This window comes from Pseudomonas sp. SC11, from assembly GCF_047039205.1.
Lineage (GTDB): Bacteria > Pseudomonadota > Gammaproteobacteria > Pseudomonadales > Pseudomonadaceae > Aquipseudomonas > Aquipseudomonas boreofloridensis.
The window spans coordinates 2,905,765-2,960,850 of the sequence record NZ_CP178183.1; the positions used below are offsets into that span (position 1 = coordinate 2,905,765).

Below are 55,086 nucleotides of genomic sequence, written 5' to 3' on the forward strand. Positions count from 1 at the left end.
GCAGCGAATCTGAAAGGAGTCTGAAGTGCCGGCTGACTTTACAAGCCATGGGCAAGTGGCATCATGGCGCCCGCTCGTGCTGTCTTACATGGATACCCGCCAAGGATTGGAAATGTCAGGAAACCCCGCATTGACTGCCGATGATTTCGCTGGAGTGCGGTGCTGCGCTTCGCCGTGGCCCTCACGGCGCTGCTGACAGCCTTCTACGGCCTGATGACGTCTTCCAGCCGCCCGGCAGTGGGTCAGCACGTATGGATCGGGCTGTACGCGTTGTGGCATGACCCGCGCGCCGTGCTGACCGCGTTCCTGTCACCTGTGAATCAGTTGATCGAAGCCGTCATTCAGAGGCGAGACTATGGGTTGCTGGCTTATTGGTTATTGGCGGCGCTGCTATTCAATCTGGCTCAGCTCAAGTAGCCGCTTAAGCATTGAGCCCTTCATTCCGGTGCTTGCCCGTCGTACCAGGCGGCATACGGGGTGTTGCCGACCTTGCGGCGGTTGTAGTCCGGACTGCCATCGGCCCACCACACCGGCCCTCGCTCGCCCAGCGCCACCTTGGCGGCGTCGACCTCGGCGCGGGCGCTGCGCAGCGCAGCAGGGTCATCGGCCAGGCGGGCTTGCCTGACCGCACGCCGCGCCGCCATCAACTGGCTGACCAAGGCCGCACGGCGTGGTTCGGGCAACGCCGGGTCGCTGCAGCGCCATAGACGCTCCTTGACCACGAAATAGCGGCCATCCGGCGTGGTGGGATACTTCACCGATACTGATCGTCTTCGCTGTCGTCTTCGACAAGGTCCGCGTCGTCGGCCTCGTCAGCGTCATTCAATGCCGGCGAGGCTGGCTTGCGTGGGTCGTTGATGAAAGGCACACGGCTCGGGCCTTGTTCTTCGAGACCTTCGGTTTCTGGCTGCATGGTGATTCCTCCGTTGCTGCGAGCTTGGAGTCGCGGCCGGGCCCGTCGTTCAGTCGCGGGCGCGCACCACGGCGAGCAGCGTCTGCGCGTCGCTGACCTCGAACTTGCCCGGCGCCTCGACCGCCAAGTGCCGGACCACACCGTTGTCCACCAGCAGCGCGTAGCGTTGCGAGCGATAGCCCATGCCCCGTGCGGACAGGTCCTGGCCGAGGCCCAGGGCCTCGGTGAACTGGCCATTGCCGTCGGCGATCATGTGCACGGCAGTGCCCACCTGCAGGCTCTTACCCCAGGCCTGCATGACGAAGGCATCGTTGACCGAGACGCAAAGGATCTCGTCGATACCGGCGGCGAACAGTTCCGGCGCGGCCGCGACATACCCCGGCACATGACGCTCCGAACAGGTCGGGGTGAACGCGCCCGGCAGCGCGAAGATCAGCAATTTGCGCTGGTCGCAGCGCTCGCGCAGCGAAAAGGCGTTCGGGCCGATGGAACAGCCGCCCTCGCCTTCGCTGTATTGATAAAGGGTAACATCAGGGAGCATGGCGCCACGTTCGATCATCGCTGAGATTCCTGGGAAAAGAATTGAGGCAGGTGCGTTTGTATCAGGTTTAGCGCAGTTGGGCTTTGTAAAAAATCTTTCATGCACCTAACCGGCAAATAGCCCACCGCGCTAGTCATCTATATGAATGTCTGCGTTATAGTTTTCGGAGCTCGTAACAAGACATTACAAGAAGAGGTTTGCCTTGGATCTTTCACACGCCGCGTGGCTCGCCCACGACACCCGCCTGCTGATCTGCTGCGGGGCTGCCATCGCCTGCATCGTGTTGCTGATCAGTCTCACCAAGCTGCCGCCGTTTCTCTCCATCCTCATCGGCACCTTCGTCGCCGGCCTGGGCGCTGCCCTGCCGCCGGAAGCCGTGGCCAAGGCGTTCGCCAAGGGTGCAGGCAGCCTGCTGGGCGAGGCCGGCATGATCATCGCCCTGGGCGCCATGCTCGGCGCGCTGATGGCCGAGTCCGGTGCCGCCGACCGCATCGCCTCGACGCTGTTGCGCCATGCCCGTGGTAAAGCGCTGCCCTGGGTCATGGCCGTGGTGGCCATGGTGATCGGCCTGCCGCTGTTCTTCGAAGTGGGCCTGGTGCTGATGGTGCCCGTGATCTTCGTCATCGCCCGGCAGTCCGGGCAACCGCTGCTGAAGGTGGCGATCCCGGCATTGGCCGGCATGACCACGTTGCACGCCCTCATGCCGCCTCACCCCGGCCCGCTGATCGCGGTCAGCGCGCTGCACGCCGACCTGGGCACGACCATGCTGCTGGGCCTGTGCATCGCGGTACCGGCGGTGATCCTCGCCGGTCCCCTGTACGGCATCTGGCTGTCACGGCGTATGCAGGTCGAGGAGCCTGCGGAACTGGGCGAGTTGTTCACCGCCAAGGTGCAGACTCGGCGCAAGCCAAGCTTTGCCATGTCGCTGCTGATCATTCTGCTACCGGTGCTGCTGATGCTGGGCAGCACCTTGGCCAAAGTCGCCATGGCGCCCGAGAGCAGCCTGGCGCTGACCTTGAAGTTCCTCGGCGAGCCGCTGATCGCACTAGGGTTGGCGGTGATCGCGGCGGTGATCTGCCTGGGCTGGTCGATCGGCATGGCGCGCGATCAGGTCGGTGGCGTGCTGCGCAAGAGCCTGGCACCGATCGCCGTGTTGCTGCTGACCATCGGGGCCGGTGGTGGACTCAAACAGACGCTGCTCGAAGCGGGCGTGAGCGACACCATCAGCAAGGTCGCCAGTGGCGCCCACCTGTCGTACGTGCTGTTGGCCTGGCTGATCGCTGTGGCTCTGCGTCAGGCCACGGGCTCGGCCACCGTCGCCACGACCACCACGGCGGGTATTCTGGCGCCGCTGATGACGGGGCTAGCGAGCACCCAGAGTTCGCTGGTGGCGTTGGCCATCGGCGCAGGCTCGGTGTTCTTCTGCCACGTCAATGACGCCGGGTTCTGGATGGTGCGCGAGTACTTCGGCTTGCAGCTCAAGCAGACGCTGTGGGTGTGGTCGGTGTTGCAGACCATCGTTTCGGTGGTGGGGCTGGTCGGCACGCTGCTGTTGTGGCAATGGCTGCAGTAAGATCGACCGGCGAGGAGTACATCCGTACTCCACTCGCTTCGCCTACTAAGTTAAATATTCTTCACATGCGCTAATGATTCTCATTGAGGTAGATTCGCCGGCGACCTATTCATTCGCGCCAGCGGTCATCCCGGGAGAATCATGCTCGTTCCTTTCCTCATCATGCTCCGCGAGGGCATCGAAGCGGCGTTGATCGTCGGCATCATCGCCAGCTACTTGCGCCAGACAGGTCGCGGCCAGTGGATGCCCGCTGTGTGGATCGGCGTATTCCTGGCCATCGCGCTTTCGCTGCTGGTCGGTGCCGGCCTGGAGCTGATGAGCAGCGAATTTCCGCAGAAGCAGCAGGAGCTGTTCGAGGCCGTGGTCGGGTTGGCGGCGGTGGTGATGCTCAGTGCCATGGTGCTGTGGATGCGTAAGGTGGCGCGGTCGATCAAGCAGGCCCTGCACGTCTCGCTCGACGCCGCGCTGGCCGGCTCCCGGCACCAGGCCTGGGCGCTGATCGGCATGGTCTTCTTCGCCGTGGCCCGCGAAGGCCTGGAAACGGTGTTCTTCCTGCTGGCCGTGTTCCAGCAGAGCAGCGGCCCTGCGGCGCCCCTGGGCGCCTTGCTGGGTCTGTTGGTTGCGGTTCTGATAGGCGTGGCGCTGTATTCGGGCAGCCTGCGCCTGAACCTGTCGCAGTTCTTCCGCTGGACCGGCCTGTTCATCCTGGTGGTCGCCGCCGGCATCCTGGCCAATGCCGTGCAAGCGCTGCACGAGGCCGGTGTGTGGAACGGGCTGCAAGCGGTGGTCTTCGACAGCAGCGCTGTGCTGCCGCAGGACGGGCCGACCGGCTCGGTGCTGGCCGGCATGTTTGGCTACCAGGACACCCCGACCATCAGCACGCTGGGCGCCTATCTGCTCTACCTGATCGGTGCGCTGCTGCTGTTCTTCTGGCCGGTCAAGGCCGCGCCGTCCTCCTCCTCGAACGTACAAGGCCCCGCATGAGCCGTGATCAAGGCGGCACGCCCGCCACGCCCCCCTCCCCGCGCCTGCTGCGCCTGGCCCTGGTCGGCAGCGTGCTGCTGATGGCCGGCGCTGGCGTGGTGTTCTACTACGCCGCCCAGCAAGCCCAAGCCAAGCGTTCGACTGGCGCCGGGCAGGAAACCCTGGTCACGCTGCGTGACCACGCCTGCGAGCCGAACGACCTGAGCGTTGCAGCCGGAGTCAACCGTTTTCGCATCGTCAACCAGTCCCAGCGTGCCGTGGAGTGGGAGATCCTCGACGGCGTGCTGGTGATCGAGGAGCGCGAGAACATCGCGCCGGGCTTGTCGCAAGTGATCACCGCCAACCTGCAGCCGGGCCGCTACACGATCACCTGCGGCCTGCTGAGCAACCCGCGCGGCAGCTTGACCGTCACCCCGACCGCCGCGTCCGAGGCCGCTGCCCAGGCGCGCCCGCCCCTGACCGCCTTCATCGGGCCGCTGTCGGAATACCGCGTCTACCTGAGCAGCCAGGGCTCGGCGCTGGTGCGCGCGGGGGCGGCGCTGCAGCAGGCGATCGAAGCGGGCGACCTGCAACAGGCGCAGACCGCCTATGCGCAGGCGCGACTGATCTATCAGCGCATCGCAGGGGCCAGCCAGCGCCTGGGCGAGCTGGACAACCGTATCAACGCGCGCGCCGACTACTTCGAGCAGCGCGAGCAGGACCCGGCGTTCGGCGGCTTTCACCGCCTCGAATACGGCCTGTTCCAGCAGCGCAGCAGCGCCGGCCTGGAGCCGGTCGCACAAGCCCTGACCCACGACCTGAGCGAACTCAAGACGCAACTGCTGGCCCAGTCCATCGCGCCAGCGCAATTCACCGGCGCGGTGGTGCGCAACCTGCAGAGCCTGGCGCAGAGCCGCAGCAGCGGTGAAGAAGAACGCTACAGCCACCTCGATCTGCCCGGCTTCGCGGCCAACCTCGAAGGCGCGCGCAAGGTGATCGACCTGCTGCGTCCGTTGCTGGCCCGAAATGCCTCCGCCCCCCTGGCAGTCGTCGACGCCGCCATGGCCCAGTTCGACCAGCAACTGAAGGCGCTGCGCAGCGACGACCAGTTCTTGCCTTACGACCAGGTAACGCCCGCGCAAAGGCAGCAGATTGCCGAAGACGCGCAGCACCTGGCCAATGCCATCACGGCCCTGAATCCCGCACTGGGACTGGACGATTTGCCGACACAAGCGAGCCCCCAATGACCGACCGCGACACCGCCAACGCCCCGCTCTGCCCTGAACGTCGACGCCTCCTGGCAGGCCTGGGTGCCGCCGGGGTGGCCATCGCCGGCGCCGGGCTGAGCGGCACTGCCCTGGCCGCGCCCTCCCCGGCCAAGGTCACCGAGGCCCCGCACAGCGACCGCACTCAGGAGCGCAATACCTGGCTCGGTGCCCACCAGCCGGGCATCGTCACGCCGCGCCCGACGGCGGGCATGTTCGTTGCCTTCGATGTGCTGGCGCAGAACGTCGAGGACCTCGAACGGCTGTTCCGTACGCTGGAGCAGCGCATCCGTTTCCTGATGGCCGGAGGCCCGGTGCCGCAGGTGGACCCCAAGCTGCCACCGGTCGACTCCGGCATCCTGGGTCCAGTGGTCACGCCCGACAACTTGACCATCACCGTGTCGGTCGGCGAATCGCTGTTCGACGACCGCTATGGCCTGGCCGCTGCCAAACCGGTGCGTTTGAGCCGTATGACCGGCTTTCCCAACGACGCCCTGGAGGCCGAGCGCTGCCACGGCGACCTGGGCCTGCAGTTCTGCTCCAACTCGCCGGACACCAACATCCACGCCTTGCGCGACATCATCAAGACCTTGCCGGACCTGCTCTACGTGCGCTGGAAGCAGGAAGGCTCGGTGCCGCCCCAGGCACCGCACAAGGCCGGCGACCCCGAACAGAGTGCACGCAACTTCCTGGGCTTTCGTGACGGCTCGGCCAACCCGGACTCCAGCGACGCGGGCCTGATGGATCGTGTGGTCTGGGTCGGTGCGGGTCAGGAGCCGGCTTGGGCTGCGCATGGCAGCTATCAAGTGGTGCGCATCATCCGCAACCTGGTCGAGCGCTGGGACCGTACGCCGCTGCAAGAGCAGGAATCGATCTTCGGCCGCAAGAAGACCAGCGGTGCGCCCATGGACGGTCAGCGCGAAACCGACGTACCGAACTACCCGAAAGATCCGCACGGCAAGCTGACGCGACTCGACTCCCACATTCGCTTGGCCAACCCACGCGATGCCGGCAGCCAGGCCAACCTGATCCTGCGCCGCCCGTTCAACTATTCCTCAGGCGTCGGCAAGAACGGTCAGTTGGACATGGGCTTGCTGTTCATCTGCTACCAGGCCGACCTGGAAAAAGGCTTCATCACAGTGCAGAACCGCCTCAACGGCGAACCGCTGGAGGAGTACATCAAGCCGGTGGGCGGTGGCTATTTCTTCGTCCTGCCGGGCGTGACGCACGCGCAGGACTTCATCGGCCGTTCGCTGCTCGGCGCGGCCGCCTCTTCCAAACCCGTATGACCTGGACCAGGACGCACACCATGAACAACACCCGTCTCGCCCTGCTGCTTGCTGTTGCCCCGCTGCTGGCCAATGCCGCCACGGTGGATCCGCTGACCCTGGTCCAGCCGGTGTCGGACTACAAGATCTATGTCACCGAGAAAGTCGATCAACTGGTCAGCGACACCCAGTTGTTCACCCAGGCGGTGAAGCGGGGAGATCTGGCCAAGGCCCAGGCGTTGTATGCCACCACCCGCGTCAACTACGAGACGATCGAACCGATCGCCGAGTTGTTCAGCGACCTCGACGCGGCCATCGACTCACGGGTGGATGATCACGAAAAAGGCGTGGCTGCCGAGGATTTCACCGGGTTTCATCGCCTGGAATATGCGCTGTTCGACCAGCATACGACCCAGGGCCAGGGGCCAATTGCCGATAAACTCATCGCCGATGTCAAAGACCTGCAGAACCGCATCGCCACCTTGACCTTCCCGCCGGAGAAAGTGGTGGGTGGGGCGGCGGCGCTGCTCGAGGAAGTGGCGGCGACCAAGGTTTCGGGAGAGGAAGATCGCTACAGCCATACCGACCTTTACGACTTCCAGGGCAATATCGACGGCGCGCAGAAGATTTTCGAGCTGTTCCGGACGCATTTGGCGGCGCAGGATCAGGGGTTTGTCGCCAAAGTTGACAAGAACTTTGCGACGGTCAATGGGTTGCTGGCCAAGTACAAGACGGCTGACGGTGGGTTCCAGGCTTATGACAAAGTTGCTGAGCGGGATCGCAAGGCCATGATTGGGCCGGTCAATACCTTGGCTGAGGATCTTTCGACGTTGCGTGGGAAGTTGGGGTTGAATTGAGCTTGGTGGTTTAGGTTGGCTTGGGTGGCGTGATTATCCATTGGCTTTGGTGAGGCTGGGTCACCTTTTCGCCTTTACGGCGACCCCCTTTTTTTCTTGGAAAAAAGGGGGGCAAAAACCGCTTGCTCCCGCATCCGGCCCCTTCGCTGCGCTGCGGGGTTCCCTCGCGCCGGTGGCACTCCGGGGGTACCGCGCTTAGGGGCCGTCCTGGCCCCAAGCGCTTGACGGGCATCCATGCCCGTCAACCCCCTCCATGCCACCTCTGCTCGGCCTCCTGAGGTCGCGATGGGCGGCGTCTGCACGACTGTGCTTGCAGGCGAGAGCGTGGGCGGTGGGTTGTAAACTTTCTTTCATCTGAAGTTAATCGGCGCGGTGTATTCAGTGCGGATTGAAGGCCGCAGTTACGCTGTCCTCCACTTGGGGCGTAACCTTTTACCGAACATACGGATGACTTTTAGTTCATTACGTGTTTCGAACGGCACACTTATCATTCAACGGCGGCCTACTCGCCCTTGAGGATAATTATGAACATGCTCGCCACCGGTGAACCCATCACCTTTACCACGCTGCCCGAATGCATCCTGATCACCGGCGCCACCGGTTTTCTGGGCGGGTCGGTCGTCGCTCAACTGATCGCCAGCGGCCAAGCTGCGCAGCTCATGTTCCTGGTGCGTGCCGATGAGGCCGAACAGGGTCTGGAGCGTCTGCGCGCCAACCTGCAACAGCACGGCGTCGGCCTGGCCGAGCGCATGGCGCTGGGCGCCGAGCAGATCATCTGCGGGGACTTCCTCGACACCACCTGGCTGGCGCGCGAAACGCCGCGTCTGATGACGGTGGACCGCGTGATCAACTGCGCCGCCGTCGCTTCCTTCTCGAAAAACCCGACCATCTGGCCGGTCAACGTCGAAGGCACCTTCGCCTTCGCCGAGGTCATGAGCCGCTCGCGGCGCCTCAAACGCTTCCTGCATGTCGGTACCGCCATGTGTTGCGGGCCAGAGCGCGAGTCGCCGATCAGCGAGTCGTGGGAATTCCCCGAGGCCGAGCAGCAATTGGTGGACTACACCGCCTCCAAGGCCGAGATCGAGCGACGCATGCGCGAAGACCTGCCCAGCCTGCCCCTGGTGGTGGCGCGCCCTTCGATCGTGGTCGGCCACCGCAGCCTGGGCTGCCAGGCCTCTGGCAGTATCTTCTGGGTGTTCCGCATGGGCTTCGCCCTGGAGAGCTTCACTTGCGGGCTGGACGAACAGATCGACGTGATCCCGGTGGACTACTGCGCCGAAGCACTGATCGGCCTGACCCTCAAGCCGCGCCTTAATCACGACCTGTACCACATCTCGGCCGGCCATGACTCGGCCTGTACCTTCGCCGAGATCGACCGTGCCTTCGCCCTGGCCAATGGTGCGGACCCGGTGGGCGAGCGCTACCGCAAGATCGACGTCGACAACCTCAAGGAGCTGGCGGTGAGCTTCGAGTCGCGCATCGGCCCGGCCAACCCACGGCTGGTACTGCGCGCCTTGCGCCTGTACAGCGGATTCGCTGACCTGAACTACCTGTTCGACAATCAGCGCCTGCTCGACGAGGGCATCGCCGTTCCGCCGCGCTTCACCGACTACCTGGACGTGTGCGTGCGCTCCTCCAGCGGCGTCAGTATCGCCACGCAGATGCAGTGGGACTTCAAGTAAGCCTTGATTAGACCGGGGCCAACCTTCGGCCCCGGCACTCAGGTGTGTCACGAGGTGACACGGATGCGCGAAAAGCGTGCACGTCCGCCCGCGATCTTCCAACCACACTGCCGAAATCATCCTTGTCAACGCGCGCAACTTAATAGTTGGCACGGCTATTGATTAGCTACTCCGCAACGATTGTTGAACAATCACACGTGGAGCAGCCCTCATGTCCCGAGCTACCGTCCTCACCCTCGCCCTGACCCTCAGCGCTGCCGCCCAGGCCGCCGACGGCACCCTGCAGCCCGATCGCCTGTCCGTGGGTTCGGACCTCACCTACCCACCCTATACCTACCTCGATCAAGGCAAACCTGCTGGCTTCGACCCGCAGTTCATGAACCTGCTCGGCGCGCACCTCAAGCTGACCACCCAGTTCCAGGACACCCGCTTCGCCAACCTGGTGATGGGGGTCAACGCGCGGCGTTTCGATGTGGTGGCGTCGGCGCTGTACGTCACCCCCGAGCGCGCGGCTCAGGTCGATTTCCTGCCGTACCTCAAGAGCGGCGCCTCGCTGATGGTGCGTGCCAGCGACAGCTTCCGCCCCCAGCGGCCAGAAGACCTGTGCGGCAAGCGCATCGGCTCGATCAAGGGCGGCTCGTGGATTCCCAAGCTGATGGCACTTTCCAAGAGCCACTGCGAAGCCAATGGTCAGCCGGCCATTGATTCGCGTGAATTCCCCACCTCGCCGGAAGCGGCGCAGGCGCTGCTGGCCAAGGCGGTGGACGTGCAGTTCGAAGACGCCGCCGTGGCCGCCATTACCGCCGACAAGCTCAAGGGCCGCGTGCTGATCAGCTCCAGCGAACTCATCTACCCCGTGGTCATCGGCCTGGCCGTGCGCAAGGGCAACGAGGCGCTGCTCAGCGACCTGCGCCAAGGCTTCGCCGACATGAAGGCCAGCGGCGAATACCAGACCTTGCTCAGCCGCTACAACCTCGCTGAACCGAGCGCGGCCGAAGTGGCCCAGGCCCTGGGCCAGAACCCTCAAGCGGCAGCCCAGTAAGCGGGAGCGTCAAGCATGCAATTCGATTGGGATTACGCCGCAGGCCTGCTGGTCAACGGCGACTTCTGGAAAGCGGTCGGCACCGTGGTGGAGTTGAGCGTCGAGACCTGGTTGCTGGGCATCGTGTTCGGTTTCGTCCTGGCCCTGGCACGGCAATCTCGCCACCGCGCGCTGAACCGTGGTGCGGCGCTGTACATCTGGTTCTTCCGCAGCCTGCCGCTGCTGGTGCTGCTGATCTTCGTCTATAACCTGCCCCAGGTATTTCCCAGCACCAGCGTACTGCTGTCCAACCCCTATGCCGCCGGCCTGATCGCCCTGGTACTGAGCGAAGCCGCGTACATCGCCGAGATCCATCGCGGCGGGCTGCTGGCGGTGGCCAAGGGTCAACTGGAAGCGGGCAAGGCGCTGGGCATCCGCTATACCGGCGTGCAACGGCTGATCGTGATTCCTCAGGCCTTGCGCGTGGCGCTGCCGACCTTGGCCAACGAGTACATCACTATCGTCAAGCTGACCTCGCTGGTGTCGGTGATTTCTCTATCGGAGATCCTGCTGGTCGGCCAGCAGTTGTACACGCAGAACTTCCTGGTCATGGAAACCATGCTCGCGGTGGCCTTCTACTACGTGCTGATTGTGACGGTGTTCAGCTACCTGTTGCGCCGCCTGGAGCGCTATCTGGACGTTACCCAGCGCTTGCCCAAGGTCGTCGCCGACGACACGGCCCAGGCCGCACCGGCGCCCCGTGCCAGCCCCGCGCGGCGCGGCGAGTTCGCCATGCGTGTGCTCGGTGCGCGCAAACACTACGGGCCACTGGAGGTGCTCAAGGGCATCGACCTGGATATCCGCTTTGGCGAAGTGGTATCGATCATCGGGCCGTCGGGGTCGGGCAAGACGACGCTCATCCGCACCCTCAACGGGCTCGAAGGCCTGGATCGCGGCCAGGTCGAACTGTGCGGCGCACCGTTTCTGCGCGGCCATGATGAGGAAGGTGGCAGCCTCGGCAGTCGCCTGCACATGGAAGGCATCGTCCAGGTCGGCATGGTGTTCCAAGGCTTCAACCTGTTCCCGCACAAGACCGTGCTGGAGAACGTGATGCTCGCCCCGCAGCATCACGGCCACGCCAGTGCCGCCGAGCTGCGCGCCTTCGGCTTGTCACTGCTGAGCAAGGTGGGGCTGCGCGAACACGCTGGCAAATACCCACACCAGCTTTCCGGCGGTCAGCAGCAACGGGTGGCGATCGCCCGCGCTCTGGCCATGCGCCCGCAAGTGATGCTGTTCGACGAGCCGACGTCGGCGCTGGACCCGGAACTGGTAGGCGATGTGCTCAAGGTCATCGAAGACCTGGCCCGCGAAGGCATGACCATGGTCATCGTCACCCACGAAATGAAGTTCGCCTTCCAGGTGTCCGACCGCGTGGTGTTCATGGAGCGCGGTGAAATCATCCAGGCCGGCGCGCCGCGCGAATTGCTCGACAACCGCAGCGAGCGCATGGGCCGCTTCCTCAAGGACGTGCAACTGGCATGAGCAATCGAACCTCGGAAAAGACCGACGAGCGCCTGTCCCTGGCCGATCAGGTGGCCTGCGAAATCCGTGAGGACATCATCGGTGGACGCCTTGTGTCGGGCATGGCGCTGGTCGAGGCGGACCTCACCGGTCGCTACAACGCCTCGCGCAATACCGTGCGCGAAGCCCTGCACCAGTTGGGCCACGAGGGCCTGACCACCTACGTGCGCAACAAAGGCGTGATGGTCCGGCGCCTGGGGGTGGCCGAAGTGCGCGACATCTTCCTGGTGCGGCGCACCTTGGAGGTGCAGGCGATCCACGGCAGCAAGCCGCTGCGCGAGTACCAGTCCGACCGCATGCTCGATGCCATCGAGGCCGCGGAGCTGGCCCGCGAGCGCGAAGACTGGCAGGCCTTCGGCACCCACAGCCTGCGCTTTCACCAGCACATCGTCGGCCTGCTGCGCAGCCCGCTGCTCGACGCCTTCTTCACCAACATCGCGGCGCAGATGCGCCTGGTGTTCGCCGTGGCCCCGGATGAAAAGAACTTCCAGAGCCCTTGGCTAGAGCGTGACCGGCAGATCCACGACCTGCTCGCCGACGGCCTGCGCCTGGACGCTGCCGAAGCCATGACCCGCTACCTGGACGACTCCGAGCACGCCCTGCTCGACCTGTTCAGTCACCCACCCCGTTCCTGAAACCGGAGACTTACCCATGTACAAGGATTACCCCGCAGCCTACCAAGTCAGCAAAGGCGCCGCCCTGCAAGTGGACAAGGCCTTCTATGACCGCGTGCGCGAGCGTCAGGATGCACGCACCTTGATCGAACAGTTCGATGTGCCGATCCGCACCGGCCGGTCCTGGAAAGTGCCAGCCGGTCACGTGTTCCGCGTCACCACCCCCGTCGGCCCGCAGGTCGGCGACTTCAACATCTGGAACGCCCACGATCCGCGCGAGCGCCTGTGGGCAGCGCGCACCCGCCAGTTGCAAGGCGCCCACGTCACCACCTACGACCGCCTGTGGTCGAACCTGCCGTTCCTGCGTCCGCTGGTGACCATCACCGACGACAGCCTGGCCGACTACGGCATCGACGAACACGGCGGGCGCGTCCACGACCTGCTCGGCACCCGCTGCGACCCTTACGTGAACAAGATGCTCACCGGCGAGGATTTCCACCATCACTGCCATTCCAACCTGACCCGCGCCGTGCTGCCCCATGGCCTGACCGAGTTCGACGTGCACGATGTACTGAACATCTTCCAGTGCACGGGTCTGAACCATGACGATATGTACTTCATGAAAGCCTGCCCGGCCAAGCAAGGCGACTATCTGGAGTTCTTCGCCGAAATCGATGTGCTGTGCGCGTTGTCGACCTGCCCGGGCGGCGACCTGTCGCTGCCGATGTGGGGACCCGAAGCCCAGGATCCGCTGTCGGTCTGCCGGCCGCTGGGGGTGGAAATCTACAGCCTCGACGACAGCCTGCTCGAAGGCTGGGAGTCGCCCAAGCGCGCCAGCTACAACGGGCTGCATGGTCTGGCCATCGGCAAAGCGGAGTGGGAATGACGCGCGCGGCGTGAAAGCGGTGTCCCTGGCGCAACGGATGACCGACAATGGCGCGGCCGCAGGCGCTGACCTGCGGTCGAACGAGAACAACCGGATCGCCGCGCGCCATGACCCTCTTCTACCTCAAACTCATCGTCACCCCGCTGCTGATGTGGGCCGTCTCCCTCGCCTCACGGCGTTGGGGCGGCCTGCTCGGTGGTTTGCTGTCCGGCATGCCGATCACCTCGGCGCTGGTCATGCTGTTCCTGTGCCTGGAACAGGGCACGGCCTTTTCCCTGAATGCAGTACCCGGCGCCTTGGGCGGGTTGGCGGCGGTGCAAGGCAGCTACGCCTGCTACCTGTTCGCCAGCCGCCGTTTCGCAATCGCGCATTCGGCGCTGCTGGCATTGGCCTTGTATGCGGTGGCGTCCTATGTGCTCACCCACTGGGGTGGCTTGCCGCTGTCCATCGGCCTGGCGCTGGGACTGATCACGCTGTTGGTCTGGGCCACGGCCCGGGAGCCGCGACCGGCGGAGTTGGCGCAGATTCGGCATCGCTGGTGGGAGATTCCCTTGCGCATGGTCGCCGCGACAGCGCTGCTGATGCTCACCACGGGCGCGGCCCACTGGCTGGGCCCTGCGGTCAGCGGCATGCTCGCGCCGATTCCGGTGATCGCCTGGCCGCTGGTGGTGTTCTCGCATGTTCAAGGCGGACGCTTCACCATGGCCGGCATGATCCGCGGTAATGCCATCGGCGGTGTCGGCGTGATCGCCTTTTACCTCAGCCTCGGCGCGCTGCTGGCACACGTGGGTATCGCCCTCACCTTTCTGCTGGCCATCGGCTTGGCAGTGCTGCTGACCCTGGGGCTGGCAGCCGTGCTGCGTGGCGGCGCAGCGCCCCGGCGCGGCTGAGGAGCAGACATGCAGTTGAACAACCTGATCCGCCGCCTGGACCTGGTCACCCTGCAACTGTTCGTCGCCATCCACGAGGAAGGCAGCCTGACCCGCGCCGCCGCGCGCGAGGCCATCGCGCTGTCGGCTGCCAGCAAGCGCCTGAACGAACTTGAGGCGGCGCTGGGCTCACCTCTGTTCGCCCGCCAAGCGCGTGGCATGCGCCTGACCGCAGCAGGCGAAACCCTGCTGCACCATGCCCGGCGCATGCTGTTCAATCTGGAGAAGATCGGCCTGGAACTGGGCGAGCACCTGCAGGGCGTACGCGGTTACGTGCGCATGCTCGCCAACCTGTCGGCGATCATCCAGTTCCTGCCCGAAGACCTGGCAGGCTTCGCCGCCCGCCATGAACGGATCAAGGTGGACTTGGAAGAGCGCCCCAGCAACGGCGTGATCCAGGGTCTGCTCGACGGCGTAGCGGACCTGGGCATCTGCGCCAGCGACAGCGACACCCGCGATCTGCTGGCCGTGCGCTACAAGCGCGATCAATTGGTGCTGGTGCTGCGCGCTGAGCATCCCCTGGCCAACCAGACCCAGGTCGCCTTCGCCGACACCTTGGACAACGACTTCGTCGGGCTGCATGCCGCTAGCTCCATCAACATGCGTACCCATGATGCTGCGCGTCGGGCAGGCCGAGTGCTGCGCCTGCGTATCCACGTACCGAGCTTCGACGCCGTGTGCCGCATGGTTCAGGCCGATATGGGCGTGGGCATCCTGCCGCGCAAGGCCTTCGAGCTGTTCGGCGGCGCCCTGGGCTTGCGGGCGGTGGCGCTCAGCGACCCGTGGGCCGAGCGCGAATTGCTGCTGGTGGCGCGCGAACGGGAGTCGCTGTCGCCGGTGAGCCGGCTGTTGTTCGACCATCTGCGCGACGATGAAGCCAGCACATGACGCCTTGAGCCTTCGCATTTCGCGAACGGTGCTTGCCGACACGGAAGTGGTGCGATTGGGCTGCTGGCCGTAGCCTCTGTCGCAAAGTCGAATAACAAAGAGGTCATGCATCATGCCCGCCCCGCTTGAAGGCATCAGGGTCCTGGAAATAGGCACGCTGATCGCCGCCCCCTTCGCCGCTCGCCTGCTCGGTGAGTTCGGCGCCGAAGTGATCAAGATCGAAGCCCTGGGCCAGGGCGATCCCCTGCGCAAATGGCGAAAGCTGCACGAGGGCACCTCGCTGTGGTGGTATCTGCAATCGCGCAACAAGAAGTCCCTGGCGTTGGACCTGAAGGCCCCCGAGGGGCTGGCCATCGTCAAGCAGCTCCTCGCCGACGCTGATGTGCTCATCGAAAACCTGCGCCCCGGCGCCCTGGAAAAGCTTGGCCTGGGCTGGGACGAACTGCACGCGCTCAACCCACGCCTGACCCTGGTACGCATCTCCGGCTACGGCCAGAGCGGTCCGTACCGCGACCGCCCAGGCTTCGGCGCGATCGGCGAGGCCATGGGCGGTATTCGCTACACCACCGGTGAGCCAGGATCGGCACCGGCACGCGCTGGTGTCAGCCTCGGCGACTCGGTGGCTTCGCTGCACGCAGTGATGGGCGCGCTGTTATCGCTGTTCAACGTGCGCGCCAATGGCGGTGTGGGCCAGGTGGTGGATGTGTCGCTGGCCGAAAGCGTGTTCAACCTGATGGAAAGCCTGGTGCCGGAATACGACCTGCAAGGCCATGTGCGCGAACGCAGCGGCGGTGCGCTGCCCGGTATTGCGCCCTCCAACACCTACCGCACTGCCGAGGGCGCTTTCGTGGTCATCGCCGGCAACAGCGACCCGATCTTCCGCCGCCTGATGCAGGCCATCGACCGGCCCGATTTGGGTGAAGCCGCCGAGTTCGCCCACAACGACGGACGTGCCGCCCAGGCCGGTCTGCTCGACGATGCGATCGAGCACTGGACCCGTCGCCACACGATCGACCAGGTACTGGCAACGCTGGAAGCGGCCCACGTGCCGGCCGGCCGTATCTATTCGGTCGCCGACATCGTCAACGACCCGCACTACCAAGCTCGCGACATGTTGCTGGACAGCCGCCTGCCCGATGGGACGGCCGTCCGCATGCCTGGCATCGTGCCCAAGCTGTCCGCCACACCCGGGCGGGTGGACTGGCAAGGTCCGTGGTTGGGTGAACACACCGATTCGTTACTCGCCCGCCTGGGTCTGGATGAAGAGGCGATCGCCCAACTACGCGCCAAGGGGGTGGTGCAATGATCGGCGCCAATAGCGATCTGCTGGTGGTGCAGGAAGTGTGCCCTCGTGACGGCCTGCAGATCGAGCCGACCTTTGTCGCCACCGAGGACAAGATCCGTCTGATCGATGGCTTGTCGTCATTGGGATTCAGCCGTATCGAGGCCGGCTCGTTCGTGTCGCCCAAGGCGATTCCGGCGCTGCGCGATGGCGAAGCGGTGTTTCGCGGCATCCAGCGCCAGTCAGGCGTGATCTACGTCGCGTTGATCCCGAACCTCAAAGGCGCAGAGCGCGCGTTGGCTGCGGGCACCGACGAGCTGAACCTGGTGCTGTCGGCCAGCCAGTCGCACAACCTGGCCAACATGCGCATGTCCCGCGAGCAGTCGCTGGCCGGGTTCGCCGACATCGCAGGCTTCGTGCAGGGCCAGGGCGTGAGTCTGAACGCCAGCATCGCGACAGCCTTCGGCTGCCCGTTTGAGGGCGCGGTGGACGAAGACCAGGTACTGCGGCTGTTGGACGAATACCTGGACCTCGGCATGCAGGGCGTGACCCTGGCCGACACCACCGGCATGGCCAACCCGCGTCAGGTCGCGCGCCTGGTGCGGCGCAGCCTGGAGCGGCTGCCCGCATCGATGCTCACCCTGCACTTCCATAACACCCGCGGCCTGGGCCTGTGCAACGTACTGGCGGCCTACGAGGCCGGGGCTCGGCGCTTCGACGCGGCTCTGGGTGGGTTGGGCGGATGCCCCTTCGCCCCCGGTGCTTCGGGCAACATCTGCAGCGAGGACTTGGTCAACCTTTGCGAGCAGACCGGCATTCCCACCACGATCGACCTCGAGGGCCTGCTGAGGCTGTCACGCACCCTGCCGGCCCTGCTGGGCCATGACGTGCCGGGGCAATTGGTCAAGGCCGGCCGCATCACCGACCTGCATCCCCTGCCTGCCGGCCTGTCCGGCTGAGAGACCGCAGTACCCGGGGCCATGACCCCACCAGACAACAAGAACAACAAGGCCGCCCACAGTGCGGCCCGACTGGAGAATTCACATGACGCTTTCCGCCCTGCCGCTGGGCGCCCTCGAGGGTGCCGACAGCGAAAAAGCCCTGGTCCGCAAAGTCGCCTGGCGCCTGATGCCGCTGATCATGGTGTGCTACCTGTTCGCTTTCTTCGACAGGATCAACATCAGCTTCGCCAAGTTCCAGTTGCAAGCCGACCTCGGCTTCAGCGACACGGCCTATGGCCTGGGTGCGAGCTTGTTCGTGGTCGGCTACGTGTTGTTCGAGGTGCCGAGCAACCTGATGCTGTACAAGGTCGGCGCGCGCCGCTGGATCGCCCGGATCATGATTTCCTGGGGGCTGGCGACGGCGGCGATGGTCTTCGTCACCAGCGAATGGCAGTTCTATGCGCTGCGCTTCGTGATCGGCGCCATGGAGGCGGGGTTTGCGCCTGGAGTGTTGTACTACCTGACGCTGTGGTTCTCGCAACATTTCCGCGGCCGTATCACCTCGCTGCTGTTTCTCGCCTCGGCCTTCGCCGGATTGTTCGGCGCGCCGTTCTCGGGCCTGGTTCTCGGCCACCTGGACGGCGTGATGGCGATGCGCGGTTGGCACTGGTTGTTCCTGCTGGGCGGCTTGCCCTGTGTGGCCTTGGGGCTGATGGTGTTGACTTTGCTCAAGGACCGGATCGAGGACGCGGGCTGGCTGAGCGAGGCTGAGAAGCAATTGTTGCGCTCACGTGTTGCGCCGGCTCAGGCGACGCACGGCCAAGGATCATTGCTGCAGGCCATCCGCATACCTGGGTTCCTGATGCTCGGGCTGATCTACTTCCTGATCCAGGTCGCTTCGTATGGGCTGAATTTCTGGGCGCCGCAGTTGATTCGCAGTGCGGGGACGGAAAATCCGTCGATGATCGGGCTGCTCACGGCGGTGCCCTATGTGTGCGGGGCGATCACCATGGTGGTCTGTGGACGCTGGTCCGATGCCACTGGTGAGCGGCGCCGGTTCACGGCGGGGTTGATCGGGCTGGGGGCGCTGGGCTTCTTGTGTGCGGGGGTCTTCGACGATCACACGCCGTTGCTGATCGTGTCGTTGGGGTTGCTGGGGGCTGGAGTGGTGGCGGCGATACCGAGCTTTTGGGCGCTGCCGCCGAAGTTGCTCGCGGGCGCGGGGGCTGGGGCGGCTGGGGGGATTGCCTTGATCAATACCTTGGGGCAGTTGGGGGGGATTGTCAGTCCGGTGTTGGTGGGGCGGATTCGGGATTTGACAGGGAGTACCACGCCTGCGCTGTATTTGATTGCGGGGGCTTGTTTGGTGACGGCGGTGTTGTTGATGGTGGCTTTGCCTGAGCGGTTGCGGACTCGGGATTGAGGGGGGCTGCGTTTTGGGTTTTGGGTTCTGGGTGATTATCCATTGGCTTTGGTGAGGCTGATTCACCTTTTCGCCCTTACGGCGTCCCTCTTTTTCTTGGAAAAAAGAGGGGCAAAAACCGCTTGCTCGCGCATACGGCCCCTGCGCTGCGCGCAGGGGTTCCCTCGCGCCGGCGTCGCTCCGGGAGGACCGCGCTTAGGGGCCATCCATGGCCCCAAGCGCTTGACGGGCATCCATGCCCGTCACCTCCCTGCGCAACGCCTATGCTCGGCCTCCTGAGGTCGCGGTTGGCGGTGTTTGAGCTACCGCGCACTAAGATCAAAAGCAACGGCAACGGCGGTTTGATCGGGCAGCGCTTTAGAGCATCTGCCCCACTAAGCGTGCGCCAGTTCAGACGCCGCCCATCGCGACCTCAGGGGCCGGATGCGGTAGCAGGTGTACGGGTCACCCACATGGGTTACACAAAAGTTCACTCACATAGGTGACATCACCTTGAGTGTTACATAACCATCTGCGGCATCTCGCACATCGACCCTGCCTAGGATGATGGGACCGAAAATGACATCCCAGACACCGTCCCCCACTTGCTCCAGGCCGATGGTCTGGTGCTTCAGCACATAACCTACGTAGATCTTCGAGCCTCGGCGGTTGATGATGTCACTGCTATCTAGCTGGGCGCCCCCTGCAGGTAATACGCAATGAAAAGCAATCTCAGGTCCATAGGTTTCAGCGCTCGCCAGGGCATGGTCAGATCCTCGAAAACCGACCCTGCCAGTTAACAACTGTTACCTATGTGCGTGAACTGATTTGTAACCTATGTGGGTGAGTCATACCGCGAAAAGGTGACTAAGCCCCACCAAAGCCACCAGATAATCACCCAAAACCAAACCAGCCACAAAATCCCACCCCCTGTTAATCCTGAGAAAATCCAACCCCTCCATCATCCCCTCCATCGGCCCCAAACCCGGCCTAAAACCCAAATCGATGACGGAGATCCACCCAAATGAAAGCCCTGCCCTACCTCCTGGCCCTACTGACCGCCACCACCATGACCACCGCCCTGGCCGAAGGCGGCGCCGAACGCCTGCAGGAACACCATGCCCGCTGGGCCCAGCAGCAACAGCAACAAACCCAAGAATCCACCCAGGCTCTGGCCACCCGTGAATCCTCCCCCAGCGCCGAACATCCAGAAAAGGCCGCCAAACCCTCATCCTGAGTCGGGACAAGGTGCGGCGTCCTGTCGCACCTGCCGGCCTTTGGCAAGCGCGCGGCCCAGGACGTAGAATGCCGCGCCCTTTTCGCCCAGTCGCCTCGTACGGTGGCCACCGGCAGCAATGACCACGTCTGCGCCTAACCCACATCGCCCATGTGCCACAGGCTCAACCGACCCCGCCCGACCTCGCCTGCGCGAGTCTGCGGTTGAGTCTTGCCCTGGTCGCACCCCACCCTGGCACCGTCGCACAGCCCCGACCCTCCAGCGGCCGGCCTGGCCTGTGTGATCGAAAAGGCTCATCCGCTGATCGATCACTTGAGGTACGTATGTCACCGCGTTTGCTGGCCATGGCGCTGGCACCCCTGCTTGGACTGTTCATCATTGCCTTGGGCAATGGCCTGCTCTACTCCCTGACCACCCTGCGCCTGGGCGAGGCCGGCGAATCGGCGACGATGATCGGTATCGTCTCCTCCGGCTTCTTCATCGGCCTGACCCTCGGCGCCGTCTTCAACGACCGGCTGATCCTGCGCATCGGCCATATCCGCGCCTACAGCAGCTTCGCCTCGCTGATCGCTGCCACCATCCTGCTGCAAGGTCTGTTCGTCGACACCTGGGGCTGGTTCGCCCTGCGCCTGCTCAACGGCTGGGCCACGGTCGGGGTGTTCCTGGTGATCGAAAGCTGGCTGCTGCTGGCCGGCGATGCGAAGATCCGTGGCCGCCTGCTGGCCTTGTACATGATCGCCCTGTATGGCGCCGGCGTGCTGGGCCAGGCCTTGCTCGGCGACCTGGTCAGTCTTGGCGACAGCGCACCCTTCACCGTGGCCGGGATGCTCGCGGCGCTGTCGGTGCTGCCGATCGTGATCCTGCCACGGGTCTCGCCGCTGCTCGAGCAGGTCGAGCCGCTCAAGCCACGGCAACTGCTGGGCGTGACGCCCAGCGGGCTGGTCGGCTGCTTCGGCTCGGGTGTGGCCATCGCGGCGGTGTATGCCCTGCTGCCGCTGTACCTGCAACGCATTGGCATGGATGTGGGGGAAGTCGGCCACATGATGGCCTGGGTGATCCTCGGCGCCATGTTGCTGCAATATCCGGTCGGACGCTGGTCGGACCGCAAGGACCGCCAGGACGTGCTGATCGCCCTGGGCGCGCTGTGCGTGGTGCTCTCGGTGGTGATCCTGCTGCTGCCCTCGTCCTCGCCCTGGTTACCGGCGGTGTTGTTCCTGTTTGGCGGCGGCGTGTTCGCGGTGTATCCGGTGGCGGTCAGTCACGCCGCCGACCGCGCGCCGATGGACGCGCTGGTGCCGATGATCCAGGGGCTGCTGCTGATCAACTCGTTGGGCTCGGCGATGAGTCCGCTGGCCATCTCGCCAGTGATGACCTCCTACGGTGCGGATGGTCTGTTCTGGGCCTTCGCCGTGATCAACCTGGCCATGGTCAGCTTCTTCATGTGGCGTCGTGGCAAGCGGCCGGCGCCGGAGCATCCGGCGCCTTTCGCACCAACGGCCACATTCTCGCCGACGGGTGCAGAACTGCGCATGACCGAAGAGCTGATCCACGCCGCCCAGGACCACCCGCCGATCGTCGACGCGGTAACCGGCGAGAGCGCTACACCCACGCGTACCGAAACGGCGTGAGGGCGTCAGGTCGTGGACCCGTACCACGACCGTTCGTCGGCTACCGGGCACCCTGCCCCGGCTCGGTAGCCGAACGAAAGACGTTCACCCACAGGAGATTCACCATGGTTCGCACGCGTCCGCTTCTACTCGCCCTGGCCATCGGCCTGACCTCCAGTGCTGCCTTCGCCGCCGGCGAGATGAACAGCACCGATCACAAGGCCCCAGCCTCCAACGCCGAAATCCAGAAAAGCAAGACCCCTGGCAACGGCACCAGCGTCAACAATCCAGGTGGCACGCGCGATAACGACAGCAGCGACACCAGCAGCGCGGGTGCAGCTGACGGTAGCACCGGGGGCTCCAGCAGCACCGGTGAAGCCACCGGCAGTGGCGCCGGTGTGACCGGTGGCGCCGCCGAGGACCAGGACAGCAAATAAGCGACCTGGCGGTGGACGATCAACGCCAGCAGGTGCGATCGTCCACCCGCTGTTCATGGGCCTGGAACAACAGCGGCAGTTGTTCCTTGAGAAAGTCCAGCCAGGTTCGTACCTTGGCATCCAGATAGTGCCGCGAAGGGTAGATCGCGTAGATCTCCCGCTGGCGCAGACGATGTGGCGCTAACAGTCGCAACAACCTGCCATCTTGCAGCGCCTGACTGGCCGAGTAATAAGGCAGCAAGCCAATCCCCATTCCCAGCTCAGTGGCCTTGACCATGGCGTCTGCAACGTTGGTCAGAAAGGTGTCCTGCGGATGGATCACGCACGCGTCCGGCCCTTCACCGAACGGCCAGTCTTCTTCGAACAACGGATCCACCGTGCGCAGGCAGATGTGCTGGTGCAGGTCTTCGGGCTGCTTGGGTATCCCTTGGCGAGCCAGATAGTCGGGCGAGGCGCAGAGCACGCTGTAAATGCTGCCCAACGGGATGGCGATCAGTTGCGAATCCGGCAGGCCCTGGCCGATGGCGATCACCACATCGTGCCCCTCGGCGAGCAGGTCGGGGTTGCGCTGGGACAGCGTCAGCTCCATCACCACTTCTGCGCAACTGGCGTTGTAGCGCGCCACCAGCGGCATCATCAGCAGGCCCAGACCATGGCTGCAATGCACCCGCAGCCGTCCGCGCGGCGTGAGGTGGGCGCCACGGGCTTCGTCGACGGCCTCTTCGGTCAGCAACATGATTTGCCGGCAACGCTCGAGGAAGCGCTCCCCAGCCTCACTCATGCGCAGGCGCCGGGTGGTGCGGTGCAGCAAGCGGGTCTGCAACTGCTTCTCCAATTCTGCGACGATCCGCGACACTTGCGCCGCCGAGATGTCCAGCGCATTGGCGGCACCGGCGAAGCTGCCGCACTCCACCACGCGGGCGAAGGTGCGCATCGCATGCAGCATATCCATGGTCGGCAATCCTTTGAGGTCGAACGTTACCCAGGGGGCGAGAATCTATCATGAGATGCCGCAGGCCAGGGTATTCAGCCAAGCAGTTGCTCGATCCACTCGATGTGCAAGGCGAACAGACGCGCCTTGTCCTGCGGCACATCCCGGGCTCGGGCAAAATTGGCCAGGGCCATCTGCCGCTGGCGGCGCAGGCGCTGCCACTTGTCGACGAACGCTGCGCTCTTCTCACGCATCAGCAGTGGCCCGAACAGCAACTCCTGGGCGCTGTAGCTCACCGGTTCGGCCGGTTCGGCGACGATGATCTCGTAGTCGAAGCGGTTTTCCCGCAGCACCTCTTCAGCCACGATGCGGTAGCGGTTGTCCATCAGCCATTGCCGCAACGGTTGCTCGCCACCGTTGGGCTGCAGCACCAGGCGCTCGCGCCGGTGCAGTCGCGCCTGGCCCCGTTGCAGGATCTCGACCATGGTCTCGCCGCCCATGCCACACAAGCTGACGGTGTCGATACGGTCATGAACGTCGATGGCCTCCAGGCCATCGGCCAGACGTACCGTGACGCGGTGCTCAAGGCCGTTGCGTTTGACGTTGCGCTGCGCCGACTCGAACGGCGTGACCGCAGCCTCGCCGGCTACCGCCGCTTCGAGTACGCCGCGCAGCGCCAAGGCCACCGGCAGATACCCGTGATCTGAGCCGATATCGGCCAGGCGCGCACCCGGTGCAATGTAAGCCGCCACGCGTTCCAGCCGCTGCGACAGTGACAGTTCGTTCAATGCCAACCCCTTGCCTGAAATCCGCGGCGATTCTGCGGTGCCAGCCCCGTCATTTCAATGCCATTCGCAGCACGCAGCCGACTCGACCCTTTCGTGACGCTCGCGTAGGCTTGCCCGTTTCAGTCCAGCGCAAGGTAGATTCATCCATGGCTCAGACAGGTATCACCTTCACCCCCGATGCGGACGCCGAGTCCATTTCCTCCGACGTCGCCGAGTTCAACGGCGTGCTGGTCACCACGCAAATTCCCGTGCGCGCCGACGGCGAGTTGGAGCTGGGCGACATCGTCACCCAATGCGAGTGCACCCTGCAGGCACTCAAGGATGCGCTCGAAGGCGCCGGCAGCTCGATGGACCGCGTGCTGCACCTGACCATTTACCTGACCGACATGGCCGATCGCGCGGTCTTCAACCAGGTCTACCAGCGTTTCTTCGCCAAGCCCTGGCCCGTGCGCGCCGCTGTCGGCGTGGCGGCGCTGGCGTTCGAAGGGATGAAGGTGGAAGTCACTGCGATGGCGGCCAAGGGCTGACACCGCACTCCAGCCGCGCAGGTGCCACGCCCCAGGCGCCTGCCTTCCGGCAGCCAAGGGTGCCAGCGGCCCGTTTCGCCGCTACAATGCCGGCCAAACCGTGCCAGCCCGAATTCATAACGATATGTCCCTTCCAAAGAACCACCTGGAACTGCTCAGCCCTGCCCGCGACGTGGCCATTGCCCGCGAGGCGATCCTGCATGGCGCCGATGCCATCTATATCGGCGGCCCTAGCTTCGGTGCGCGGCACAATGCGTGCAACGAGGTCGCCGATATCGCCGAATTGGTCGAGTTCGCCCGGCGCTACCATGCAAGGGTGTTCACCACGATCAACACCATTCTTCACGACAACGAACTGGAGCCGGCCCGTGCGCTGATCCACCAGTTGTACGACGCCGGCGTCGATGCACTGATCGTACAGGACCTGGGCGTCATGGAACTGGACATTCCGCCGATCGAGCTGCATGCCAGCACCCAGACCGACATCCGCACCCTGGAGCGGGCCAAGTTCCTCGACCAGGCCGGCTTCTCGCAACTGGTCCTGGCCCGTGAGCTGAACCTGCAACAGATCCGCGCCATTGCTGCCGAAACCGACGCGGCGATCGAGTTCTTCATCCATGGCGCGCTGTGCGTGGCGTTCTCGGGACAGTGCAACATCTCCCACGCCCAGACCGGGCGCAGCGCCAACCGTGGCGACTGCTCCCAGGCCTGCCGCCTGCCGTATACGCTCAAGGACGACCAAGGCCGGGTGGTCGCCTTCGAAAAACACCTGCTGTCGATGAAGGACAACAACCAGACCGCCAACCTGCGCGACCTGGTGGACGCCGGCGTGCGCTCGTTCAAGATCGAGGGGCGCTACAAGGACATGGGTTACGTGAAGAACATCACGGCCCACTACCGCCGCGAACTGGACGCGATCCTCGAAGACCGCACCGACCTGGCCCGCGCGTCCAGCGGTCGGACCCAGCACTTCTTCGTGCCCGACCCGGACAAGACCTTCCACCGCGGCAGCACCGACTATTTCGTCAGCGACCGCAAGATCGACATCGGCGCCTTCGACTCGCCGACCTTTACCGGCCTGCCGGTGGGGGTGGTGGAGAAAGTCGGCAAGCGCGACCTGATGGTCGTGACTGAGGTGCCGCTGACCAATGGCGATGGCCTGAACGTGCTGGTCAAGCGCGAGGTGGTGGGATTCCGCGCCAATATCGCCGAACCCCGTGGCGTGTTCGAAGAGGACGGCCAGGCCCGCTACCGCTATCGTGTCGAGCCCAACGAAATGCCTGAAGGCCTGCACAAGCTGCGGCCCAACCATCCGTTGTCGCGCAACCTGGACCATAACTGGCAGCAGGCCTTGCAGCGCACGTCCTCCGAACGGCGAGTCGCGGTGCGCTGGCAGGCCGTACTCACTGAGCAGCGCCTGGCACTGAGTGTCACCAGCGAAGAAGGCATCACCGCGCAAGTAGCCCTGGACGGCCCCTTCGGCACGGCCAACAAGTCTCAACAGGCACTGGATCAGTTGCATGATCTGCTGGGCCAGCTGGGCACCACCCAGTACCACGCCGAGGCCGTCGAACTGGATGCGCCGCAGGCCTATTTCATTCCAAATTCGCAACTCAAGGCCCTGCGCCGCGAGGCCATCGAAGCGCTGACCGACGCACGCGTCAAAGCGCATCCGCGCGGCTATCGCAAGGCCGAAACCACCCCGCCGCCGGTCTATCCCGAGGCGCACCTGTCGTTCCTGGCGAACGTTTATAACCAGAAGGCGCGCGACTTCTACCATCGCCACGGGGTGAAACTGATCGATGCGGCGTTCGAGGCGCACGAGGAGCATGGTGACGTGCCGGTAATGATCACCAAGCACTGCCTGCGTTTTTCGTTCAACTTGTGCCCCAAGCAGGCCAAAGGCGTGACCGGGGTGCGCACCAAGGTGGCGCCGATGCAACTGGTGCACGGCGACGAAGTGCTGACTTTGAAGTTCGACTGCAAGCCCTGCGAAATGCATGTCGTCGGGCGCATGAAGGGCCATATCATCGATCTGCCCTCACCCGGCAGTGCCGTAGGTGCCGTAGTCGGGCACATCAGTCCTGAGGATCTGCTCAAGACCATCGTCCGCGCGCCCCACTGACCCGTAAGACCTCAGGCGCGGAGCACATCTGCGCCTGAAGGCGACCTAGGATGCCTTGCGGGTTTTCTTCGCCGCCGGTTTCTTGGAAGGCTGAGCGCCTTTACCCTTGCCGGCAAGGCTGCGCTTGAGCAGTTCGGTGAGATCAAGAATGTCGGCACCCTGATCGCCTTTGTCGCCGCCGCCCTTGCGGACCTTGGCAATCTTGCCTCTCTTGGCCTTCTCTGCCACCAATTCCATGATCGTGTCGCGAAACGCATCGTGATACTGATCGGGAGACCAAGGGCCGCTCATGTCTTCCACTAGACGTTTGGCCATGTCTCGTTCTTTCTTGTCCAGCTTGACGTCCTTGACCTCGGTACCGAGCTCCAAGCTATCGACGCCACGAACCTCGTCTGGCCAGCGCAAGGTCATCAACACCAGCGCCCCGTCCAGCGGTCGAATCAAGGCCAGATGCTGGCGGGTGTGCAGCACCACGGTCGCTAGCGCAACCTTAGCGGTGCTGGCCAGCGTCTCGCGCAGCAGCGCGTAAACCTTACCGCCGCGTTTATCGGGGCTCAGGTAATACGGGGTATCGAGATGCTGTAGAGGAATCTCGCTCGCTTCGACGAACGAAAAAATATCGATGGTCTGGGTCGCCTCTGGCCGCGCCTTGCGAATTTCTTCTTCGCTGATCACTACGTAGCGACCTTTCTCGTACTCGACGCCCTTGACCACCTCTGCCTTGTCGATGTCCTTGCCGGTAACTTTGTTGATCCGCTTATAGCCGACCCGCTCCATGCTGCGCTTGTCGAGCCAGTCGAAGTCGATGCGCTCGCTGTGTACGGCGGTTTTCAGAGACACAGGGATATGCACCAAGCCAAAACTGATCGCGCCTTTCCAGATTGCACGGGCCATCTATGGCTCCTGTTGCCAAACCGGCAGTCGCACCTGCCAGTGAGCCAAACACACGACGATGAACTGCGGCAGTGCCGGAGGCACCGGCACTGCCCAGCACCTCAGGAACGACCGCCCTTGTGGCTCATGTCGTCTTTCTTGCCACCGGAACTGCCACCGGAGTGCTGTCCACCCTTGCGTCCGGCCTCAGACGCTTTCTCCCGGTCATTGGCGAAGTTGCCAGGATTCTTGGTACCACCCTGACTGCCAGTCTTGCTCTGGTTATTGGCCATGGTCTTGCACCTCTTGGGCTGTGGGATGTGCACGGTCGTGCGCCGTACATAGGTTCGGAGTGCGCCGAAAACGGGCGATTCGTTTTATTGACAGGCCAGCGGACCGGCGGCGCTAAAGGTGCAAGGCGGGGTATTTGGTGCGGCAGCTTTGTGCTTGGAGATGACGTCGTGTAGAAGGCACCGCTTGAGTGCGGCGCCTTGTGTGGGGGGCGCTCAGCCGATCAGCCGATGCAGGTCCAGTCCGGCACGGCCCATGGGTGGGCACCAGTAATAGCCACCCGTCAGCGGTCGACTGAAGCGGTACAAGGCATCGACGACGCCATCTTCCAGGCCACTCATACGCCGCAGCTGAGCCTCGAACGCCTCGAAGGAACGCCCCAGGGCAACGAAGGCCAGCCCTGCGCCACGGGTGTCGGCCCAGGACACCGAGCGACGCACCATGAACGCTTGCGGCGCATAGCTTTCCTGCGCCGTGCGCTTGACGTGGGCCGATTCCGGCGCCTCGTCCAGTTCCTCGTTATCGCTCAGGCGTCGACCAATGATGTCGTCCTGCTCGGGCTGCGGCAGCGATTTGAAGTAGGTCAGGTCATGCTTCCACAACTGGAACGCCGCGAAACTGGACCCGGCCATATCGCCGGCCTCCGATGCCACGATTGCCGCTTCCACGGCTTCTTCGTCACGCGGGTTCTCGGTGCCATCTTCGTAACCGGTCAGATCGCGTCCGCCGCGATGCAGGAAGCCGTCGACGCTGTCCACCAAGGTGAAAGCCGGCGCCAGGGCCTGTTCCAGTGCTTGAGCGCGCAGGAATAGGTCGCCCCGCTCGTCGCTGCGCAACCACAACCACAGGGCATGCTGAGTGGAGGGGTTTTCCACCACCGCGTCCAATTGCGGGAAGCTGCGCAGGCCCGGTATGTCGCGGCCCAGGGCTTTGCTCAACGGCAGGCCAATGCCGAGGATCAGGCTGCGCCCATCGACCTCACCCAGCAGCGCTTCCAGTGCCGCCGCAGCGGCATCGATCTGTTGCAGGGCGAAGAACAAGTGACGGGCGTGGACCGGTACCGGGGTGGCGAGCAGACCTTGCTGGAACGGCATGACGAGCTAATCCTTCGGCAAAAGCGCGAATCCTACTGCGCCTGGCGGGCGCCCGCAACGCGACGTGTCGCCGCTCGGACACAGGTGCGCCGTTCAGTCACGCCGACGCTCGCGCAACTGGCGCTTTAGCGCCTCGAAGGGCGGTGCATAAAAGAAGCCGAACGATACGCTGCCTGTGCGCTCCTTGATCGCATGGTGCAGGCGATGGGCGCGGTACAGCCGCTTCAGATAGGGCTGCAGGAGCCGGGGATGGCGCGGCCAATGTCGATGGAACAGGCCATCGTGAGCCACCACGTAGAGCAGGCCGTAGCCTGCGACACCGCCACCCACCCATTGCAACGGTGGGTAGCCGGCCTTGCCTAAAGCCACCAGGGCGGTCGCAACCAACGCTAGGGCAAGCAGGTAGAAGTCGTTGGTCTCGAGCATCCCCAGGTGCGGTCGATGATGCGATCGATGCAACCACCAGCCCCAGCCGTGCATGATGTATTTGTGGGCCAAGGTACCGACACCCTCCATGGCCACGAGGGTGGCGAGCAGCACGGCGATGTTGAACAGCATGTGACGGTCCGGCGTGAAAAACGAATGGCGCAAGATTACCACCGCCGGACAGGCCTTCGAAATCGGTAGGAGCGTTCAGCGATGAAGCAATTGTCATCGATCTGCCCTTGATCGATCGCTTGGCGCGGGGTAATGTCCGCCGCGCAATTTCGCATCCCCAACAGGAGTCCTGCATTGGACAGTAGCCCCAGTCGATTGCGACAGGTCCACACGGCAAGCTAGTCCGGCAGTATTCCTGCCGCTGTCTTGCCGAATACGGTAGATAGCGGCCCCTGATGCCTGTACAGGCTCATCCCCTTCTCCTTCCACTCAGCCGGCTGCTGCTGGCGAGCACTGTGGTCCTGCGCACTCATTCACTTCATCGGCGTCACTGAAGCCAGTGACGCGCGTGCGGGCATTGTCCCGTGGAAAGAGGTTTGCTATGGATTGGAAAGTATTTCTGCTGCGCGTCGGCGTGGCGCTCGCTCTGGGCGCCCTGATCGGCGCCGAACGTCAACTGCGCCAGCGTCTGACCGGCCTGCGCACCAATGCGCTGGTCAGCACCGGCGCCTGCCTGTTCGTGCTGATGACCCAGGCGGTGCCAGGTATGACGCCCAGCGACGCGTCGCGCATCGCCGCCTACGTGGTGTCGGGCATCGGCTTTCTGGGCGGCGGCGTGATCATGCGCGACGGCTTCAACGTGCGCGGCTTGAACACCGCTGCCACGCTCTGGTGCACCGCCGCCATCGGTGTGCTGTGCAGCCTTGGTCTGCTGCTGGAAGCCACCTTGGGCAGCTTGACGGTACTGTGCGCTAACATCCTGCTGCGTGAGATCGCCCAACGCCTCGACCGCCAGGATATGGTCCCGGCCAGCGAAGTCGAGCAACACTTCGAAGTGCGCATCGTCTGCCGCACCGAAGACGAGATTCAAGTGCGCAGCCTGATGCTGCACAGCCTAAACGACCCTGGGCTGCGTCTGCAGTCGCTGCACAGCGAAGATTTGCCCGACGCACAACGTCTTGAGGTCCGCGCCGAGTGGCTCGGCACGCCCCAGGCGCCCGCCCAACTGGAACGCCTGGTCAGCCGGGTGAGTCTGGAGAAAGGCGTCAGCGCGGTGCGGTGGCAGCGTCACGTCCAGCCGGTGTTGACCGACTAGAACGTATCAGGTGTCGTCGCGCAGGTGCCGCTCACGCAGTTCCTGGCGCTCCTTGGCCTCGATGCACAAGGTGGCCGTGGGACGCAGCAGCAGGCGGCGCAACCCGATCGGCTCGCCGGTTTCATCGCACCAGCCATAGTCGCCGCGCGCCAGGCGCTCAAGCGCCTGGTCGATCTTGTCCAGCAGGCGTTTTTCCCGTTCCAGAGAGCGCAGTTGCCACTGCCTTTCCTCTTCGGCGCTGCCCAGATCAGCTGGATCGCTGTGCACCTCCTGCTCGCGCAACGCACGAAACTCCTGATCGATGCGCGTCTGCAGATCGGTACGCTGCGCCAGCAGCAGGTTGCGGAAGAACTGACGCTGGGGTTCATTCATGTAGGCTTCTGGTGCCTGTGCAAGCAACTCTTCTTCAGTCATGGGACACGCTCGTGGAAGAAATGAATCATCGATCGAACATCAATGGCAGCCCTTGGCAGCCCGGCTGCACCTGACCCTGGTGCCAGGCGAGTTGCCCCGACACCACCGTGCTGCGCACCACATGGCGGAAGGCGTGGTGCTGGAACGGCGTCCAGCCGCAGTGGGCCAGCACCGGGTCATCAGTGGCCGGACGCGGCGTAGCCAGCTTCTCGACCAATACCAGATCCGCCCAATACCCCTCGCGCAGGAAACCGCGGTCACGAATACCGAATAGCCTGGCCACCGCGTGACTGGTCTTCTCCACCAGCTTTGGCAAGCTCAACACGCCATCGGCCACCACCTCCAGCGCTGCCGGCAATGCGTGCTGCACCAGCGGCAGTCCTGAAGGCGCCTGGCTGTAAGGGCGCTGTTTGTCCTCCAGGGTATGGGGCGCATGATCGGTACCGATTACGTCGATGACATCGCTGGCCAGTGCCTGGCGCAGCGCATCGCGGTCTGCCCGGGTCTTGATCGAGGGGTTGCATTTGATCAGATGGCCCAGTTGGTCATAGTCGCGGTCATCGAACAGTAGATGATGCAGGCAGACCTCAGCAGTGATGCGTTTGTCGCTCAGCGCGCCTGTGCTGAACAGCGCCAACTCGCGCGCGCTGGTCAGGTGGAGTACATGCAGGCGTGTCCCCAGTCTGCGCGCCATCGCCACGGCCAGAGAAGATGAGCGGTAGCATGCCTCGGCGTCGCGGATCAATGGATGCGCCGCCGCAGGGATAGCCTCACCATGGCTGGCACGCCAGCGCGCTTCATTGGCGAGGATGCTGGGCGTGTGCTCGCAGTGCGCCAACAGGATGGTCGGACAGTCGCGGAACAAGCGCTCGAGCACCTGCGGGTCGTCGACCAGCATGTTGCCGGTGGAGGCGCCCATGAACACCTTGACCCCGGCGACTTCTCGGGGGTCGAGCCTAGCAACGGTGTCCAAATTGTCGCAGCTGACACCGAAATGAAATCCATAGTTGGCCTGGGCAGTGGCGGCGGCGCGATGCTTCTTATCGGCCAACGCCGCAAGGCTCAACGTGGCCGGAAGGGTGTTGGGCATGTCCATGAAGCTGGTGATGCCGCCAGCCACTGCCGCCCGCGATTCGCTGGCCATCGTGCCTTTGTGCGCGGCTCCGGGCTCGCGAAAATGGACTTGGTCGTCGATCATCCCAGGCATTAACCACTGACCCTGGGCGTCGATTTCCTGGTTGGCACAAGCGCCGTCGATGCTCGTGGCGATCTTTTCGATGCGTCCATGGTTCACCTGCACGTCGGCTTCGAAGACGCGGCCCTCGTTGATCAAGCGAGCGTTGCGTATCAATAGATCGACCATGTCAGCACCCGATCAGGACAAATGCTGCGCCTGGATGGCAGGTGCAGGAATTAGGTGAGGCAGGAATGAAAGGCAGAGAGCACACGCGGAAATCCTGAAAGAAAAATCGGGATAAAATGTTACGTTATAACAATTAAATTGCAACTGCATTCTCGGTGTCCGCCTTGACGGCACCGAAAGCAGCCCGCCCCTCCCCGCCCCAATGGCGCCTGAAAAAAAGCGAGATAAATCAAACTTTCTCCACCGGCCGTGGCTCAACCGAACGCGACACTGACGTCGCGCCCACGGATAAGGAGTGACACATGAGCAATCTCTTCCTCAAGCGAGCCGGACTGTGCATGGCCATGGGACTGGCCTCGGTACAAGCGATGGCCGCCACCTCGGACGATTTCGTCGATGCTGCTGTAGAGGCAGGTATCGCGGAAGTGGTCACCGGCAACCTGGCGCTGGAAAAGAGCAAGGACGCCGAAATCAAGACCTTCGCTCAGCAGATGGTCACCGATCACACCAAAGTGAATCAGCAGTTGACCGAGTTGGCGGGCAAGCTGGACATCAAGGTGCCGGATGACGCTGCGCTGACCGACAAGATCAAGAAAGTGATCCTGGAATGGCGTGATGAGTCGTTTGACAAGTCCTACGTCAACAATCAGGTCGCTGCACACGAAAAAGCCGTGGAGTTGTACAAGAAGGAGGCTCAGTCCTCCGACAAGGCCGAGCTGAAGGCCTTTGCCGTTCAGACCTTGCCTGCGCTGGAAAAGCACCTGCAGGAAGCCAAGCAACTGCAAACCAAGCACGGCAAGTGATTCACCGGTAATCAAAGAGGTTTGATATGAGTGACGATGACCTGCGCGCCGAGGTGCTGACCCGGTTGCGACACGCCCACCCTCACGGCTTGGGTAAGGAGATCCTGGACAACTACCGCGGCGAGATGGCTGTCGCCGGGATGCTCAAGTCGTTGCAAGAAGAGGGGTTGATCCATGACGGCTGCGTCAGCGTCGATGCTGATCAGCAACTCGACGTCAGCTACCCGATCAAGTTATCCAGTGCCGGCGTAGAGGCGGCGAAGAAACTGGAAGGCTGAAGGCCTAGAGCCTCGGTGGCTGCCTGCGCAGCGCCGAGGCTCGTCGCGTCAGTGGTGGTCTTTCTTTTCGTGATCCTTGGGCGCAATGGCCGGACCTTGCGGGTCTACCTGAGGATCTTCCAGATCCGGCGAATCCGGATCGAATCCAAGATCTTTTTCCCCAGAACTCTCTTCCGAAGAATGCGGCCCTTCCCTGTGATGTGAAGGAATTTTGTGTGTACTCATCTTCTACTCTCCTCGAATGTGTCTATGAAAGAGCCTGTCACGGCGGGGAAGTTTGATTTATCTGCTTCTCACGCGCCTCGGCGGCCTGGGCGAGTTGCGCGGATCGAGCTTCGCTGAGCGTCAGCCGATCTTGTAGCCGTTCGACCAGGCGTGCCTGCTCAAGAGTCAGCTCACGCTGACTTTCCAAGGCCTGACGATCATTCTCCCACTGGCGGCGCAACTCTTCGCTGGCGCCCTGGGCCTGAGCCAGGATCGAGCGCAGTCCCTGGACTTGGGCGTCGCGCTGCTCCAGTTGTTCATCGAGTTGCTTGCGCTGCGCCTGTTGCTGTCGATTCTCGACTGACAACCGCTCATTGTCGCGGTGCAGCCGGGTCAGTTCTTCCTGGCGTACCACCATCCCCTGCTGCATCTGGCGCAATTCCACCTGCAATTGTTGCACCTGCGCCTCATGGCGACGTTGATCCTGCTCGCGCTGCTCACGGCTGGCGCTGCGGTAATGCTCCAAGGCATCGCGGGCATTGCGGTGCTTGTCTTCGAGTGACCGAATCTGTTCAGCCTTATCGTCCAGGCGCTCTTTGAGCTCGCCCAAAGACTGGTTGAGGCTGGCGCAGCGCAGTTGCTCGCTCTGAAGGCTGGCCAGGGTTGTCTCGAGCTGCTCGGATTGACTCTGCAACGCGCTGGCCTGGATCTGGTGTTGCTGATCGGCGGCTACAAGCGCTTGCTCGGCCAAACTCAGTTGTGTCCGCATCTGTTCGATCTGGGCATTGAACGCAGCTTGAGCCAGGGCAACGCGGGCCTCGGCCTCCTCATTGAGTTGGTCTGCAAGCTGCTGCACATAGCGGCCCAACGTCTCACCCAGCGCCGGGGCACTTTGCGCGGGCAACTGCGCATCCAGTTCTTTCAAATAACGATGAATGGTGGTCTTCGACCCGGTATTGCCGAGCTCGATACGGACGGCATCAATACTGGGATGCTCGCCCCTGGCGATGAGAGCCTGACGCGCCTGCTGCACCACCGCCTTATTGATGCCTCCACGGGCCATGATGACTCCTACGATTTCGTAATGTATTACGTACCATGTAATTACATACCAGGAATCAAAATTATTCCACCTCAATTCCTGATACGAATACATTCAATAATCACGGGTTATCGAATGTGAGGGTATGCGGACGCTCTGCTAGGCGCGGCAGGCGTACGGATTAACGGGAGATGGGTCGAGGGTGCAGAGTGCGTCAGCGCAGGGGAATCAGCGGAATGTGGGCGTGGCGATCTTCAGGGTCGTGATGTCCAGAAGGCTGAAGAAACCATTGCTCCACCCTCCCGTATCCAAGTGCCAGACATTACCCAGGACCCTGTGCTCGGGCACCGGGGTGTGACCGACCAGCAGCGCGCGCAGGCCTTCCATCGGTCTGGCATCGTGCGTTTTCAGTCGCCGCCGGGACCATTGGCAGACCTCCTGCACATTCTGATCGCCAACCTCCAGGCCGGCGCGCAGTTGCTGCCAGTCCGGAAACGGGCTGTCCGCGTGCAACAACCCAATCAGGCCCAGCGGCGTGGGTATTTGCATAGCGATGGGCAGCGCTTCGAAATGTTCGACCAAATGCAACTGCTCGCTCGGCGCCAAGTCCAGAAACCAGCTGCCACCCGCCGCACGGTACATGTCCAGATCGAGTTGACCACCGCGCACGTGCGTGATTGCCAACGCTTCGTGATTGCCTTGCACTGCATGAAACCAGGGCTGCGCCAGCCAATGCAGAACATCCGCGCTGGCAGGACCGCGATCCACCAGATCGCCGACGCTGAAGAGTCGGTCCACCGAGGGATCGAAGGCGATGAGCTCCAGCGCCGCCTGCAGGCGCTGGAAATGACCATGAATATCACCTACCGCCATGTCGCGGCCTGCGGTGTTGGCCGTCATGCTCTGAAAGCGCAGCATTCTCTATAACCTCTCGACAGACCGCCCGCATTCGTAGGGTACTGCTTAGGCTGTGGCGGATAGCATGGCATAAGGTTGGGTCACGCGATGAACGTGGAAATCTCAGTTTCACTGGGTAAAAGTCTGCGCACGCGGTTATCTTTGACACTTGTCTCGACCAAGGACGGATCCGCGTGAAATACCTGCTGCTGATCATCGCCAGCTATGCCATTTGCTATTACCTGGTCGGTTTGCTGATTCACGGCAGGCTGGCCGACATCGCCGAAGGTCTGCGTCATCGGCCTGACCCTCCGACCCCGGGCGAATACCTGCGCAACGTCGAGGCGCATGCTCGCCAGTCTCACCGCCACTACACAATGCTTGCGGGAACGTTGGTCAGCCTCGTGGCCTGTGTCTTGGCATGGGCGTTCAGCCGCTGAGCACTCAGAACAGAGATAAGCTCTGGCGTCCCTCGAGCGCCAGCAGGAAGTGCTTGGCCGCCAGCCCACCGGCAAAGCCCGTCAGGCTGCCCGACGCGCCGATCACCCGGTGACATGGCGCGATGATCGAGATGGGATTGCGACCATTGGCCGCCCCGACCGCCCGCACCGCCGAGGGATTGCCGATCTGACGGGCGATATCGCTGTAGCTGCGGGTCTGCCCGAAGGGGATGGTCAGCAACGCCGCCCAGACTTGGCGCTGGAAGTCGGTGCCGGCAAAATCCAATGGAAGTTCGAAGCGCTCACGCTGCCCCGCGAAGTATTCACCCAGTTGGCGAGCGGTTTCACGCAACACCGGCAAGCGGTCCTCGCGGTGTAGCTCACCGAGCCGCACCCGGTTCTCACGCTCTTCTTCCCAAAGTACGGCAGCCAGACACTCGCCACGCGCGACCAGTGTCAAAGTGCCTACGGGTGATGGCATCAAGGTATAAGCGTTGGACACGGATGGCTCCTGGAAGGGATGAGACACCCGGCACACTAATCGGGGTCATCGGGAGGATCCAGTTTTTTCCAACTACAGATCTTTGCGACACTATCTTCACGACATTTTCACCTGGCGGGTGGCAAGGTTAAGCCACATCCGTGAAATACTTCGCCCGCCCTCCCCAGCGGGCTTTTCTTTGCCCGCCATTTAACGATGGTTACCCGATCGCGACACCTGCGCCCTTTCCCAAGAGTTTGTTTGCTTGGCGAGTGCAGCCTTTTGACGCATCATGTGCCTCGCGCAGCGCTGCCCTGGGCGCCGAGCATCCGCCAGCCCCCACCCTAGACGCTGCCGTTCAGCTTATCGTTTCGAGTGACCTGACCATGCTCCAGCTGATTGATGCATTTCGCCAAAAAGCGCTTGGCGTCATGGCCGTTGGTGGACCAGTGCTTCCATTGCTGGAAGCCTTCGTGAACGCCCTGCAGGCTGAAATGCCTGGCACTACGGTAGGTGTCACCGTCCTGGACAAACCCGGGAAAACCTTTCGCCACGCCATTTTTCCAGCGTTGCCGGAACAGTTCGGCGCCCAGCTGGTAGGCAATCTGATCACGGGCAAACGTGGCTCATGCGGCATGGCGGTGATGACAGGACGTCCGGTCGAAGTACCGAACGTCGCCTGCGACTCGCGATTTTCTGCCGAATGGAAAGCGCTGTTCCACGCCCATGGTCTGCAATCGCTGGTGTCGTTCCCCGCACTGAGCAACGAAGGCGTGGTGCAAGGCAGCATCGCCGTCATCCATCCACTCGACGTGCCTTTGAGCGGGGACCAGCGTGAGCTGCTTGGCCATGCCACCGAGCTGTGCGCGCACCTGTTCGCCTATAGCAGAACGCAAGAGGCGGCGAAGATTCTGGTCGAGGAGCTCGACCACCGCATGCGCAACCTGTTTACCACCATCGGCGCCATGGCCGTCTTCACCTCACGCAACTACCCCGACCCCGCGAACTTTCGCAAGGCGTTCGAGGGACGCCTGGTGATGATGCAAAAAGCCCACGCGCTGGCCGTCACTCACCAGCAAACCGGCTTGCTCGAACTGCTGCAGGGCACCTTGGCGCCCTACAGTTGCACGCACCAGACGCTTTTCAACGGTCCTGCGATCACCCTGGCACCGGAGGCTGCGTCCTCCATCGCCCTGGTACTGCATGAGCTGTCGACCAATGCTGCCAAGTACGGCGCATTCTCCGAACCTGGCGGGAGACTCAGTGTCGCTTGGTCGCTGCGCACCGGCGAAGAGAGCGACCCCTATTTCGACCTGACCTGGCAGGAAGGAAACGGCCCACCGGTAACAGCGCCCACCCACAAGGGCTACGGCACGTTGATGATCAATGGCAGCCTGCGCAATGCGTTCGATGGCAGTGCGAACCTGACTTACGATCCACAGGGTTTCAGTTGCAGTATCAGTGCGCCGTTCACGACGAGGCTGGGCTTTGCCGGGGCCTCGCCTGAACAGCTACCGTAGCCCGGCGCTTATCCGCGAAGCGCCTCCAGACGTTCCCGCCCTGCCTGGGTGATCGCATTCTCGCCTTCATCGCTGATGCGATAACGGCCCGACGCCATTTTGCTGATCGAGAACCTCACCAGCCCGCTTCTGGACAGCGCGTCCCCTGCATCGAAGCTCATGGCCTGCTCCAGATCGAAGAGCTTGATCTCGCCGATCTTGAAGCGGGCAAACGCCACGAGGGCGGCATCCATTTCTCGCTGACTGATTGATTGAACAGTGTCCATCTGACCTCCCCAATGGTGAGTGCCCGGTCCATGGGCCTACAGGCAACGAACCGGACAGGTTGTGTTGAAGGCGCAACCTACTATGGCGCGCCTGACGGTGCTACTGGCTTTGCATCCAGGCTGGATGGACAGGCAGCGGGCAGTGCCTGTAGACCTCTTTTGCAGTTCTGGGCGCCCGCCGGTATTGATAACGGGTTTTCCAGGTCATGAAGAGGCTTCATGGATAACGTTCTGACGATCTTCGCCTGCGGGGTAATGCCAATACTGGCTATCGCGTTTGCGATTTGGGCGTATCGATACAACTCGAAAAGATGGCGCTTGAAAGTTGATGCTGAGCTGCAGAGCGCCTTGAGCGACCTCGGAGTGGACGCCTACACATTGATCGTGGACAAACTCACGCCGCCTAATGCTGAAAGGTCAGCCAATGTCTATCGCCTCCTCCACGATGAACACGAACGCTACTTCCTGTTCATGAAAGTCGGAGGACAGCCCGGCGTACTCAAGTCATTGAGCAAGGAACGTGCGCTATTGGCGGCGAAGATGAATGGTTGAGACGGTTGATTCAACATGGCGTGCAATCGTCACCTACGACCCCGGCCGCACAAGGAAGGCGACATGACTGTAAACATCAATAACCTCACCATCACTACACCCCTACCGACATCGGCGAAGAACCCGGTCGCGCTTGAGATGAAAGGCTCGGAGGCGATCGCGAAATACCCCAGCATCATCAAGGTGCTGGACGACGGGTCTGTCCAGCTCTCGGCACCCACAAAAGGCGCGTCGAGCAAAAGTACACGGCGAACCCGTTGCGAGTGGTCTGAATCCACAAATTGGACGCTGGCGAGTGCAACTGAACACCTGAACCGGCAAACGATGCGACTTACCAAAGTCAACTCTGCACAAAAGGTGGTGGTTTCGCAGATGCATGTGAGAGGTGATGACGGACCGCCCGTCAAGGTGTTCTGGAACAAGGGCAGCCTCACCCTGGGTTTTCGCCGGACCTATAACCAAGCAACGCCAACTAACATGGCGGTGCTGGAAAATGTGCCGCTGGGTGCCGAGTTCACCGTGACCCTACAGGCCACCGCCCAGGGCCAGATAACAGTGACTGCGAAATGCAACGGCGCTTCCGGATCCTGCGGTCCTCTTCAATTCGATAAGACGTGGAGTTCACAGCGCTTCGAATTCCATGGCGGCGTCTACAATCAGGTCGATCAAACTGAAACGACGCCGGCTGACGATGGTTCGATTTGCATCATCTCCACGCTTTCGCTCACCCATCGCTGATAACCAGCAATGCCCACCCCGTGTTCACCTCACACTACATCCGTAGAAAGGAACGATCATGCAAACGACAGGTAATACTCTTCTGGTCACCGGCGGCGGCAGCGGTATCGGCCTGGAATTGGCCAAGGCGTTTTCAGCCCTGGGCAACGAGGTGATCATCGCCGGGCGGCGCGAGTCGGTGTTGCGTCAGCAGGTGGCGGATAACCCCGGCCTGCAGTACAAAGTGCTGGACGTCAGCGATGCCGAAGATCTGCAGCGCGTGGCACAGGCGTTGATCCGCGACTACCCGACTTTGAACGGCGTGCTGCATGCCGCGGGCATCATGCGCGGCGAATCACTCAGAGCAGGCCCCACCGAACTGGATGCCACCATCACCACCAACCTACTAGGCCCCATGCGTCTGGACGGCTGGCTACTGCCGCACTTTTTGCAACAACCTCACGCGACGATCATTACCGTGTCTTCAGGGCTGGCGTTTCTGCCATTAGCCCTCACGCCCAGCTACAGCGCCAGCAAAGCGGCGATTCATTCCTACACGCAGTCACTGCGCTATCAATTGAAAGACACCTGTGTGCGCGTGCATGAAATCGCTCCGCCCTACGTACAAACCGAGTTGATGGGCCAACGTCAGGCGAACGATCCCCATGCCATGCCGTTGCGTGAGTTCATCGACGAGGTGATGGCAATCTTCGAGCACTCACCGGATGCGGACGAAATTCTGGTGGAACGGGTGAAGCCATTGCGCTTCGCCGAGCGCGGCGAGGATTACACGGAATTCTTCAGGCGGTTCAACGATCAGATGGCGGCGGCGAGGGAGGGAGAATAACGCCGTACATCAGGCTTGGCGGCTGGCGAAATGTTGACGTTTGGTATTCAAACCGGCATACCCGCAAAGCCCTTTCTGCTCCAGCCGGGCAAAGGTGGGCTGTGGATCGACGAGCCAAGTGTTACAATCCGCCACTTCAAATCAGCGCTCAAGGCGCTGAACATCCGTGAACGCAGTCAGTACGACACCCGCCACGCCTACGCAACTCTGTGCCTGATGCCTGGGATGAACCCCGCGTTCATCGCCAATCAGCTCGGCCATAGCGTAGAGCTGTTGCTCTCTACCTACGCGAAATGGATCAGCTCCTCCTCGGACTGGAGGGAGCTGGAGAAGCTGCCGCCCCGAGTCGAACGGGCCGAAAAATGGCCCGACAGCGCCGGGATAGCCTAAATACACCTCTGGAACCCCCGCAGGACAAGCACTTGATCTCCACAGCCAACATCACCATGCAGTTCGGCTCCAAGCCCCTGTTCGAGAACGTCTCCGTCAAATTCAACAACGGCAACCGCTACGGCCTGATCGGCGCCAACGGTTGCGGCAAGTCGACCTTCATGAAAATCCTGGGCGGCGATCTGGAGCCCAGCGCCGGCCAGGTGATGCTCGAGCCCAATACGCGCCTGGGCAAGCTGCGTCAGGATCAGTTCGCCTATGAACAGTTCAGTGTCATCGACACAGTGATCATGGGTCACAGCCAACTGTGGAAGGTCAAGGCAGAACGCGACCGCATCTACTCGCTGCCGGAAATGACCGAGGAAGACGGCATGGCCGTCGCCGAGCTGGAAACCGAGTTCGCTGAAATGGACGGCTACACCGCCGAATCGCGTGCTGGCGAACTGCTGCTGGGCCTGGGTATTCCGCTGGAGCAGCATTTCGGTCCGATGAGCGAAGTGGCGCCGGGCTGGAAACTGCGCGTGCTGCTGGCCCAGGCGCTGTTCTCCGATCCGGACGTGCTGCTGCTCGACGAGCCGACCAACCACCTGGACATCAACACCATCCGCTGGCTGGAAAACGTGCTCACGGCGCGCAACAGTACCATGGTGATCATTTCCCACGACCGTCACTTCCTCAACAGTGTCTGCACCCACATGGCCGACCTGGACTACGGTGAACTGCGTCTGTTCCCAGGCAACTACGACGAGTACATGACCGCAGCCACCCAGGCCCGCGAGCAGTTGCTCTCGGACAACGCCAAGAAGAAAGCACAGATCGCCGAGCTGCAGACCTTCGTCAGCCGCTTCTCGGCCAACGCCTCCAAGGCCAAGCAGGCCACTTCCCGGGCCAAGCAGATCGACAAGATCCAACTGGCCGAGGTCAAGCCCTCCAGCCGGGTCAGTCCGTTCATCCGCTTCGAACAGACCAAGAAACTGCACCGTCAGGCTGTGGTCGTGGAAAAAATGGCCAAGGCCTTCGACGACAAGGTGCTGTTCAAGAACTTCGACATCACCGTCGAAGCCGGCGAGCGCGTGGCGATCATCGGCCCCAACGGCATCGGCAAGACCACGCTGCTGCGCACCCTGGTCGGTGAACTGCAGCCCGACGCCGGTTCGGTCAAGTGGACCGACAGCGCCGAGGTGGGTTACTACGCGCAGGATCATGCCCACGACTTCGAAGACGACGTGACCCTGTTCGACTGGATGGGTCAGTGGACCAGTGGCGAGCAGGTCATCCGTGGCACGCTCGGCCGCATGCTGTTCTCCAACGACGAGATTCTCAAGTCGGTCAAAGTGATTTCCGGTGGTGAGCAAGGCCGTATGCTGTTCGGCAAGCTGACCCTGCAGAAGCCCAACGTGCTGGTGATGGACGAGCCGACCAACCACTTGGACATGGAATCCATCGAGGCGCTGAACCTGGCGCTGGAGAACTATCCGGGCACCCTGCTGTTCGTCAGCCATGACCGCGAGTTCGTATCCTCGCTGGCTACGCGCATCATCGAGCTGTCAGCTGATGGCGTGATCGACTTCAGCGGCACTTACGATGACTACCTGCGTAGTCAGGGTGTGGTGTTCTAAGTCCTCACGGACGATGCACAAAGGGCTGCTCGGCAGCCCTTTTTTGCGAGCGCTGTTCAGCTGGGTTGCAGGGCACCTGCCGGAAGGCGAATCCTGAATTGCGCCCCGCCCAAGGCGGACTGCGCCGCCGTCAGGGTTCCGCCCTGCCCCTCGATGGCTCGACGGCTGATCGCCAAGCCCAGGCCGAAGCCACCGGTACTGCGGTCTCGGCTGCGGTCCAGACGATAGAACGGCTGGAAAATTCGCTCGCGTTCTTCGGGCGGAATGCCGATGCCATCATCCTCGACCGTCAGCAGACAAGCCCGGTCGGCTTCCTGGGTCAGGCGCAGCAGCAGGCGTCGGTCGCAGTAGCGCATGGCGTTGCGCACCAGATTCTGTACCGCCCGCGCTGTCAGCCGCGGATCGAGCACGAAGCGCGGCAGCCCCTCATCGGCGTGCACCTCCCATTGGACGCCGCGCCCGTCGAGCTCTTCGGCGAAACCCCCGATCACGCTGTCGACCAGTTCGACCAGCGACACCTCCACCCGCTCGCGCACCTGCTCGGCGTTGTCCAGCCGGCTGTAGGACAAAAGCTCCAGCACCAGTTCGTCCAGCTCGCGCACATGCCCGACCAGTTCCAGCAGACGCTTGCGACTGGCGGCGGGCACCTCGTCGAACAGCAGTACCAAGCCGAAGTCCAGCCGGGTCAAAGGCGTACGTAGCTCGTGGGAGACGGCATCGAGCAGCTCGCGCTGCTGCCTGACCTGACGCTCCAGGTCGCCAGCCATGGTGTCGAACACCCCAGCCAGCTCGCCGATGTTGGAGCGCGGGGAAATCTGCGTGCGCTCGGACATCTCGCCGCGCCCCAGGCGTCGGGCGGTGTCCTTGAGCCGCTCCAGGTCACGCCAGTGCGGCCAGACCCACAGCAGCAGGCAGCCGAGCATGGCCGCGCCGATCAGTACCGTCACGCCCCACGACAACACGTTGATGTCCAGCGGGTCCGGTGGCGAGTTCAGACGCACGAACCAATTGCGATCCAGCGGCGCCATGATGGTCTGGTAATAACCCCAGTCCGCCAGGCGCAGGGCGTGCTGCCCGCGTTCCAGGCGTGCGCGCTCGGCTGGCTTGAGATCCGGGTCGTCCATGCGCAGCAGTTGCACCTGCAAGGGTGCGAACGCGGCAGCCAGTTCCTGCTCCACCTGCGGCCAGCGTGACTGAGGCGCCTGCTGGAACTGACGGACGATCAGCGATTGCACACCACGGGTCTGATCCAGGTTGTAGGCCATGAAACGATCGTGGAACGCACCGACGATGGCATCGGGAATCAGCAGCAGCGCGCCGGCGTAGGCGACGATGATCAGCAGGTAGAGTCGTACCAGGAACTTGAGCATGGCGGCTCAGTACTCCCACTCGACCCGGCTGAACAAGTAACCCTTGCCCCACACAGTCTTGATCTTGCGTGCTTCGCCGGCGTGATCGTCGAACTTGCGCCGCAGCTTGGAGATCGCCACGTCCACGGAGCGGTCGGTGCCGTTGAACTCGATACCACGCAGCTGCTGCAGGATACGGTCGCGACTGAGCACCTCGCCGGCATTGCGCGCCAGCACCACCAGCAGGTTGTACTCACCACTGGACAACTCGACCTCGGCGCCGCGCCAACTGACTGTTCGCTCGGCCAGATCGATGCTCAGCCCACCGATTTCGATCAGCTCGTGGTCCAGGCGCGGCTCGCCCACGCTGCTACGGCGCAGCAAAGTGCGTACACGGGCCAGCAACACTCGTGGCTCGCACGGCTTGTTAACGTAGTCATCGGCCCCCATCTCCAGGCCCAATACCTGATCATGGCTGTCATCGCGAGCGGTGAGCATGAGGATGGGCAGGCTCTGCGACTCCTGGCGCAGCAGGCGACAGACCTGCAATCCATCCATTCCGGGCAGCATCAGGTCGAGCACCACCAGGTCCGGACGCTGGCGGCGGAACTCCTCGAGCACGTGGTCGCCACGGGCGATTACCCGGACATGGAAATCGTTGCGTTGCAGGTAGCTGGCGATCAGCTCCGACAGCGCGCTGTCGTCTTCGACCAAGAGTATGTTGGGCATGGGCGCTTGAGGGTCATCAGAGGGAAAAGGCCGACACGGCCCGTTGCCCGCAGGATATAGAATCCTACGCAGCGCACAGCACGCTCCTTACACTTTTTCACACACGACCTACATAGCTTAACAGCCCGCACGCGAACGGCTGCCGTAGCATAGGCACGATCCTATCTGGAAGATCCGTATGTCTATTCCCTTCTTCAAGCGCCGTCTGGCGCTTTTGACCGTGCTGGGCTTGGTCCTGGCCGGTTGCGACGATGCCAACGATCAGGAAACCGACGCGCCGGCCCCGCAGGTGCGGGTCGAGACCGTGCAGCCGCAGGCTCTGGCCATCAGCACCGAACTGAGCGGGCGTATTCTGGCGCCCAGGACGGCCGAGGTACGCGCCCGCATCGCCGGCGTGGTGCTCAAGCGGGTGTACCGCGAAGGCAGCGACGTCAAGCAAGGCGATGTGCTGTTCCTGATCGACCCGGCACCGTTCAAGGCCGATCACGACAGCGCTCGCGCTGCCCTCGCCCGCGCCGAGGCTACCTTGTACCAGGCACGGCTTCAGGAGCAGCGCTACCGGCAGTTGGTCGAAGAAAATGCCGTGAGCCGTCAGGAATACGACAACGCCCGTGCCGCGTTCCTGCAGGGCGGTGCCCAGGTGGCCGAGGCCAAGGCAGCACTGGAGCGTGCGCGACTGAACTTGGGCTACGCCACGGTCACCGCACCGATTTCAGGCCGTATCGGCCGCGCGCTGGTCACCGAGGGCGCTTTGGTCGGACAGAGCGAGGCCACCGAGATGGCCGTCATCCAGCAACTCGACCCGATCCATGCCGACGTCACCCAGTCGACCCGCGACCTCAATGCCTTGCGCCGCGCCCTGCGCGCCGGCGAATTGCAGCAGGTCGGCCCCGACCAGGCCCGCGCCACGCTGATTCAGGACGACGGCAGTGCCTACCCGCTGCCGGGCAAGCTGTTGTTCTCCGACATCAGCGTCGACCCGAGCACCAACCAGATTACCTTGCGCAGCGAGTTCCCCAATCCAGACCTGGACCTGCTGCCCGGCAGCTATGTGCGCGTGCGACTGGAGCAGGCGGTACAGCCCAAGGGCCTGAGCGTGCCGCAGCGGGCGATTCTGCGCGACAGCGCTGGCGTACCCAAGGTGCTGGTGGTCGATGACCAGCAGCGTATCGACGAGCGCCAGGTGGTCCTGGGCAGTGCCCAGGGTGACCGCTGGATCGTCAGCGAAGGGCTGACGCCTGGCGAACGCGTGGTGGTCGAGGGCCTGCAGCACGTCAAGGTCGGAGATCAAGTGCAAGTCGACGCCGACAAGTCCGCTCAACCCCTCGTCAAGCACACCGGCCAGTGAGGGCCTGACCCATGCCGCAGTTCTTCATCGACCGCCCGATTTTCGCTTGGGTGGTCGCCTTGTTCATCCTGCTCGCCGGCGCGCTGGCCATTCCGCAGTTGCCGGTCGCCCAGTACCCCGACGTCGCGCCGCCGCAGGTGGAAATCTACGCCGTGTACCCAGGCGCCTCGGCGCAGACCATGGATGAGAGCGTGGTCAGCGTTATCGAGCAGGAGCTCAATGGCGCCGACAATCTGCTGTATTTCGAATCCCAGAGCAGCCTGGGCAGCGCCACCATCACCGCCACCTTCGAGCCCGGCACGGTGCCCGACCTGGCTCAGGTCGATGTGCAGAACCGTGTGAAAGTGGTCGAGTCGCGTCTGCCGCGACCGGTCACTCAGCAAGGCCTGCAAGTGGAGAAGGTCTCCACTGGCTTTCTGTTGCTCGGCACCCTCACCTCCGAAGACGGCAGCTACGACGAAATCGCCCTGAGCGATCTGCTGGCGCGCAACGTCATGAACGAGATCCGCCGCATAAAGGGTGTCGGCAAGGCCCAGCTCTATGGCTCGGAACGGGCCATGCGGATCTGGATCGATCCGGCCAAGCTGGTCGGCTTCGCCCTCACGCCTCAGGACGTGGCCAGCGCCATTACGGCGCAGAACGCGCAGGTGGCGCCTGGCAGCATCGGCGATCTGCCCACCCGGCCGACCCAGGAAATCACCGCCAACGTGGTGGTCAAAGGTCAGCTCAGCACGCCAGAAGAGTTTGCCGCCATCGTGCTGCGGGCTAATCCCGATGGCTCGGTGGTCACCGTTGGCGATGTCGCTCGCGTCGAGATCGGCGCCCAGGAGTACCAATACGGCACGCGCCTGAACGGCAAGGCGACCAGCGCGTTCAGCGTCAAGCTGTCCCCGGGTGCCAACGCCATGGAAACGGCCACGCTGGTGCGGCAGAAGATGGACGAGCTGTCGCGCTACTTCCCTGCCGGGGTCAAATACGACATCCCTTACGACACCTCGCCGTTCGTCAAGGTCTCGATCAAGCAGGTGATCAGCACTCTATTCGAAGCGATGCTGCTGGTGTTCGCGGTGATGTTCCTGTTCCTGCAGAACATCCGTTACACCCTGATCCCCACCCTTGTCGTGCCAGTCGCACTCATGGGCACCTTCGCCGTGATGCTCGCGCTGGGTTTCTCGGTCAATGTGCTGACCCTGTTCGGCATGGTGCTGGCCATCGGCATCCTGGTCGATGATGCCATCGTGGTGGTGGAAAACGTCGAGCGGATCATGGCCGAGGAAGGTCTAGGTCCCAAGGAGGCGACGCGCAAGGCGATGGGGCAGATCAGCGGCGCGATCATCGGCATCACCCTGGTGCTGGTGGCCGTATTCCTGCCCATGGCCTTCATGAAAGGCTCGGTGGGCGTGATCTACCAGCAATTTTCGCTGTCGATGGCGGTGTCGATCCTGTTCTCCGCTTTCCTGGCGCTGAGCCTTACGCCCGCCCTGTGCGCGACCCTGCTCAAGCCCATCGCCAAAGGCGAGCATCATGAGCGTAAAGGCTTTTTCGGCTGGTTCAATCGCCGTTTCGAGGGCATGAGCCAGGGATACCAGCGCTGGGTCGCCCATGCCCTGGCCCGCAGTGGCCGCTACCTGCTGCTGTACGGTTTGCTGGTGGCGGTGCTGGGCTATGGCTTCAGCCAGTTGCCCAGCGCCTTCCTGCCCACCGAGGACCAGGGTTACACCATCACCGACATCCAGTTGCCCCCAGGGGCAAGCCGCATGCGTACCGAACAGGTCGCCGCGCAGATCGAAGCCCACAACGCCCAAGAGCCGGGCGTGGGCAACACCACGATGATCCTCGGCTTCAGCTTCTCGGGCACTGGCCAGAACGCGGCGCTGGCCTTCACCACGCTCAAGGACTGGTCCGAGCGTGGCGCCGACGACAGCGCGCAGTCGATCGCCGATCGCGCGACCATCGCGTTCTCGGCGCTCAAGGATGCCGTGGCCTACTCGGTGCTGCCGCCGCCGGTGGACGGACTGGGCGAGTCGACCGGCTTCGAGTTCCGCCTGCAGGACCGCGGCGGCATGGGCCATGCCGGTCTCATGGCGGCCCGCGACGAGCTGCTGGCCCAGGCACGCAAGAGCAAGGTGCTGACCAACGTACGGGAGGCATCGTTGGCCGAGAGCCCGCAGGTGCAACTGGAAGTGGACCGCCGTCAGGCCAATGCGCTGGGTGTGTCCTTCGCCGACATCGGCGCGGTGCTCGATACCTCGGTGGGCTCTAACTACGTCAACGACTTCCCCAACCAGGGCCGCATGCAACGCGTGGTGGTTCAAGCCGAGGGCGATCAACGCAGCCAGGTCGAGGATCTGCTGAAGATCCACGTGCGCAACGCCAGCGGCAAGATGGTGCCGCTCGGCGCTTTCGTGCAGGCACGCTGGCTCAGCGGCCCGGTGCAACTGACGCGCTACAACGGTTACCCGGCGGTGTCGATTTCCGGTGAGCCAGCAGCAGGCCACAGCTCGGGCGAGGCAATGGCGGAAATCCAGCGCCTGGTCGATGCGCTGCCCGCCGGCAGTGCGCTGGAATGGACTGGTCTGTCCTTGCAGGAGCGCTTGTCCGGTAGCCAGGCACCTGTGCTGTTGGCCCTGTCGCTGCTGGTGGTGTTCCTGTGCCTGGCAGCGCTCTACGAGAGCTGGTCGATCCCTACGGCGGTGCTGCTGGTGGTGCCGCTGGGCGTATTGGGTGCGGTGCTGGCGGTGACCCTGCGCGGCATGCCCAACGACGTATTCTTCAAAGTCGGCCTGATCACCCTGATCGGTCTGTCGGCGAAGAATGCGATCCTGATCATCGAGTTCGCCAAGAGCCTGGTCGATCAAGGCGTGGACGCCGCCGATGCGGCCATGCAGGCCGCCAAACTGCGATTGCGCCCCATCGTCATGACCTCGCTGGCGTTCATCCTCGGCGTGGTGCCGCTGGCCATTGCCAGCGGTGCCAGCTCGGCCAGCCAGCAAGCCATTGGCACCGGCGTGATCGGCGGCATGCTCAGTGCGACCCTGGCCGTGGTGTTCGTGCCGGTGTTCTTCGTGGTGGTCATGCGTATTGCCGGTCACCGCAGCGCCAAGCCGGACGCCTGACTGGACAAGCCAGGCGTTGAATGAGAGGGTTCCGGGCAGTCACTGTCCGGAGCCCTTTTCAATGCCTGCTGCCCTGCCCCCCTGTTCCGTTCTGATCCTCGCCGGAGGCCGTGGCCAGCGCATGGGCGGGCGTGACAAGGGCTTGCTGCCTTGGCGTGGCGAACCGCTGGTGGCGCACATACAGCGTGTGGTCCGGCCGCTCACCGATGACCTGGTGATCTCGTGCAACCGCAACCAGCAGGTCTATGCCGGATTCGCCGACTGCTGCGTGGGCGATGAAGACAGGGATTATCCAGGACCGCTCGCAGGCGTGATCGCCGGCTTGCAGGTGGTGCGTCATGAATGGGTGGTGGTACTGGCGTGTGATTCGCCGCTGATCGACCGTGAATTGATCGACGCCCTGCGCCAGCTCGCGGCGGCCGAAGAGGCCACCGCGATGGTGAGTCAGAGCGGGTATTGGCAGCCGATGTTCAGCGTTCTACCTCGGCGGCTCAAGCCAGTGCTTCAACAAGCCTGGCAGAATGGCGAACGCAGCTTGCAGAAAGCGCTATCGCAGCAACACCTGAGCGCACTGGAATGTGCTGCCGACGACCGCAGGTTAAGCAATTTCAACAATCCGGCGCTGCTGGACCTCTAGCATACGCGTGCCGCTACAGTGCAGGCGGTGATACAGCGCCCACTAGAGGAAGCCGAGGAGCGCGGCAGAGTTCAACGCAACTCACCTTCACATGATCAGTGGAGGCAAAGGGCGTCATGCTGAACCAATAGCGATCGGCAGACGTCCACCGCCAAATCACCTGCGAGCCAAGATCATGATCCACGACCCCGTCGCTACTGCCTTGCAATACTTCAAGGACCATCGCTTGATGCTCACAACCGCTGAGTCCTGCACCGCCGGAGCCATGGTCACGCTGCTGGCCGCATTACCTGGGGCTGGTGAGGTGCTGGAAAGCGGCTACGTGGTGTATTCGCCCAGCGCCAAGCGCCGCCTGTTGGGCGTCAGCCCCGAGACGATCGAGCGTTATGGTCTGACCAGCGAGGCCGTGGCATGGGAGATGGCGCTCGGTGCGTTGAAGGACAGTGACGCCAGCGTGGCCATAGCCACCACTGGGGTAGCCGGGCCGGCTCCGCAGCCTGGCGTTTCACCGGGTACGATGTGCTTCGCGTGGGCGTTCGCCGGTCACCCCGTTGCAGTGTTTACCCGCAGCCAGCGTTTTTTCGGCGAACGCGCAGCGGTCATGCATGAAGGTGCGATCTATGGGCTGTCTCGGGTGGCTCACTATCATCAGCGTTGGTTGCGCGGTGAACGGGCTTGACGCCAGCGCTGGAAAACTTCTGCACATCCACGAGTGGCGCAACGAATTCGGGGCCCTGCCCCGAAGGCCGCCAGCGCACATCGGACAGCCCATAGCGCTCAGCCATTGGCCGGCTGACCTTCTTGATGGAATGCTGGCCAAACCGGGGAATGATGCCCACACCCGCGTCGCAGCTTGCCCAGTGCCAAGCTGCGGCATTATCCATACGTTCCAGCCGAATGATAAAAGTCCGGTATTCCCCATGAAGCGCGTACTCGATCACGTACAACTGCTGTCCTGCCATTGGACTCTCCTCATCAGTTCAGGCTAATGGAGCGGGCACTGAATCAAAAAATTCCGTTTTTTTGACTGATTGGTCACTCAACAGATCCAACGCGTCGTTCAGAACTCCCCACCCGCACCTTTGGTCCCACCATTACGACCTACAGCGGAGACACAGCGTGCACGATATCGACTCTCACTCCTGCCAACAGGGCGAACCGCAACGCGACAGCGGTGGCTGGCTGCTGCTCGAGCACTACGCTGCCCTGGGCGATGGCCGATCAGTGGCGCTGATCGGCCTGGATGGTTCGATCGATTGGTGGTGCGTCCCGCACATGGACTCTCCCCCCCTGTTCGACCGGCTGCTGGCCCCCTCCACCGGAGGCTTCTTCGCCGTCACGCCACGCGAACCGTTCCACGTCCAGCGCCGGTATCTACCTGACAGCAATGTGCTGGAAACCCTGTACATCACCGCCAATGGTCGCGCCAGACTCACCGAATCGCTGAACAGCGGCCCGGCCGGTCGCCTGCCCTGGGCTGAGCTGGCCCGCCGTATCGAAGGCGTCGAAGGCGAAGTCGAGTTCGACATCGCCATCGACTTCGGCACCCAGGCCGACACCATCAGCCCCTACCTGACGCCCAACGACAACGGCTGCGTGTTCCACGCCGGTCATATCCTTGGTCTGTTCCTGCATGACGCGCGCACGGAAATCGAGCGCAAGGATGACATGGGCGTGCGCGCCCGCGTGTCGGTCGGCCCAGGCCAGCGCAGCATCGTGGCGTTGATCGCCGGGCACGATGAGCCGCTGGTGGTGCCCCCGCTGAGCCTGATCGATGCGCGCATCGACGGCTCCGACCGGGAATGGCGCCAGTGGTCACAAAGCCTGGTTTACGATGGCCCTTTCAAGGGCCTGGTGGTGCGCAATGCCCTGGCGCTCAAGCTGCTGCTGTCCTCGCCCAGCGGTTCGATCATGGCTGCGGCCACCACCTCGTTGCCCGAGCGCATCGGCGGTGCGAAGAACTACGACTACCGCTTCGCCTGGATCCGTGATGCCGGCTACACCATCGAAGCCTTCCTCGGTATCGGTGCCCAGCCCGAAGCCAAGGCCGCCTTCACCTGGCTGTTGCGGCGGGTGAAAGAACATGGGGCGCAGGTGTTCTACACGCTCGACGGTGCGCTGGGCGATTGCACCCGCCCCCTCGACCTGCCCGGCTACAAGCATTCCCCGCCGGTGGTCGGCAACGATGCCCGGGATCAACTGCAGCACGGCGTGTTCGGCGACATCTTCGAGACCGCGCGCTGTTTCATCGACAGCGGCAATATCCTTGATGCCGTGAGCGCCGCGACGTTGGCCCACTTGGCCGACCAATGTGCCGACTGCTGGCGCCTACCCGACTCCGGTATCTGGGAACTGCCCGAGCCGCAGCATTACACTATGTCCAAGGTCAGCAGTTGGCAAGCCCTGACCCGTGCCATCGAACTGGCCGATGGCGGTCATCTGCCCACCACCTGCCGCGAGCGCTGGGTGCGCGAGCGGGAGCGTATTCACGTATGGATAGAAACCCACGGCTGGAGCGAGAAGCACCAGGCCTACCTGTTCTACCCCGGCAGCGATCGGCTGGATGCCTCCATCGCCCTGGCAGTGCGCTTCGGCTACCCATCCAGAGCACGTTTGAACAGTACGTTGGAGGCGGTGCAGCAGGCACTGGGTAGCGGCGCCTACCATTATCGCTACAGTGGAGCCGAGCAAGAGGAAGGGTGTTTTCTCGCTTGCACGTTCTGGCTGATCGAGGCCTGGGCCATACTCGATCAGCGTGGCCGTGCCGAGCAGGCTTACGACCAGGCGCTATCCGGGCTGGCCCATGGCGTGGGTATCTATTCGGAAATGGTCGACCCAAGTACGGGGCATTATCTGGGCAACCTGCCCCAGGGACTGACTCACCTGGCCGCGTTGCGTGCGGCGTTGGCCATTGGTGGCTACGCCCCCCAGCGCTGAGGCGCGCAGGTCCGGGCGCGCCAGGCAGCGCGCTCGGACGGCACAGTCATTCGGTGGGCGATTCGGTGTCGATCATCGGCGGCACCTTGGCTAACGGAAACGCCCGACGTTGCGTTGCACGCCGCGCGACTGGCCGTGGATCGAGGGGCTCGAGGCGCTGAGCCTGGCCAGTCTCCAGGGCTCGCTGGATTGCGGCGACCACTCTCACATCGCGCCGCCCCTCCTCTCCATCGGGCTCCGGATTCTCGTTGTTGAGGATGCAATCGGAGAAGTAAGCGGTTTCACCAGCGAATTGATCCACAACCGGATTGACGTGGACCCGCGTTTCGCCGTCGATGGTGGCTCGATAGCTGATGGCGACGCCTTCGCCATAGCCGAAACACGGCGACGCCTCGATCTCGCCCTTGGTGCCCAGCAGTTGGAAACGCTCGCTGTCGGGCAAGGTGTAGCTCACGGTGAATTGTGCCAGGCGCTCGTCGGGGAAGCGCAGGCTCACCGTCACGGTGTCCCAGGTATTGATCGATGACCCCGGTGAATGCACGCCGATCGCCGACACCTCGATGGGTTCGGCATTGAACAGCTGACGCACCATGTTCAGCGGGTACGGCCCCATGTCAGGCACAGGACCGGCCTCGAAACCGCTTTGCGCGCGATGATTGCTGGGTTTGACCCGTTGGGTGAAGATCGACGTGAACAACCGTGGGTCACCGAAGTTACCAGCATGCACGCGCTCGACCATGTCCAGGGTGCCGGGCTCGCAGTGCAGGCGGTAGGCGATCATCAGTTTGGCGCCGGAGCGCTGCGCCGCGTCGATCATGGCCTGGCAATCGGCCTCACTGACCCCCATGGGTTTTTCCAGCAGCACGTGAATGCCCGCTTCGAGCGCTGGAACCACGAATTCGCGGTGGCGAAAGTTTGGCGTGGCAACGTACACCGCATCCACTTCACCGCTGCTCAAGAGCGCGGCGTACTCTTCATAGGCATAAGCCTTGAGCGCGTAGCGCTCGGCCAGAAGCCTGGCCTTCTGTGGGTCGCCCGTCACCAATGCAGTGATCACCGAGTTATCGGTCTGACCGATACCTGGCATGAACGCACCCTGGGAAATCGAGCCGCCGGCTACCACGCCATAACGGACTTTGCCTGTTGCCTTGGGCATCTTGCCCCTCCTGGTGGTCTGTGACTGTCAAGGAAGTGGGCAAGTGGCGCAGGGCCTGAGTTCCAAAAATCTACCGGGTGGCCCACGTGAACCTCAGGCCTGCAGACTCACTGATTGATGATCCAAGTCCCATGTTTGCGCGCTTCTTGCGCCAGACGCCGGGCGCGACCCAGCCCCCAGAGCAAGGCACGCGTGGTGGTTTCGCCAGGCCTTTGGTCATAGACACGCTCATGGATGCACGCACCGTCAGCTTCGTAGATCCCAATGAACAACTGCGTAGCGCCGGTTCGCGACAAGCGCGTCTGTACCTCGAGCAACGTGCCGTCATCGAGGGTTTGCTGGTGAACCTGATGGTTGAGGCCTGGGTCGCACCAGCGCTTGTAGTCATCGCCTCGCTTGAGCATGTCGCGTCCTCCCTGATGTGTATTCGATGGTAGGTCATGCCGATGTGGGGTGGCCCCCTCAAGCACCAGGTGATCTGCTCGAAGGATAGCCTTCCAGACGAGTGCTGGCGATCTGTGCGGACCAACAGCATCCCGTGCATCCCGTGGCGCTGCGACGATCTTCTATTCTCAACCTCAAGGCGACGCGCCTGCTACTCCAATGCAGGCCCTGGCCGGACGTTTTGAACCGACGTCCGGTCAGGCTTCTCGAAGACTGTTCCACCGTCATCGGAGGCGTGCGTGCCTCTCTGGAGCCGACATGAAGATCAACAACCGCCTCAACTGCGCCCTGCTCAGCCTGGGCTGCGCCCTGTCCACCGCCAATGCCGCCGATCCACCCAAGGTCGATGTGCTGGTCGTCGGCGGTGGCATCATGAGCTCCACCCTGGCCATCTGGCTCAACGAACTGGAGCCGAGTTGGTCGATGCAGATGATCGAGCGGCTGGACAAGGTCGCCGAGGAAAGCTCCAACGGCTGGAACAACGCCGGCACCGGCCATTCGGCTTTGGCCGAGCTGAACTACACACCGGAGAAAGACGGCAAGATCGATATCACCAAGGCCGTGGAAATCAACGAGTCGTTCCAGATCACCCGCCAGTTCCTCGCCTGGCAGGTCAAGCAGGGCGTACTGAGGAACCCGCGTTCGTTCATCAACTCCACGCCGCACATGAGCTTCGTCTGGGGCGACGACAATATCCGCTTCCTGCGCAAGCGTTACGAAGCGCTGCAGGCCAGCCCGCTGTTCCGGCCGATGCAGTACTCCGAGGACCCCGAGCAGATCCGCAAGTGGGTGCCTTTGATGATGGAGGGGCGCGACCCCGATCAAAAACTGGCGGCGACCTGGACACCCATCGGCACCGACGTCAATTTTGGCGAAATCACCCGCCAGTACGTGGCCTACCTGCAAAGCCGGCCGAACTTCGACCTCAAGCTGTCCAGCGAGGTCCAGGACATTACCCGCAACGACGACGGCTCGTGGCATGTGACGTACAAGAATCTCAAGGACGGCAGCCGCCAGTCGACCGATGCCAAGTTCCTGTTCATCGGCGCGGGCGGTGCCGCGCTGCCGCTGCTGCAGAAGTCAGGCATCGACGAGGCCAAGGACTATGCCGGCTTCCCGGTGGGCGGCTCGTTCCTGGTCACCGAGAACCCGGCCATCGCCCTGCGGCACATGGCAAAAGCCTACGGCATCGCCGCCACCGGCGCGCCGCCGATGTCGGTGCCGCACCTGGACACGCGGGTACTGGACGGCAAGCGCATGATCCTGTTCGGGCCGTTCGCGACCTTTTCCACCAAATTCCTCAAGGAAGGCTCGCTGCTCGACCTGTT

At 63.1% G+C, this 55,086-nt stretch carries 57 protein-coding genes and 2 pseudogenes (1 of these 59 only partly in view); 37 read left to right on the forward strand and 22 right to left on the reverse strand.

Annotated elements, in window-relative coordinates; translation table 11 throughout:
* Positions 1–159: 159 nt before the first annotated feature.
* Positions 160–417: a hypothetical protein gene (locus tag ACK2SD_RS12915; protein WP_412459930.1), complete on the forward strand. Its 258-nt coding sequence runs from the start codon at positions 160–162 to the stop codon at positions 415–417.
* Between the two features lie 20 nt (positions 418–437).
* Here ACK2SD_RS12915 and ACK2SD_RS12920 read toward each other — a convergent pair whose 3' ends face one another.
* From ACK2SD_RS12920 to ACK2SD_RS12930, 3 genes are read right to left on the reverse strand one after another with little or no spacing between them, the layout of a single operon-like run.
* Positions 438–758 (reverse strand): hypothetical protein, encoded by a 321-nt coding sequence (locus ACK2SD_RS12920; RefSeq protein ID WP_412459931.1) that lies wholly within the window; start codon positions 756–758, stop codon positions 438–440.
* Positions 755–913, reverse strand: a complete 159-nt coding sequence (locus tag ACK2SD_RS12925) for a hypothetical protein (RefSeq protein WP_162889530.1) — start codon at positions 911–913, stop codon at positions 755–757. Before ACK2SD_RS12925 ends, ACK2SD_RS12920 begins: the two co-directional genes overlap by 4 nt.
* Positions 914–962: 49 nt before the next feature.
* Positions 963–1,472 (reverse strand): peroxiredoxin, encoded by a 510-nt coding sequence (locus ACK2SD_RS12930; RefSeq protein ID WP_412459932.1) that lies wholly within the window; start codon positions 1,470–1,472, stop codon positions 963–965.
* 184 nt (positions 1,473–1,656) lie between these two features.
* Here ACK2SD_RS12930 and ACK2SD_RS12935 point away from each other — a divergent pair, with 184 nt between their 5' ends.
* From ACK2SD_RS12935 to ACK2SD_RS13005, 15 genes are all read left to right on the forward strand, one after another.
* Positions 1,657–3,027: a gluconate:H+ symporter gene (locus ACK2SD_RS12935; RefSeq protein WP_412459933.1), complete on the forward strand. Its 1,371-nt coding sequence runs from the start codon at positions 1,657–1,659 to the stop codon at positions 3,025–3,027.
* Between the two features lie 141 nt (positions 3,028–3,168).
* Positions 3,169–4,011: an iron uptake transporter permease EfeU gene (gene efeU / locus ACK2SD_RS12940; protein WP_412459934.1), complete on the forward strand. Its 843-nt coding sequence runs from the start codon at positions 3,169–3,171 to the stop codon at positions 4,009–4,011.
* Positions 4,008–5,237, forward strand: coding sequence for an iron uptake system protein EfeO (efeO, locus tag ACK2SD_RS12945; RefSeq protein WP_412459935.1), 1,230 nt, complete (start codon positions 4,008–4,010; stop codon positions 5,235–5,237). The genes efeU and efeO (ACK2SD_RS12945) overlap by 4 nt, the downstream gene beginning before the upstream one ends.
* A complete protein-coding gene (gene efeB / locus ACK2SD_RS12950; RefSeq protein WP_412459936.1) occupies positions 5,234–6,544 on the forward strand; it encodes an iron uptake transporter deferrochelatase/peroxidase subunit in 1,311 nt (436 codons plus the stop codon). The genes efeO (ACK2SD_RS12945) and efeB overlap by 4 nt, the downstream gene beginning before the upstream one ends.
* Positions 6,545–6,564: 20 nt before the next feature.
* On the forward strand, positions 6,565–7,380 hold the full coding sequence (gene efeO, locus ACK2SD_RS12955; RefSeq protein ID WP_342651421.1) for an iron uptake system protein EfeO: 816 nt from the start codon (positions 6,565–6,567) through the stop codon (positions 7,378–7,380).
* A 524-nt stretch (positions 7,381–7,904) separates the two neighbouring features.
* Positions 7,905–9,062, forward strand: coding sequence for a cationic peptide resistance protein CprA (gene cprA / locus ACK2SD_RS12960; protein WP_039577773.1), 1,158 nt, complete (start codon positions 7,905–7,907; stop codon positions 9,060–9,062).
* A gap of 211 nt (positions 9,063–9,273) precedes the next feature.
* Complete coding sequence (locus ACK2SD_RS12965) at positions 9,274–10,104, forward strand: ABC transporter substrate-binding protein (protein ID WP_412459937.1); 831 nt, start codon at positions 9,274–9,276, stop codon at positions 10,102–10,104.
* A gap of 15 nt (positions 10,105–10,119) precedes the next feature.
* Positions 10,120–11,625 (forward strand): amino acid ABC transporter permease/ATP-binding protein, encoded by a 1,506-nt coding sequence (locus ACK2SD_RS12970; RefSeq protein WP_342648741.1) that lies wholly within the window; start codon positions 10,120–10,122, stop codon positions 11,623–11,625.
* Positions 11,622–12,299 (forward strand): GntR family transcriptional regulator, encoded by a 678-nt coding sequence (locus tag ACK2SD_RS12975; RefSeq protein WP_304484238.1) that lies wholly within the window; start codon positions 11,622–11,624, stop codon positions 12,297–12,299. Before ACK2SD_RS12970 ends, ACK2SD_RS12975 begins: the two co-directional genes overlap by 4 nt.
* A gap of 16 nt (positions 12,300–12,315) precedes the next feature.
* Positions 12,316–13,164 (forward strand): urea carboxylase-associated family protein, encoded by an 849-nt coding sequence (locus tag ACK2SD_RS12980; protein ID WP_317871048.1) that lies wholly within the window; start codon positions 12,316–12,318, stop codon positions 13,162–13,164.
* 107 nt (positions 13,165–13,271) lie between these two features.
* On the forward strand, positions 13,272–14,054 hold the full coding sequence (locus ACK2SD_RS12985) for a hypothetical protein (RefSeq protein WP_412459938.1): 783 nt from the start codon (positions 13,272–13,274) through the stop codon (positions 14,052–14,054).
* 9 nt (positions 14,055–14,063) lie between these two features.
* Positions 14,064–14,981: a LysR family transcriptional regulator gene (locus ACK2SD_RS12990; RefSeq protein WP_295486975.1), complete on the forward strand. Its 918-nt coding sequence runs from the start codon at positions 14,064–14,066 to the stop codon at positions 14,979–14,981.
* 112 nt (positions 14,982–15,093) lie between these two features.
* Positions 15,094–16,287, forward strand: coding sequence for a CaiB/BaiF CoA transferase family protein (locus ACK2SD_RS12995; protein WP_412459939.1), 1,194 nt, complete (start codon positions 15,094–15,096; stop codon positions 16,285–16,287).
* A complete protein-coding gene (locus ACK2SD_RS13000) occupies positions 16,284–17,222 on the forward strand; it encodes a hydroxymethylglutaryl-CoA lyase (RefSeq protein WP_412459940.1) in 939 nt (312 codons plus the stop codon). Before ACK2SD_RS12995 ends, ACK2SD_RS13000 begins: the two co-directional genes overlap by 4 nt.
* A gap of 85 nt (positions 17,223–17,307) precedes the next feature.
* Positions 17,308–18,627, forward strand: a complete 1,320-nt coding sequence (locus ACK2SD_RS13005; RefSeq protein ID WP_412459941.1) for an MFS transporter — start codon at positions 17,308–17,310, stop codon at positions 18,625–18,627.
* A gap of 473 nt (positions 18,628–19,100) precedes the next feature.
* Here ACK2SD_RS13005 and ACK2SD_RS13010 read toward each other — a convergent pair.
* Positions 19,101–19,295: pseudogene (locus ACK2SD_RS13010) on the reverse strand (IS481 family transposase); the annotation flags it as partial.
* 335 nt (positions 19,296–19,630) lie between these two features.
* Here ACK2SD_RS13010 and ACK2SD_RS13015 point away from each other — a divergent pair.
* The 3 genes from ACK2SD_RS13015 to ACK2SD_RS13025 all read left to right on the forward strand — a co-directional run bounded on the left by ACK2SD_RS13015 (position 19,631) and on the right by ACK2SD_RS13025 (position 21,887).
* Positions 19,631–19,843 (forward strand): hypothetical protein, encoded by a 213-nt coding sequence (locus tag ACK2SD_RS13015; RefSeq protein ID WP_029612646.1) that lies wholly within the window; start codon positions 19,631–19,633, stop codon positions 19,841–19,843.
* Positions 19,844–20,166: 323 nt separating this feature from the next.
* Entirely contained in the window at positions 20,167–21,471 is a 1,305-nt protein-coding gene (locus ACK2SD_RS13020) for an MFS transporter (protein WP_029612644.1), read from the forward strand.
* A 104-nt stretch (positions 21,472–21,575) separates the two neighbouring features.
* Entirely contained in the window at positions 21,576–21,887 is a 312-nt protein-coding gene (locus tag ACK2SD_RS13025; RefSeq protein ID WP_029612643.1) for a hypothetical protein, read from the forward strand.
* Positions 21,888–21,906: 19 nt separating this feature from the next.
* Here ACK2SD_RS13025 and ACK2SD_RS13030 read toward each other — a convergent pair whose 3' ends face one another.
* Together ACK2SD_RS13030 and ACK2SD_RS13035 are read right to left on the reverse strand one after the other, a co-directional pair.
* Positions 21,907–22,839 carry a LysR family transcriptional regulator gene (locus tag ACK2SD_RS13030; RefSeq protein WP_412459942.1) on the reverse strand — a complete coding sequence of 311 codons (933 nt, stop codon included), beginning with the start codon at positions 22,837–22,839 and terminating at the stop codon, positions 21,907–21,909.
* A 74-nt stretch (positions 22,840–22,913) separates the two neighbouring features.
* Positions 22,914–23,606 carry a tRNA (adenine(22)-N(1))-methyltransferase gene (locus ACK2SD_RS13035; RefSeq protein WP_412459943.1) on the reverse strand — a complete coding sequence of 231 codons (693 nt, stop codon included), beginning with the start codon at positions 23,604–23,606 and terminating at the stop codon, positions 22,914–22,916.
* A 146-nt stretch (positions 23,607–23,752) separates the two neighbouring features.
* Between ACK2SD_RS13035 and ACK2SD_RS13040 the strand changes: the two genes are divergently transcribed.
* Positions 23,753–24,133 (forward strand): RidA family protein, encoded by a 381-nt coding sequence (locus tag ACK2SD_RS13040; protein ID WP_029612638.1) that lies wholly within the window; start codon positions 23,753–23,755, stop codon positions 24,131–24,133.
* Positions 24,134–24,257: 124 nt separating this feature from the next.
* Entirely contained in the window at positions 24,258–26,258 is a 2,001-nt protein-coding gene (locus tag ACK2SD_RS13045) for a peptidase U32 family protein (protein ID WP_412459944.1), read from the forward strand.
* Between the two features lie 45 nt (positions 26,259–26,303).
* Here ACK2SD_RS13045 and ACK2SD_RS13050 read toward each other — a convergent pair whose 3' ends face one another.
* The 4 genes from ACK2SD_RS13050 to ACK2SD_RS13065 all read right to left on the reverse strand — a co-directional run bounded on the left by ACK2SD_RS13050 (position 26,304) and on the right by ACK2SD_RS13065 (position 29,074).
* Positions 26,304–27,152 carry a Ku protein gene (locus tag ACK2SD_RS13050; RefSeq protein ID WP_412459945.1) on the reverse strand — a complete coding sequence of 283 codons (849 nt, stop codon included), beginning with the start codon at positions 27,150–27,152 and terminating at the stop codon, positions 26,304–26,306.
* 101 nt (positions 27,153–27,253) lie between these two features.
* Entirely contained in the window at positions 27,254–27,424 is a 171-nt protein-coding gene (locus ACK2SD_RS13055) for a KGG domain-containing protein (protein ID WP_029612636.1), read from the reverse strand.
* A gap of 213 nt (positions 27,425–27,637) precedes the next feature.
* Complete coding sequence (locus ACK2SD_RS13060) at positions 27,638–28,516, reverse strand: Dyp-type peroxidase (RefSeq protein ID WP_412459946.1); 879 nt, start codon at positions 28,514–28,516, stop codon at positions 27,638–27,640.
* 93 nt (positions 28,517–28,609) lie between these two features.
* A complete protein-coding gene (locus ACK2SD_RS13065) occupies positions 28,610–29,074 on the reverse strand; it encodes a sterol desaturase family protein (protein ID WP_116888284.1) in 465 nt (154 codons plus the stop codon).
* 421 nt (positions 29,075–29,495) lie between these two features.
* Between ACK2SD_RS13065 and ACK2SD_RS13070 the strand changes: the two genes are divergently transcribed.
* Complete coding sequence (locus ACK2SD_RS13070) at positions 29,496–30,209, forward strand: MgtC/SapB family protein (protein ID WP_412459947.1); 714 nt, start codon at positions 29,496–29,498, stop codon at positions 30,207–30,209.
* A gap of 6 nt (positions 30,210–30,215) precedes the next feature.
* Here the strand turns inward: ACK2SD_RS13070 and dksA are convergent, their stop codons facing one another.
* Together dksA and ACK2SD_RS13080 are read right to left on the reverse strand one after the other, a co-directional pair.
* Positions 30,216–30,623, reverse strand: a complete 408-nt coding sequence (gene dksA / locus ACK2SD_RS13075; RefSeq protein WP_412459948.1) for an RNA polymerase-binding protein DksA — start codon at positions 30,621–30,623, stop codon at positions 30,216–30,218.
* Positions 30,624–30,648: 25 nt separating this feature from the next.
* The gene (locus ACK2SD_RS13080; protein WP_412459949.1) at positions 30,649–31,986 is read right to left on the reverse strand and encodes a dihydroorotase; all 1,338 of its coding nucleotides are present in this window, start codon (positions 31,984–31,986) and stop codon (positions 30,649–30,651) included.
* 302 nt (positions 31,987–32,288) lie between these two features.
* Here ACK2SD_RS13080 and ACK2SD_RS13085 point away from each other — a divergent pair, with 302 nt between their 5' ends.
* Both ACK2SD_RS13085 and ACK2SD_RS13090 read left to right on the forward strand, forming a co-directional pair.
* Positions 32,289–32,789 (forward strand): DUF4142 domain-containing protein, encoded by a 501-nt coding sequence (locus tag ACK2SD_RS13085; protein ID WP_039577738.1) that lies wholly within the window; start codon positions 32,289–32,291, stop codon positions 32,787–32,789.
* 26 nt (positions 32,790–32,815) lie between these two features.
* Positions 32,816–33,067: a hypothetical protein gene (locus ACK2SD_RS13090; RefSeq protein WP_029612627.1), complete on the forward strand. Its 252-nt coding sequence runs from the start codon at positions 32,816–32,818 to the stop codon at positions 33,065–33,067.
* Between the two features lie 48 nt (positions 33,068–33,115).
* Here ACK2SD_RS13090 and ACK2SD_RS13095 read toward each other — a convergent pair whose 3' ends face one another.
* The 3 genes from ACK2SD_RS13095 to ACK2SD_RS13105 all read right to left on the reverse strand — a co-directional run bounded on the left by ACK2SD_RS13095 (position 33,116) and on the right by ACK2SD_RS13105 (position 35,231).
* A complete protein-coding gene (locus tag ACK2SD_RS13095) occupies positions 33,116–33,292 on the reverse strand; it encodes a DUF6021 family protein (protein WP_412459950.1) in 177 nt (58 codons plus the stop codon).
* Positions 33,293–33,329: 37 nt separating this feature from the next.
* Positions 33,330–34,334: a DNA-binding protein gene (locus tag ACK2SD_RS13100; RefSeq protein ID WP_412459951.1), complete on the reverse strand. Its 1,005-nt coding sequence runs from the start codon at positions 34,332–34,334 to the stop codon at positions 33,330–33,332.
* A 207-nt stretch (positions 34,335–34,541) separates the two neighbouring features.
* Entirely contained in the window at positions 34,542–35,231 is a 690-nt protein-coding gene (locus ACK2SD_RS13105; protein ID WP_412459952.1) for a metallophosphoesterase, read from the reverse strand.
* 173 nt (positions 35,232–35,404) lie between these two features.
* Here ACK2SD_RS13105 and ACK2SD_RS13110 point away from each other — a divergent pair, with 173 nt between their 5' ends.
* The gene (locus ACK2SD_RS13110) at positions 35,405–35,650 is read left to right on the forward strand and encodes a hypothetical protein (protein WP_412459953.1); all 246 of its coding nucleotides are present in this window, start codon (positions 35,405–35,407) and stop codon (positions 35,648–35,650) included.
* Between the two features lie 4 nt (positions 35,651–35,654).
* Here ACK2SD_RS13110 and ACK2SD_RS13115 read toward each other — a convergent pair whose 3' ends face one another.
* Positions 35,655–36,152, reverse strand: a complete 498-nt coding sequence (locus ACK2SD_RS13115) for a methylated-DNA--[protein]-cysteine S-methyltransferase (RefSeq protein ID WP_039577729.1) — start codon at positions 36,150–36,152, stop codon at positions 35,655–35,657.
* A gap of 452 nt (positions 36,153–36,604) precedes the next feature.
* Here ACK2SD_RS13115 and ACK2SD_RS13120 point away from each other — a divergent pair, with 452 nt between their 5' ends.
* Entirely contained in the window at positions 36,605–37,651 is a 1,047-nt protein-coding gene (locus ACK2SD_RS13120) for an HWE histidine kinase domain-containing protein (RefSeq protein WP_412459954.1), read from the forward strand.
* An 8-nt stretch (positions 37,652–37,659) separates the two neighbouring features.
* Here ACK2SD_RS13120 and ACK2SD_RS13125 read toward each other — a convergent pair whose 3' ends face one another.
* On the reverse strand, positions 37,660–37,917 hold the full coding sequence (locus ACK2SD_RS13125) for a hypothetical protein (RefSeq protein WP_029612618.1): 258 nt from the start codon (positions 37,915–37,917) through the stop codon (positions 37,660–37,662).
* A 219-nt stretch (positions 37,918–38,136) separates the two neighbouring features.
* On the opposite strand from ACK2SD_RS13125, the gene ACK2SD_RS13130 reads away from it, so the two are divergent.
* From ACK2SD_RS13130 to ACK2SD_RS13150, 5 genes are all read left to right on the forward strand, one after another.
* Positions 38,137–38,469 carry a hypothetical protein gene (locus ACK2SD_RS13130; protein ID WP_412459955.1) on the forward strand — a complete coding sequence of 111 codons (333 nt, stop codon included), beginning with the start codon at positions 38,137–38,139 and terminating at the stop codon, positions 38,467–38,469.
* A 63-nt stretch (positions 38,470–38,532) separates the two neighbouring features.
* Positions 38,533–39,207: a polysaccharide lyase family 7 protein gene (locus ACK2SD_RS13135; RefSeq protein ID WP_412459956.1), complete on the forward strand. Its 675-nt coding sequence runs from the start codon at positions 38,533–38,535 to the stop codon at positions 39,205–39,207.
* A 58-nt stretch (positions 39,208–39,265) separates the two neighbouring features.
* Positions 39,266–40,033: an SDR family oxidoreductase gene (locus tag ACK2SD_RS13140; protein WP_039577719.1), complete on the forward strand. Its 768-nt coding sequence runs from the start codon at positions 39,266–39,268 to the stop codon at positions 40,031–40,033.
* 30 nt (positions 40,034–40,063) lie between these two features.
* Positions 40,064–40,423, forward strand: coding sequence for an integrase (locus ACK2SD_RS13145; protein ID WP_412459957.1), 360 nt, complete (start codon positions 40,064–40,066; stop codon positions 40,421–40,423).
* A 32-nt stretch (positions 40,424–40,455) separates the two neighbouring features.
* Positions 40,456–42,042, forward strand: a complete 1,587-nt coding sequence (locus ACK2SD_RS13150) for an ABC-F family ATPase (protein ID WP_039577712.1) — start codon at positions 40,456–40,458, stop codon at positions 42,040–42,042.
* 56 nt (positions 42,043–42,098) lie between these two features.
* On the opposite strand, the gene ACK2SD_RS13155 is transcribed toward ACK2SD_RS13150, so the two are convergent.
* Together ACK2SD_RS13155 and ACK2SD_RS13160 are read right to left on the reverse strand one after the other, a co-directional pair.
* Positions 42,099–43,412 carry an ATP-binding protein gene (locus ACK2SD_RS13155; protein WP_412459958.1) on the reverse strand — a complete coding sequence of 438 codons (1,314 nt, stop codon included), beginning with the start codon at positions 43,410–43,412 and terminating at the stop codon, positions 42,099–42,101.
* 6 nt (positions 43,413–43,418) lie between these two features.
* Positions 43,419–44,120 carry a response regulator gene (locus tag ACK2SD_RS13160; RefSeq protein ID WP_412459959.1) on the reverse strand — a complete coding sequence of 234 codons (702 nt, stop codon included), beginning with the start codon at positions 44,118–44,120 and terminating at the stop codon, positions 43,419–43,421.
* Between the two features lie 178 nt (positions 44,121–44,298).
* Here ACK2SD_RS13160 and ACK2SD_RS13165 point away from each other — a divergent pair, with 178 nt between their 5' ends.
* The 4 genes from ACK2SD_RS13165 to ACK2SD_RS13180 all read left to right on the forward strand — a co-directional run bounded on the left by ACK2SD_RS13165 (position 44,299) and on the right by ACK2SD_RS13180 (position 49,900).
* Positions 44,299–45,468 (forward strand): efflux RND transporter periplasmic adaptor subunit, encoded by a 1,170-nt coding sequence (locus ACK2SD_RS13165; RefSeq protein ID WP_412459960.1) that lies wholly within the window; start codon positions 44,299–44,301, stop codon positions 45,466–45,468.
* A gap of 11 nt (positions 45,469–45,479) precedes the next feature.
* Positions 45,480–48,584 carry a multidrug efflux RND transporter permease subunit gene (locus tag ACK2SD_RS13170; protein ID WP_412459961.1) on the forward strand — a complete coding sequence of 1,035 codons (3,105 nt, stop codon included), beginning with the start codon at positions 45,480–45,482 and terminating at the stop codon, positions 48,582–48,584.
* Positions 48,585–48,645: 61 nt separating this feature from the next.
* The gene (gene mobA, locus ACK2SD_RS13175) at positions 48,646–49,221 is read left to right on the forward strand and encodes a molybdenum cofactor guanylyltransferase MobA (RefSeq protein ID WP_412459962.1); all 576 of its coding nucleotides are present in this window, start codon (positions 48,646–48,648) and stop codon (positions 49,219–49,221) included.
* A gap of 175 nt (positions 49,222–49,396) precedes the next feature.
* Positions 49,397–49,900, forward strand: coding sequence for a nicotinamide-nucleotide amidohydrolase family protein (locus tag ACK2SD_RS13180; protein ID WP_029612609.1), 504 nt, complete (start codon positions 49,397–49,399; stop codon positions 49,898–49,900).
* Between the two features lie 4 nt (positions 49,901–49,904).
* Here ACK2SD_RS13180 and ACK2SD_RS13185 read toward each other — a convergent pair.
* Positions 49,905–50,183 (reverse strand): annotated as a pseudogene (locus ACK2SD_RS13185) (DUF6555 family protein); the annotation flags it as partial.
* A gap of 220 nt (positions 50,184–50,403) precedes the next feature.
* On the opposite strand from ACK2SD_RS13185, the gene ACK2SD_RS13190 reads away from it, so the two are divergent.
* Entirely contained in the window at positions 50,404–52,158 is a 1,755-nt protein-coding gene (locus ACK2SD_RS13190) for a glycoside hydrolase family 15 protein (RefSeq protein ID WP_412462313.1), read from the forward strand.
* Positions 52,159–52,204: 46 nt separating this feature from the next.
* Here the strand turns inward: ACK2SD_RS13190 and ACK2SD_RS13195 are convergent, their stop codons facing one another.
* Both ACK2SD_RS13195 and ACK2SD_RS13200 read right to left on the reverse strand, forming a co-directional pair.
* The gene (locus tag ACK2SD_RS13195) at positions 52,205–53,314 is read right to left on the reverse strand and encodes a Gfo/Idh/MocA family protein (RefSeq protein ID WP_412459963.1); all 1,110 of its coding nucleotides are present in this window, start codon (positions 53,312–53,314) and stop codon (positions 52,205–52,207) included.
* 107 nt (positions 53,315–53,421) lie between these two features.
* Positions 53,422–53,718 carry a hypothetical protein gene (locus tag ACK2SD_RS13200; protein ID WP_304484908.1) on the reverse strand — a complete coding sequence of 99 codons (297 nt, stop codon included), beginning with the start codon at positions 53,716–53,718 and terminating at the stop codon, positions 53,422–53,424.
* 298 nt (positions 53,719–54,016) lie between these two features.
* Here ACK2SD_RS13200 and mqo point away from each other — a divergent pair, with 298 nt between their 5' ends.
* Positions 54,017–55,086, forward strand: partial view of a malate dehydrogenase (quinone) gene (gene mqo, locus ACK2SD_RS13205; protein ID WP_412459964.1) — the 5' portion only. 580 nt of this gene lie beyond the right edge of the window; the window shows 1,070 of its 1,650 coding nt (coding positions 1–1,070); the start codon lies at positions 54,017–54,019; its stop codon lies off the right edge, out of view.

Coding starts and splice junctions, on each gene's coding strand:
- ACK2SD_RS12925 (WP_162889530.1), bottom strand. CDS start 913: ATGCAGCCAGAAACCGAAGGTCTCGAAGAACAAGGCCCGAGCCGTGTG.
- ACK2SD_RS12930 (WP_412459932.1), bottom strand. CDS start 1,472: ATGATCGAACGTGGCGCCATGCTCCCTGATGTTACCCTTTATCAATAC.
- efeU (WP_412459934.1), top strand. CDS start 3,169: ATGCTCGTTCCTTTCCTCATCATGCTCCGCGAGGGCATCGAAGCGGCG.
- efeO (WP_412459935.1), top strand. CDS start 4,008: ATGAGCCGTGATCAAGGCGGCACGCCCGCCACGCCCCCCTCCCCGCGC.
- efeB (WP_412459936.1), top strand. CDS start 5,234: ATGACCGACCGCGACACCGCCAACGCCCCGCTCTGCCCTGAACGTCGA.
- efeO (WP_342651421.1), top strand. CDS start 6,565: ATGAACAACACCCGTCTCGCCCTGCTGCTTGCTGTTGCCCCGCTGCTG.
- cprA (WP_039577773.1), top strand. CDS start 7,905: ATGAACATGCTCGCCACCGGTGAACCCATCACCTTTACCACGCTGCCC.
- ACK2SD_RS12965 (WP_412459937.1), top strand. CDS start 9,274: ATGTCCCGAGCTACCGTCCTCACCCTCGCCCTGACCCTCAGCGCTGCC.
- ACK2SD_RS12970 (WP_342648741.1), top strand. CDS start 10,120: ATGCAATTCGATTGGGATTACGCCGCAGGCCTGCTGGTCAACGGCGAC.
- ACK2SD_RS12975 (WP_304484238.1), top strand. CDS start 11,622: ATGAGCAATCGAACCTCGGAAAAGACCGACGAGCGCCTGTCCCTGGCC.
- ACK2SD_RS12980 (WP_317871048.1), top strand. CDS start 12,316: ATGTACAAGGATTACCCCGCAGCCTACCAAGTCAGCAAAGGCGCCGCC.
- ACK2SD_RS12985 (WP_412459938.1), top strand. CDS start 13,272: ATGACCCTCTTCTACCTCAAACTCATCGTCACCCCGCTGCTGATGTGG.
- ACK2SD_RS12990 (WP_295486975.1), top strand. CDS start 14,064: ATGCAGTTGAACAACCTGATCCGCCGCCTGGACCTGGTCACCCTGCAA.
- ACK2SD_RS12995 (WP_412459939.1), top strand. CDS start 15,094: ATGCCCGCCCCGCTTGAAGGCATCAGGGTCCTGGAAATAGGCACGCTG.
- ACK2SD_RS13000 (WP_412459940.1), top strand. CDS start 16,284: ATGATCGGCGCCAATAGCGATCTGCTGGTGGTGCAGGAAGTGTGCCCT.
- ACK2SD_RS13005 (WP_412459941.1), top strand. CDS start 17,308: ATGACGCTTTCCGCCCTGCCGCTGGGCGCCCTCGAGGGTGCCGACAGC.
- ACK2SD_RS13015 (WP_029612646.1), top strand. CDS start 19,631: ATGAAAGCCCTGCCCTACCTCCTGGCCCTACTGACCGCCACCACCATG.
- ACK2SD_RS13020 (WP_029612644.1), top strand. CDS start 20,167: ATGTCACCGCGTTTGCTGGCCATGGCGCTGGCACCCCTGCTTGGACTG.
- ACK2SD_RS13025 (WP_029612643.1), top strand. CDS start 21,576: ATGGTTCGCACGCGTCCGCTTCTACTCGCCCTGGCCATCGGCCTGACC.
- ACK2SD_RS13030 (WP_412459942.1), bottom strand. CDS start 22,839: ATGGATATGCTGCATGCGATGCGCACCTTCGCCCGCGTGGTGGAGTGC.
- ACK2SD_RS13040 (WP_029612638.1), top strand. CDS start 23,753: ATGGCTCAGACAGGTATCACCTTCACCCCCGATGCGGACGCCGAGTCC.
- ACK2SD_RS13045 (WP_412459944.1), top strand. CDS start 24,258: ATGTCCCTTCCAAAGAACCACCTGGAACTGCTCAGCCCTGCCCGCGAC.
- ACK2SD_RS13050 (WP_412459945.1), bottom strand. CDS start 27,152: ATGGCCCGTGCAATCTGGAAAGGCGCGATCAGTTTTGGCTTGGTGCAT.
- ACK2SD_RS13055 (WP_029612636.1), bottom strand. CDS start 27,424: ATGGCCAATAACCAGAGCAAGACTGGCAGTCAGGGTGGTACCAAGAAT.
- ACK2SD_RS13060 (WP_412459946.1), bottom strand. CDS start 28,516: ATGCCGTTCCAGCAAGGTCTGCTCGCCACCCCGGTACCGGTCCACGCC.
- ACK2SD_RS13065 (WP_116888284.1), bottom strand. CDS start 29,074: ATGCTGTTCAACATCGCCGTGCTGCTCGCCACCCTCGTGGCCATGGAG.
- ACK2SD_RS13070 (WP_412459947.1), top strand. CDS start 29,496: ATGGATTGGAAAGTATTTCTGCTGCGCGTCGGCGTGGCGCTCGCTCTG.
- dksA (WP_412459948.1), bottom strand. CDS start 30,623: ATGACTGAAGAAGAGTTGCTTGCACAGGCACCAGAAGCCTACATGAAT.
- ACK2SD_RS13080 (WP_412459949.1), bottom strand. CDS start 31,986: ATGGTCGATCTATTGATACGCAACGCTCGCTTGATCAACGAGGGCCGC.
- ACK2SD_RS13085 (WP_039577738.1), top strand. CDS start 32,289: ATGAGCAATCTCTTCCTCAAGCGAGCCGGACTGTGCATGGCCATGGGA.
- ACK2SD_RS13090 (WP_029612627.1), top strand. CDS start 32,816: ATGAGTGACGATGACCTGCGCGCCGAGGTGCTGACCCGGTTGCGACAC.
- ACK2SD_RS13095 (WP_412459950.1), bottom strand. CDS start 33,292: ATGAGTACACACAAAATTCCTTCACATCACAGGGAAGGGCCGCATTCT.
- ACK2SD_RS13100 (WP_412459951.1), bottom strand. CDS start 34,334: ATGGCCCGTGGAGGCATCAATAAGGCGGTGGTGCAGCAGGCGCGTCAG.
- ACK2SD_RS13105 (WP_412459952.1), bottom strand. CDS start 35,231: ATGCTGCGCTTTCAGAGCATGACGGCCAACACCGCAGGCCGCGACATG.
- ACK2SD_RS13125 (WP_029612618.1), bottom strand. CDS start 37,917: ATGGACACTGTTCAATCAATCAGTCAGCGAGAAATGGATGCCGCCCTC.
- ACK2SD_RS13130 (WP_412459955.1), top strand. CDS start 38,137: ATGGATAACGTTCTGACGATCTTCGCCTGCGGGGTAATGCCAATACTG.
- ACK2SD_RS13135 (WP_412459956.1), top strand. CDS start 38,533: ATGACTGTAAACATCAATAACCTCACCATCACTACACCCCTACCGACA.
- ACK2SD_RS13140 (WP_039577719.1), top strand. CDS start 39,266: ATGCAAACGACAGGTAATACTCTTCTGGTCACCGGCGGCGGCAGCGGT.
- ACK2SD_RS13145 (WP_412459957.1), top strand. CDS start 40,064: ATGTTGACGTTTGGTATTCAAACCGGCATACCCGCAAAGCCCTTTCTG.
- ACK2SD_RS13155 (WP_412459958.1), bottom strand. CDS start 43,412: ATGCTCAAGTTCCTGGTACGACTCTACCTGCTGATCATCGTCGCCTAC.
- ACK2SD_RS13160 (WP_412459959.1), bottom strand. CDS start 44,120: ATGCCCAACATACTCTTGGTCGAAGACGACAGCGCGCTGTCGGAGCTG.
- ACK2SD_RS13165 (WP_412459960.1), top strand. CDS start 44,299: ATGTCTATTCCCTTCTTCAAGCGCCGTCTGGCGCTTTTGACCGTGCTG.
- ACK2SD_RS13170 (WP_412459961.1), top strand. CDS start 45,480: ATGCCGCAGTTCTTCATCGACCGCCCGATTTTCGCTTGGGTGGTCGCC.
- mobA (WP_412459962.1), top strand. CDS start 48,646: ATGCCTGCTGCCCTGCCCCCCTGTTCCGTTCTGATCCTCGCCGGAGGC.
- ACK2SD_RS13180 (WP_029612609.1), top strand. CDS start 49,397: ATGATCCACGACCCCGTCGCTACTGCCTTGCAATACTTCAAGGACCAT.
- ACK2SD_RS13195 (WP_412459963.1), bottom strand. CDS start 53,314: ATGCCCAAGGCAACAGGCAAAGTCCGTTATGGCGTGGTAGCCGGCGGC.
- ACK2SD_RS13200 (WP_304484908.1), bottom strand. CDS start 53,718: ATGCTCAAGCGAGGCGATGACTACAAGCGCTGGTGCGACCCAGGCCTC.